This window comes from Ornithinimicrobium pekingense DSM 21552 (genome assembly GCF_000421185.1).
GTDB classification, from domain to species: domain Bacteria; phylum Actinomycetota; class Actinomycetes; order Actinomycetales; family Dermatophilaceae; genus Ornithinicoccus; species Ornithinicoccus pekingensis.
Window position 1 is genome coordinate 172,141 of sequence record NZ_ATWJ01000013.1, and the last position, 57,238, is coordinate 229,378.

The window sequence follows — 57,238 nt, forward strand, 5'->3', positions numbered from 1 at the left end:
AGAAGATGTGGGGGTTGGTCCTCAGTCCGAGCCGGCGGGCGAGTGCTTCCATGCCCTAGAGGTTTTCGCACTCACGGCGGGGTGTCCACCGGAGCGCCGCCCGGCGGCGTCCCCGCGCCGTCACCAGCCCCACCCTCAGCGCGGCACGGTGCCCCACCCCTCGGGCCCGCCGGTGCCGGCCTCGTACTCCTCCATCGGGACGCGGTCGGCCCGCCACGCCTCGAGCACGGGCTCCACGATCCGCCACATCTGCTCGGCCGTGTCGCCGCGGATCGACAGCATCGGGTTGCTGTCCAGGATGCCGGCCAGCACCTCCCCGTAGGGCCGCATCCGGGGCTGGCCGAGGGTGGTGTGCAGCCGCTTCTGCTCCAGGTCCAGCGGGTCGCCCTCGGCGTTGATCGAGATGTCGAGGCTGACCGCGCCGGGGCGCAGCTCCAGGACCAGCTGGTCGGGCGACCCGCTGTCGTGCAGGCCGTCGGGGATGTGGGAGGGCTCGCGGAAGGTGACGACGATCTCCTTGCGGTTGTCCCCCATCGCCTTGCCGCTGCGCAGCACGAACGGCACGCCGCTCCAGCGCTGGTTGCGGACCGCGACGGTGAGCTGGGCCAGCGTCTCGGTGCCGCGCGCGGGGTCGACGCCCTCCTCGGCGGCGTAGTCGGGCACCTGCCGGCCGTCGATGGTGCCGGCCGTGTAGCGGGCGCGACGGGAGGCCACGACCGGGTCGTCACCCCACAGGCTGGTCGCCCGCAGGACCTGGGCCTTGAGCGAGCGCAGCTCCTCGTGGTCCATGCTCGCCGGCGACTCCATCGCGAACATCGCCAGCACCTGGAGCAGGTGCGACTGCGTCATGTCGATGAGGGCACCGGCGTGGTCGTAGTAGCCGGCCCGCCCCTCCAGCGCCAGGGACTCGTCGTAGTAGATGTCGACGCGCTCGATGTGCTCGGCCGACCACAGCGGCTGGAAGATCCGGTTGGCGAAGCGCAGGCCCAGCAGGTTGAGCACCGTGTTGATGCCCAGGAAGTGGTCGATCCGGAAGATCCGGTCTTCGGGCACCACGCGGGTGGCCTGCCGGTTGAGCTCGACGGCGCTGGCCAGGTCGTGACCGAACGGCTTCTCCATGGCCAGGCGGGTGCCCTCCGGCAGGGAGATCTGCTCCAGCAGCCGGCACACCTGCACGGTGACCTGCGGCGGGAGGGCGAAGTAGATCACCAGACCGTCCTCGACCGACTCCACGAGGTCGCGCAGCTGGGACACCTCGAGCGCCTCGGTGACCTCGTAGCGGGCGTCGGCCACGACGCGGTCGACCGTCTCCTGCGGGGCCTCGGCCTCCTCGAAGGACTCCCGGACCCGCCGGTGCCACTCCTCCTGGGCCATCTCCTCCCGGTCGGCGCCGACGACCACCACGTGGCGGTCCGGCTCGACCCGCAGCAGCGAGCCCAGGCCGGGCAGCAGGAGGCGGCGGGTCAGGTCCCCGCCGGCGCCGATGATCAGGAGCGTGGTGGCTGCGTCAGGCATGCGGCCCATCCTTGCAGCCGACCGTCCGGACCGCCGGTCCGGCGCGTACGCTGGGCGCGCGATGCGGACGGTGGCGGCAGGTCAGACGGAGGGCACGAGCGGCTTCTTCTGGGAGAGCCAGGGCTTCGTCGTCGCCTTCCTCTTCCTCCTGGCCGTCGCCATGCTGCGGGGACAGGCCACCTACTGGCTCGCCCGGGTCGTCACCGAGCAGACGCTGGCCCGCACCGCCCCCACGAGCGGCTGGCGTGCCGGGGTCCACGCCTGGCTCCGGGGCGAGGGGGTCGCGCGCGGCCGCGCCTCGCTGCAGCGGTGGGGGCTGGTCATGGTTCCCCTGTGCTACCTCACCGTCGGCTTCCAGACGCTGGTGCTCGCGGCGGCCGGGATGATCCGCGTGCCGTGGGTGCCGTTCACCCTCGCCCAGCTGCCCGGGGCCGCGGCCTGGGGCCTGATCTACAGCACGATCGGCTTCGCGGTCTGGGGCGCGACGATCGCCGCGCTGGCGGGGCAGCCGCTGGCGGTCGCCGCGCTCGCGGCCGTGCTGGTCGTGGCCGGCGCGACGGTGGTGCTGCGCCGGCGGCGCCGGGAGATCGGCCGGGCCCGCAGCGGCGCCGCGACCTGAGCCACCCGCCGTCCTCCGGGGCCGCGTCTCAGCCGACCCAGGTGGGCGCCGACCACGCCAGGCTGTGGCCCGTCTCCTCCAGCAGCCCCTGGTCCACCGCCCACACGTCGACCGACCCCTCCTTCTCCGCCGCCACCAGCAGCCGGCGCCCCTCTTGACCGGGCAGCCAGCCGATGAACCGCGGCCAGTGCGCGACCACGACCTGCTGACGCAGCGTGAGGTGCCCGCGCTCGCCGACGGCGAACACCGACACGGTGTCGGTGCCGCGCGTGGAGACGTAGACGTGCGCACCGTCGGGGGAGACGACGATGCCGCCGGTCGTGGTCTCCCCGGGGCCGGGGCCCTCGGGAGCCGTGGTGACCGTCTGCGTCACCGACCAGCCCGACCCGTCGCGCCCGAGCGTGTGCACGGTCTGGTCCAGCTCGCCGACCACCCACACCAGGTCGTCGCGGCCCGGCGCCGGCGCCAGGTGGCGCGGCCCGCTGCCGGGCGGCAGCACGACGTCACCGGTATGCCGCAGCGCGCCACCCTCCTCCACGCTCACCTCGCGCACCCGGTCCGAGCCCAGGTCGCACACGAGCAGCCGCCGGTCGTCGAGGAACACCGCCTGGTGGGCGTGCGCGGAGTCCTGCCGCTCGTGCGGCCCGTCGCCCTCGAGCTGCAGCTCGTCGACCAGCTCCAGCGTGCCGCCGTCCCCGTCCCCGTCCCCGCCTGCCCCCGTCGAGACCAGCCCGACGCTGCCGCTGACGTAGTTGCTGGCGACCAGCCACCGGCCGTCCGGCGAGAGCGCGAGGTGCGCGGGCCCCATACCCCCGCTCGGCGCGGACGCGACCACCCCCTCGCCGTCACGCACCCGCACGACCTGCGAGCCCTCCCCCTCGGCGACGGCATACAGGTCCGGGCCGTCCCCGGGGCGCACGAGCCAGGACGGGTCCGCGGGGCCCGGGAGCGGCTCGACGTCCCCGAAGCCGCGGTCGGTGAGGGTCACCCGGGCCAGGCCGGAGCGGCCCTCGGGCTGGTCGGTCGTGTATCCGCCGAGGTAGAGGGTCGTCATGGCGTCATGGTGTCAGCGACCGGCCGGGCCCACCAGCCGACGGGCGACGGGAGCGGGCGGGCCTACAGTTGCCCCATGGGCCGCGAGTACGACCAGGACACGACCGTCGGCAACAGCACGCTGCGCATCCGCACCCGCGGACGCGCCGTGCTGTCCAACCCGATGACCAACCGCGGCACGGCGTTCACCGCCGCCGAGCGCGAGGACCTCGAGATCGACGGGCTGATGCCGACCGGCTTCACGACGCTGGAGAACCAGACCCGACGCGTCTACGAGCAGTTCCGCTCCAACAAGTCGATGCTCGGCAAGTTCCTGACGCTCAACGCGCTGCGCGACCGCAACGAGGTGCTCTTCTACCACCTGCTCTCCAGCCACCTGGAGGAGATGCTGCCGGTCATCTACACGCCCACGATCGGTGAGGCGATCGAGCGGTTCAGCTCGACCTACAACCGGCCGCGCGGGGTCTTCCTGTCCATCGACCACCCCGAGAAGATCGAGAAGAGCCTGCTCAACTACGGGCTGGGGGCCGAGGACGTCGACCTGATCTGCGTCACCGACTCCGAGGGCATCCTGGGCATCGGCGACCAGGGGATCGGCGGCATCCAGATCGCGATCGGCAAGCTGTCCGTCTACACCGCGGCGGCCGGGATCCACCCGCGCCGCAGCATCCCCGTCGTGCTGGACACCGGCACCGACAACCTCGGCCTGCTCTCCAACGACCTCTACCTCGGCGAGCGCCACAGCCGCGTGCGCGGCCAGCGCTACGACGACTTCATCGAGCAGTTCGTGCAGACCGTCACCCGGGTCTTCCCCAACGCGATGATCCACTGGGAGGACGTCGGCACCGCCAACGCCTACCGGATCCTGGACCGCTACAAGGACGAGGTCTGCACCTTCAACGACGACATCCAGGGCACCGCCGCCGTCGTGCTCGCGGCGCTGCTCGCGGCGGTCGAGGTGACCGGCGTCGACCTGGACGACCACCGGATCGTGGTCTTCGGCGCGGGCAGCGCGGGTATGGGGATCGCCGGCCTGGTGCGCGACGAGATGCTGCGGACCGGACGCTCGGAGACCGAGGAGGAGGCCTACTCCCGCTTCTGGCCGATCGGGATCCAGGGCCTCTACCTCGAGGGCGACCACCGGCTGCACGACTTCCAGAAGCCGTGGGCGCGCAAGCGGCTCGACATCGCCGGCTGGGACGTGCAGGACCCCGAGCGCATGACCCTGCTCGACGTGGTCCGCAACGTGCGCCCGACCATCCTCATCGGCACCTCGACCCGGGGCGGCGCCTTCACCCGTGAGGTCGTCGAGGAGATGGCCCGGCACTCGACGCGGCCGATCATCTTCCCGCTGTCCAACCCCACGAGCCGGGCCGAGGCGACGCCGGCCGACCTGCTGGAGTGGACCGAGGGCCGGGCCCTCGTCGCGACGGGCAGCCCGTTCGAGCCCGTCGACGTCGAGGGCGTGCGGCACACGATCGCCCAGTCCAACAACGCGCTGATCTTCCCCGGCCTCGGCCTCGGGGTCGCCGTGAGCCGGGCGTCGCGGGTGACCGAGGGCATGATCTCGGCCGCGGCCAAGGCGCTCGCCGGCATGGTCAACACCTGGCGGCCCGGCGCCCCGCTGCTGCCGAGCATGAGCGACCTGCGGCTGGTCTCGGCCACGGTGGCGATCGCCGTGGTCCGGCAGGCGAGCGAGGAGGGCGTGGCCCAGGTGGCCGTCGAGGACCCGATCCAGCAGGTCTACGAGCGCATGTGGCAGCCCCGCTACCCCGACATCGAGGCCATCTGAGCCGAGGACCGGCCCCGCGAACGCGCCGAGTGACCCACCTTCGCAGCGCCGGACCGCGGACCGAGCGACCGACGTGGGCCGCTCGGCACATCTCTCAGCGAGTGTCGCGGCGGTGGACCAGCAGCGAGAGCCCCAGCAGCACCAGGCCGCCCAGCGACAGCGCCGCGCCGACCAGGGAGGGCGCGCGGAAGCCGTGGCCCGCGGCGATGACCAGGCCGCCGACGTAGGCGCCGAGGGCGTTGGCGATGTTGAGCGAGGAGTGGTTCATCGCCGCGCCGAGGGTCTTGGCCGGTCCGGCGACCGCCATCAGCCGCAGCTGCAGGGCGATGACCCACGCCGAGCCGGAGACCGCGACGAGGGAGAGCGTGACCAGCGCCGGCACCAGCCAGCGCGAGGTCTGCCAGAAGGCCAGCAGCGAGACGGCCGAGGTCAGCCCCATGAGCAGCAGGGTGCGCAGCACCGACCAGTCGCCCAGCCGGCCGCCGAGCCAGGTGCCGACGACGGAGAACGCGCCGTGGACGAGCAGGAACACCGGCACCCACGACCGGTCCAGCCCGGTGACGACCTCGACGGTGGGGGCGATGTAGGAGTACATCGCGAACATCCCGCCGAAGCCGACCGCGCCGATGAGCATCGTCAGCCAGAACTGCAGGCTGCCGAAGGCGCCCAGCTCGGTGCGGAAGGAGGCGTGCCGCTCGGCCGCGAACGCCGGCACCCACGCGCGCACGAGCACCGCGGTGAGCACGCCGATGACGGCCACCGCCCAGTAGGCCACCTGCCAGCCGAGCTGCTGCCCGGCCCAGGTCCCCAGCGGCACGCCCGCGACCATCGCGACCGGCAGGCCGAGCATCACGGTGCCCACCGCGCGGCCGCCGCGCCCGGGCGGGGCCAGCGCCACCGCCACCAGGGCGGCGAGCCCGAAGTAGGCACCGTGCGGCAGGCCGGCCAGGACGCGGGCGGCCAGGAGGGTGCCGTAGCCCGGCGCCAGCGCGGTCAGCGCGTTGCCCAGGGCGAAGACGAGCATCAGCCCCACGAGCACGCCGCGCCGCGGGAGCCGGGCGGCGCCCAGGGCGATCAGCGGCGCACCGACGACCACGCCCACGGCATACGCGGAGATGACGTGCCCGGCCGTCGGGATGTCGACGCCCACGTCCTCGGCGATCTGCGGCAGCAGGCCCATCGTGACGAACTCGGTGACGCCGACGCCGAAGCCGCCCAGCACGAGCGCGAGGACGACCAGCGCCAGCGTGCGGGCGCGGGGGGTGTCCGGGGGCGCGACGGGGGGAGCTGCGGGCAGGGTCAACGAAGGAGCCCTCTCTGGGCGGCACGACGGTGGGGGGTCCATCAAGGGTAGGCCCACCGGCGTCTCGTCGACGCCACCGTGCTACGGCCGCCCGTTCCCTGCCACAGTGGTCCCATGCTCACGCGCGTGGCGACGTTCAACGTGGAGAACCTCTTCGACCGGGCCCGGATCCTCGCCGCCGACACCTGGGAGGAGCACCGCGAGGACCTCGAGGCGTATGCGGTGCTCACCCGGATCCTGCAGCAGGAGCGCTACTCCGCGCAGGACAAGGAGCGGATCGCCGAGCTGCTGGTCGAGCTGGGGCTGGGCCGCTCCGACGAGGGCGAGCTGCTGCGGCTGCGGCAGAACCGCGGGCGGCTGGTGCGCCGCCCCCGGGAGGGCGGGCTCGTCGTCGAGGCCGACGGCCGCGGCGACTGGATCGGCTGGCTGGAGCTGCGGCGCCAGTCCCCCACCGAGCTGGCGCTGCGGCACACCGCCCAGGTCGTCGCGGACCTGGCCCCCCACGTGCTGGGCGTGGTCGAGGCCGAGGACCGGGTCGCGCTGGGCCGCTTCAGCCGCGACCTGCTCGAGCCCGCCGCGGGGTGGGGGTTCGAGCACGTCATGCTCGTCGACGGCAACGACGACCGCGGCATCGACGTCGGGCTGATGTGCCGCGCCGGCTACCCGATCGGGCCGATCACCAGCCACGTCGACGACCGCACCCCCGAGGGGCTGCGGGTCTTCTCGCGCGACTGCCCGGAGTACGAGGTCGCCCTGCCCGGCGGCGGACGCCTCGTCGTCATGGTCAACCACCTCAAGTCCAAGGGGTATGGCGGCCAGGCCGTCTCCGCGCGCTCGCGGCGGCGTCAGGCCACCCGCGTCCGGGAGCTGTACGACGCGCGTCTGGCCGCGGGCGACGACCTGGTCGTCGTCCTCGGGGACCTCAACGACACCCCGGACTCCGACGCGCTGGCACCGCTGCTCGGGGACGGCGGCCCGCGTGACGTGAGCGCCCACGGGACGTTCGACGACGGTGGCTGGCCCGGGACCTACACCACCGGGAGGGCGGGCAACAAGATCGACTACATCCTGTGCTCCCCGGCGGTCTTCGACGCGATCCGCGCCGGCGGGATGCACCGCCGGGGTGTGTGGACGGCCTCGGGGCGGTGGCCGATGTACGACACGCTGACCCGGGAGGTCGACGCGGCCAGCGACCACCACGCGGTGTGGGTCGACCTGCAGCTGTGACCGCGCCGGTCAGCGTCCGCCGTTGGCCTCCGCGCGGGGCCGCACCAGGGCCACCAGGGTGACGCCCGACTGGGGCACCGTGGTGGTGCGGCCGACGACGGTCGCGTGGCCGTCCTCCACGGAGAACATCAGCACCGCGTCGGGCTGGCGCTCCAGGAAGTCGTCGAGCGTGTGCTGCTCGGTCAGCTTGGTCTGGCGCACCGCCATCCCCTCCCGGACGCGCTGCTCGAGCTCGGGCGCGGACAGCGCGGGGCGGAACGCCAGCCGCGCCGTCAGCTTGCGGGCCGTGCGCTGCTTGGCCTGGGTCGCGGTGGCCCCGCTCTCGGGGGAGCTGCGCCGGCGGCTGCCCGACCCCTGCTCCTCCGCCTCCTCGTCCCGACGCTCGTCCTGCCGGCGCAGCTGGAAGGTCTGGGAGCTGCCGAGGGTGTGGGCGAACTCGCGGGCCGCCGTGGAGTTGGTGGCGTCGTCGTAGGTGGCGGCGACGAAGGAGCCGATGCCCGCGAGCTCCATGTCCTCCACCGCATACTCCGAGAGGATGTGCGTGCGCTCGACCCGCAGCCCGGCCATCCGGGCCTGGCTGACCTCGGCGGGCGACAGCGACACCAGCAGGGTCGGCACGCCCAGCCCCTGCAGGATCCCCGCGGCCTGGCGCGCCCAGACCGGCGCGCCGGCGAAGAGGATGCCGTTGGGCGTGGTGGTCGCCAGCCCCAGACGCTCGGCGAGGCGCCCGACGCCGAGGCCGTAGACGGCCACGGTGACGACGATGGTGACGAAGACCAGCGGGACGAGGTCGGAGGCCTCGGCGACCAGGGCGGTGAGCCGCTCGGCGTTGGCCTCCAGCTCCAGGGCCTCCAGAGGAGGCAGGTCGATCTGACGGGACTCCAGCACCGCGTTCTCGGCGGCGTGCTCCAGCTCCAGGGCGAAGATGCTCGTCACGGCGGCGGCGACGATGCCGCGCGGCGCCATGAAGGACAGCAGCGTGCGCTCCTCGCGGGTGGCCGAGGTCCCCAGCAGCCCGAGCCAGACAGAGGCGGGTCGCACCACCAGGATCAGCAGCGTCACGAAGACGAGCGCGATCGGCGCGACGGCCACGACCTCGGCGGGGGAGATGCGGCCGGCGAGCATGACGAACAGCGCACCGACGATCAGCACCTGCAGGTGCTCCTTGAACTCCCGCACGTGGTCCAGCCGCAGGCCGGGGCGGTTGGCCAGGTAGATCCCGAGCATCGTCACGGTGAGCAGCCCGCTCTCGGCCTGCAGCTGGTTGGAGACCACGAGGGCACCCACCGCCACCGCCAGGAAGACGACGCCCTCGAGGAAGTCGGGGATCCAGTGGCGGCGCATCGCCACCTCCAGGCCGACCCCGAAGACCAGGGTCAGCGCGGTGCAGATGAGCAGCAGCCGCCCGAGCATGACCAGGGCGGGCCCGATCGAGACCTCGGGGCCGCTGATGATCACCGTCTGGAAGACGAGGACGGCGAGCACCGCCCCGATCGGGTCGACGACGATGCCCTCCCACCGCAGCATCGAGGACACCCGCCGCGTCGGGCGCAGCTGGCGGACGATCGGGGCGATGACCGTGGGGCCGGTGACGACCAGGAGGGCGCCGATGAGCAGGGAGAGCTGCCAGCCGATGCCGGCCACCATGCCCGAGGCGGTGATGAGCACCCAGGCCAGCGCCACGACGACCGTGCACAGCCGCACCACCGCCGTGCCCAGCCCGCGCAGGTCGCGGAACCGCAGGGACAGCGACCCCTCGAAGAGGATGATGCCCACCGACACGCTCACCCCGGCGAAGAGCACGTCGCGGCCGAGCACCTCCTCGGGCGTCACGACCTGCCCCAGGCCGAAGCCGACGACCAGCAGCAGCAGGATCGACGGCACCTTGGCCCGGTAGGCGAGGAGCTGGCACGCGGCGGCCAGCGCGAGCACCAGGGCGAGGTAGGGGGCGACTTGCACGCGTGCCAGTGTGCTGCATACCCGGCTCCCCGCGCAGGAGCGTGCCGCCGGGACGCCGTCAGCCGGCGACGGCCTCGAGGAGGCCGGCTGCGAGCAGCACCTCCACGGCCGCCCGCGTCTGCTCCAGCGCCGTGCCCTCCGGCGGCGGGCCGAAGGCTGTCTCGAGCACCTGCGCGAGCTCCTCGAGGGTCACCGGCCCGTCGGCCTGCTCGCGGATGAACGTGCCGAGCGCCGACACGCGGTGGACCTGCCCGTCGACCAGGACGAGGGACTCGCCGCCGCGGTGCAGCTCGTCGTGGGCGACCACGGCCCGCACGCTCACCACGGGTCGCCCCGCCCGAGGATCTCGGCCGCGACGGGCTCGAGGGAGGCGGCCTCGGCATACACGACGCGCTGCGCGCCGCCGGTGCGCTCGAGCACGTCGGCCAGCCACCGCAGGGGCCCCTCGGTGCGCATGAAGCCCGACGACTCGGGGGTGAGGGCGAGGACGGCGTCGAGCACGTCGAGCTGCTCCACGCGCGGCGGGCCGGGGTGGCCCACCTCGCGGCGGAGCACGACGACGCCGGCGAGCCACGGCGCGGCGACGGGGGCGGTGAGCCCCGCGGTGCCCGGTGGCTGCTCGTCCTTGGTGCCGGACCAGTCGGGGCGGCGGGTGGACAGCGGCTTGAGGTAGGGCACGACCGTCCCGTCCCGGCCGATCCCCACCGTCTCGTCGCTGACGTAGGCCCGGCCAGGTCCGAGCGCGCGGCACAGCGTCGTCTTGCCCGTGTTGCCCGGCGCCACGAACGCCGCCGTGGCCCCGGTGAGGGGGTCGGCCAGGCCGGCCGCGTGGAGCATGAGCAGCTCTCCGGCGCGCGCGGTGATCACGGCGTGGGTGATGCTCTGGGTGAGCCGCTGGAGCAGCCTGGGCAGGTCGCGGTCGTGGACCACGGTGTCCCGGCGCTCCCAGGGCTCCGGCCGGTCCTCGGGGACGACCCCGGCCTCGACGACCAGCGGCGGGGCCGTCGTGCCGGCGGCGGGCCCGGTCCCCTCGCGCAGGGCGAGGTGCCAGCGCTCGCGCAGCACCCGCGCGAGCTCCTCGGGCTCCTGCCCGGTGACCCGCACGTCGACGTCGGTGCCCAGCACGTGCAGCGGGACGATGTCGGCGGCGGAGGTCACGGCGTCACCCTACGTCTGCGCCCGTCGCCCGTCGCCGCGCCGCACTAGGGTCCAGGGTCATGGACGAGGTCACCGGCACGCCGGAGGAGGAGGCGCTGGCGCGGGCGGTGCACGCCGTGTATGCCGTCGAACCGGCGGAGTTCGTCGCGACCCGCAAGGAGTGGGTGACCCGTCTGCGCGCCGACAAGCTGCGCGAGGTGGCCCGGCAGGTGGCGGCGCTGCGCAAGCCGACCGTGTCCGCCGCCGCGGTCAACGCTCTGGTCCGCGCGGACGACCCGGTCGTCGCCCGGCTCGAGGACGTGGGCGCCAGGATGCGTCACGCCCAGTCCACGCTGGACGCCGCGGCGCTGTCGGCGCTGCGGGACGAGCGCGACGAGGTGCTGCGCGCCTGGGTGGCGGCGGCGCGCGAGCATGCCGGTGGCGCGCTCACCGCCGCGGTCGAGGCGGAGGTGCGCGACACCGCCGTGGCCGCCCTCGCCGACCCGGCCGCCACCGAGGTGGTGACCAGCGGGACGCTGACGCGGGCGCTGTCCTACAGCGGGTTCGGCGAGGTCGACGTCGCCGACGCCGTCGCACGGACCAGCACGGGGGTGATGCTCAGCCGCATCGAGGGTGGCCGGGGGGCGGACGAGGGCGAGGTCGCGGAGGACGAGGACGAGGAGGACCTCGCGGAGGGCGGCACCGAGGAGGTGGTCGCGGACGATGACGCCGAGCCAGACGAGGACGACGCGGAGGACGAGGACGCCGGCGCCGAGGACGAAAGCACCGAGGCTGCCGGCGAACCCGAGGCCGACCTCGCCACCCTCGAGATGGAGCTGGACGAGGCCGAGAAGGTCGTGGCGGCGGCCCGTGCCGCACGCCGCACGGCCGTCCGCGAGCACGAGGCGGCGCAGGAGCGGGCGACCTCGGCCGCCGAGCAGGTGGCACAGGCACAGCGGCTGCTGGAGCAGGCCCGGTCGGCGCTGGAGGAGGCCGAGGCCGAGCAGGGACGCACCACCGCGGCCCTGGAGGAGGCCGAGGAGGAGCTACGCCGCAGCCGTCAGCAGCGGGACACCGCCCGGGCGGCCCTGGAGGAGGCCGAGGACGGCTGAGCCGCCTGGCACAGGGCCCTCTCGCCGGTCACCACGCTCGTGCGCCACGCTCGTGCACCGCTGTCGTGACACGACGGTCGTCACCACGACGGGCGTGTCACGACAGGACGGCACGAGGGTCCGCCAGACGTCACCGCCCGGCGTCCCCCGCGGCAGTCGTCCCGTGGGGCAGGCGTCGTCAGCGGCGCGTGTCGACGGAGCGGATCAGGCGCCAGGCGAGCGGGAACGCCGCGGCGGCCAGGCCGGCCTTGACCAGGCCGGGGAGGATGAAGGGCGTGACGCCGTAGGCGGCGATCGTGGCCGGGTCGCTCAGGCCGAGCACGGCGGCCATCCACGGGACGCCGACGAGGAAGGGCGCGACGGTGGCCAGGCAGAAGCCGGCCATCGCCAGCAGCGGCCGGCGGTCCCACGCGCGCTCGGCGAACCACCCGGCGACCGCCGCGGCGGCGATGAAGCCGACGATGAAGCCGAAGGACGGGGCGAGCACGTAGGCCGGGCCGCCCGCGAAGCCGGCGAACCACGGGACACCGGCCAGGCCGGCCACCAGGTAGGTGGTCAGGGCGGCGGCACCGCGACGCATGCCCAGCGCACCGCCGACGAGGATGACCCCCAGCGTCTGCCCGGTGATCGGCACCGGCCACATCGGGATGGTCACCTGGGCGAGCAGCCCGACGACGACGGCTCCGGTGACGACGAGCGCGACGTCGGTCATCGTCGAGCTGCGGGCGACCAGACGGTCGGCGAGCACGCCCGGGCGGGCGGCGAGTGCGGCGGTCGACACGAGGTGTCCTCCTGGGCGGGGCGGGCGGGAGACGAGCGATCCACAGCCTGCCACAGCCGGGGGCGCGCACGCACCGGGCCCGGTCGTCCTGAGCTCGCCCCCGGCCCGCCCCGGTGAGGTTGGCGGACCGGCGAGCGCACGGCATACGCTGGGGCTGCATCGACGCCGGTCGGCCCGCTCCTCGGGTGGGGCACGACCGGCGTCCGCCCGTCCGGACCACGAGCCGTGGCCGACCCCCGACGCGCTAGGAAGAGCCCCATGAAGATCGCCGTGCTGACCGCCGGGGGCGACTGCCCCGGACTGAACGCCGTCATCCGCGGTGTGGTGCTCAAGGGCGACCGCATCTACGAGCACGAGTTCGTGGGCGTCCGTGACGGCTTCCGCGGCCTGGTCGACAACGACATCGTGCCGCTGCCCCGCCAGCGCGTGCGCGGCCTGTCCAAGGTCGGGGGCACGATCCTGGGCACCTCGCGCGTCAGCCCGATGACCAACGGCGGCACCGACCGCGTCAAGGAGGTCATGGACCAGCACCACATCGACGCGCTCATCGCCGTCGGCGGCGAAGGCACGCTGACGGTGGCCCGCATGTTCCACGACGCCGGCATCCACGTGGTCGGCGTGCCGAAGACCATCGACAACGACCTGTCGGCGACCGACCGCACGTTCGGCTTCGACACGGCGGTGTCGGTGGCGACGGAGTCGATCGACCGGCTGCGCACCACCGGCGAGGCGCACAGCCGGTGCATGGTCGTCGAGGTCATGGGCCGCAACGTCGGCTGGATCGCCCTGCACGCCGGCATCGCCTCGGGCGCCCACGCGATCCTCATCCCCGAGGTGCCCGTGACGCGCCAGCAGCTCTTCGACTGGGTCCGGCATGCCATGGACCGCGGCCGTGCGCCGGTCGTCGTGGTGGCCGAGGGCTTCACCTTCGCCGGCGAGGAGGAGAAGGTCGGCAGCGACCGCACCGACGGCTTCGGCCGCCAGCTGCTCGGGGGCATCGGCGACCAGGTCACGCGGATGATCGAGGAGGCCACCGGCATCGAGACCCGCAACACCACGCTGGGCCACCTGCAGCGCGGCGGCGTGCCCAGCTCCTACGACCGGGTGCTCGCCACGCGCTTCGGCACCGCGGCCGTCGACGCGGTGAGCAACCGGCTCTGGGGCACGATGGTGGCGCTGCACGGCATCAACATCGTCAACGTCAACCTGCGCGACGCCACCAGCGAGCTCAAGACGGTCCCCCGGGAGCAGTGGGACGAGGCGGCCATCCTCTTCGGCTGACCTGGCCGCCCTCCTGCGCGAAGGGGCGCCCGGACGGCGCGCCTAGGATCGGGGGATGACGCATCCCGGCCCCCCGCACGAGGCGACCGCACGCGACATACCCCTGCCCACCGCGGACGACGTCGACGCCGCCGCGGCGCGCATCGCCGGCAAGGTGGACCGCACCCCGCTGCAGCGCAGCGAGCGGTTGTCGGCGTCCACCGGGGCCGACGTGTGGCTCAAGCGCGAGGACCAGCAGCCGGTCCGCTCCTACAAGGGGCGCGGGGCCGCCAACCTCATCGCCCAGCTGGACGCCGAGCAGGTGTGGGCCGGGGTGGTGTGCGCGAGCGCGGGCAACCACGCCCAGGGGGTCGCCCACGCGTGCGCGTCGCTGGGCGTCAACGCGCGCATCTACCTGCCCGCGACCACGCCCCGGCAGAAGCGGGAGCGGGTGGCCGCGATCGGCGGGGACTGGGTGGAGACGGTGGTCGGCGGGGCGTCCTACGACGAGGCCGCGGCGGCCGCCCTGGACGATGCGCGGCGCACCGGCGCCACGCTGGTGCCGGCGTTCGACCACCCGCACACGATCGCCGGCCAGGGCACGATCGCCCTCGAGGTCGTCGAGGACCTGACGGCGGCCGGCCGACGGCTCGACGTGCTCGTCGTGCCGGTGGGCGGGGGCGGGCTGCTCGCCGGCTGCCTCACCTGGCTGCGGGAGCGCCACCCGCAGGTGCGCGTCGTCGGGGTCGAGCCCGCCGGCGCGGCGAGCATGATCGAGGCCACCTGGAAGGGCGGACCCACGACGCTGGCGACGATCGACTCCTTCGTCGACGGCGCCGCCGTGCGCCGCGCGGGCGACCGGACGTATGCCGTCGTCGCGCGCCACGCCCCCGAGCTGCTCGCCGTGCCCGAGGGCCGGATCTGCACCGAGATGATCGACCTCTACCAGACCGAGGGCGTCATCGCCGAGCCCGCCGGGGCGCTGGCCGCCTCCGCGCTGGACCGCGTCGGCGTCGAGCCGGGACAGACCGTGGTCGCCGTGGTCTCCGGCGGCAACAACGACCTGCTGCGCTACCCGGAGGTGATGGAGCGCTCGCTCATCGACCGCGGGCTCAAGCACTACTTCCTGGTCGACTTCCCCCAGGAGCCGGGGATGCTGCGCACCTTCCTCGACGAGGTGCTCGGCCCCGACGACGACATCTCGCTGTTCGAGTACGTCAAGCGCAACAACCGGGAGACCGGGCCGGCGCTGGTGGGGATCGAGCTGGGTCGCCGCCAGGACCTGCCCGGGCTGCTGGAGCGGATGGACGCCTCGTCGATGGACGTCGAGCCGATCCCCCACGACAGCCCGCTATTCCGCTTCATCCTGTAGCGCCCTGCGCCGGGACCCCGTCGCGGCGGGCACCTGTCCCGTGGTGCCCGCCGCGATCCCGCCACACCACCCTGTCCCGGGGTGCCCGCGTGGATGCCTGTGCGCTCAGCTCATCGCGTCGACATACTCCTCGCTGTGCCGCGGCGCCTGCGCCGCAGCGGCCGGACCGACGCGGCGCGGCCACCAGAAGCGCTCGCCGAGGACCCGCACGATCGCGGGCACGAGCACCGTCCGCACGACCAGGGTGTCGAGCAGCACGCCGATGCAGATCACCACACCGATCTGGGCCAGCACCACCAGCGGCAGGACGCCCAGGACCGCGAAGACCGCGGCCAGCAGGATGCCGGCGCTGGTGATGACGCCACCGGTGGCGCCGAGCGCGCGCAGCACCCCGTCGCGGGTGCCGTGCGCCCCGGCCTCCTCCAGCGTGCGGGTGATGAGGAAGATGTTGTAGTCCACGCCCAGGGCGACCAGGAAGACGAAGGCCAGCAGCGGCATGCTCGCGTCGATGGCCGCGAAGCCGAAGACCCCGGTGAAGAGCCACCACGAGACGCCGAGGGCGGCCGCGAAGGTGGCGACGACGCTGCTGACGAGGATGACCGGGGCCAGGACCGAGCGGAGCAGCCCCATGAGGGCGAGCAGGACGCCCGCCAGGATCAGCGGCATGACCTTCCACCGGTCCTGCAGGCTGCCGGCGTCGGCGTCGGCGCCCGAGGCGTCGCCACCGGTGACGTAGACCTCCGGGCCGTCGGTGCCGTCGGTGCCGTCGAGGGCGGAGCGGATGTCCTCGACCGTCGCGCGCGCCTCGTCGCTGCCGGGCTCGGCGTCGAGGACGACCTGGACCTGCCCGATGCCGGCCGCGGGGGCGACCGGGGTGGCCTGGTCGACGCCGTCCACCCCGGCGACCGTCGCGGCGAGGTCCTCCAGGACCGCGGCGTCGTCGGTGCGCGTCACCACGAGCACCGGGTCGGAGGCACCGGCCGGGAAGGACTCCCCCAGCCGCTGGGCGGCCGTGATCGCCTCGGGCGTCTCCAGGAACTGGTCCTCCTGGGCCAGGCCGCTCTGCAGCTGGGTCAGGCCGAACGCCATGGCGGCCAGGACGGCCAGCGTGCCGGCGATGTAGGCCACCGGGGCCTTGGCGACGGCGTCACCGACCCGGCGCCACAGCGACCGCGACTCGGCCAGCACCGACTGGCCCTCGCGGGGCACCTGGGGCCAGAAGATCCAGCGCCCGAAGATGACCAGGGCCGCGGGCAGGACCACCAGCACCGCCAGCATCGCCACGACGACGCCCACGGCGCTGGCCAGGCCGAGGCCGCGGGTGGACGGGAAGACCGACAGGAGCAGGCACAGCACGCCGATGACGACGGTGCTGGCGCTGAAGATGATGGGCTCGGCGGCCCGCCGCAGGGCCACCCGCATGGCCTCGTAGCGGGACTCGTGCAGCCGCAGCTCGTCCCGGTAGCGGCTGATGAGCAGCAGGGCGTAGTTGGTGCCCGCACCGAAGACCAGCACGGACAGGATGCCGATCGTCGACTCGTCCCACGGCACGCCGAAGGCCTTGAGCACGTAGGTCGCGGTGGAGGCGGCGGCCTGGTCGGCGGCACCGACGACGGTCAGCGGGACGATCCACAGCACCGGGCTGCGGTAGGTCACGATGAGCAGCAGCGCCACGACGCCCGCGGTGACGGCCAGCAGGGTGAAGTTGGCGCCGTCGAAGACGGAGGCGAGGTCGGCCTCGATGCCGGCCGGGCCGGTCACCCGGGCGGTGACACCCTCCGGCACGGTGTCGGCCAGGGCGGTGCGCAGCTCGGTCACCGCGTCCCGGGTGTCGGTGGACGTCGGCGCGTCGAGCGTGAGCACCCCGATGGCCGCCGTGCCGTCCTCGGCCGGGATGACGGGGAAGGCTCCCTCCGTCACGCCCGGCGGAGGACCACCGGCCTGGCCGCCCTCCCCCTCGGGAGCACCCTCAGGAGCACCCTCGGGAGCACCGCCCGACGGCGCCTGAGCGCCGCCCTCGGCGGCCTCGGCGACCTCGGCGGCCTCGGCGCCCTCCGGAGCCACGTCCTCGAGGACCTGCGCCAGCTCGGGCAGCTGCTCGGTGATGTCGCCGTCCTCGACGGTGAAGAGGACGATCGCGCTCTTGGCCCCCTCGTCGGGCAGCTCGTCGAGCAGGGCCTGGCCCTGCGTGCTCTCGAACCCCGCGGGCAGCTGGTCGAGGGAGGAGGCGTCGCGCTCGGCCTGGCCGACGCCCACGATCATGCCGACCGCCAGCGCCATGCCGAGCAGGGCGACCAGCCACGACGAGCGGCGGTTGACGATCAGATCGACGATGCGCGACATGGGTCCGGCCTTCGGGGTAGTCTGTGGCTGTCTCGGCAAGTATCTAAGTAAATGAGATACTTCGCGAAGGAGACGCTACCACCCCATCCCGATCGGTGCAAGGTTTGTCACAGGTTAGTCATATGTCGTCGGACGAGGGTCCGCAGACGCGCTGGGTGCAGGACTGGCAGCGCAGCGAGGTCCTCGACGCCCTGCGCCGGCTGCTGAGCACCAGCGGTCGGGTCGGGCCGGCGATGGCCCGTCGCGCGGAGCTGACCCACACCGAGCTGTCCGCGCTGGAGCACGTGATGGAGGAGCCGCTCGGGCCGACCGAGCTGGCGCAGCGCCTGGGCGTGACCTCGGCCGCCGCCAGCGGCATCGTCGACCGCCTGGTCGCCCGCGGCCACGTCGAGCGGCAGCCGCACCCGACCGACCGACGCCGCACCGCGGTGGTCTGCACGGCCGGCGGGCGCGAGGAGCTCATGGGCCACCTCATGCCGATGTTCGTCGGGCTCGCCGCGCTGGACGCCTCCCTCACCGAGGAGGAGCGCACGGTCGTGCTGCGCTTCCTCACCGAGGCCGACCGGGCCGTCGGTCGGCTCCTCTGAATGACGGCTATCCTGGGTCGGTGACTTCCCACGACGCCCCCGCGGGCGGTCGGACCGCCGCGGCCATCACGGTCTCCGACCGGAGCTCCGACGGGCGGCGGGAGGACACCTCCGGCCAGCTCCTCGTCGAGGCCCTCCGCTCCTACGGGTATGCCGTGGACGCCCCCGTGGTCGTGCCGGACGGCGTCGACACCGTCGCCGGCGCGCTGCGCGACGCGGTCGCCGCCCGGCACCGCCTGGTCGTCACGACCGGCGGCACCGGGATGGGGCCGCGCGACCTGACTCCGGAGGCCACCCGCACCGTGATCACCCGCGAGAACCCCGGGCTGGCCGAGCTGCTCCGGCACGAGGGTGCACGCCATACCCCCTATGCCGCCGCGTCGCGCGGCGTGGTCGGCGTCGTCGACTGGCCCGACGGGCAGGGCGTCGGCGGCACGCTCGTGGTCAACCTGCCCGGCCGCCCGTCCGCCGTCACCGAGGGGATGGACGTCATCGGCCCGCTGCTGGGCCACCTCGTCGACCAGGTCGCCGGAGGTGACCACTCGTGACGTCCGGCCCCCTGGTCGACCGCTTCGGCCGCGTCCACCGCGACCTGCGCATCTCGGTGACCGACCGCTGCTCGCTGCGCTGCACCTACTGCATGCCCGAGCAGGGCGTGCCGTGGCTGCCGCGGGACACGATGCTGACGACCGAGGAGGTCGTACGCCTGGCCGGCGTGGCGGTCTCCCTCGGCATCGAGGAGATCCGCCTCACCGGCGGCGAGCCCCTGCTGCGGCGCGACCTCGTCGACGTCGTGGCCGGGCTGGCCGCGCTCGAGCCCTCCCCCGAGATCTCGATGACCACCAACGGCGTCGGCCTGGCCAAGACCGCCCGGGCGCTCGCCGACGCCGGTCTCACCCGCGTCAACGTCAGCATCGACACGCTGCGCCGCGACATCTTCCTGGACCTGGCCAAGCGCGACCGGCTCAAGGACACCCTCGAGGGCATCCACGCCTCCGCCGAGGCCGGTCTGGTGCCGGTCAAGCTCAACACGGTGCTCATGCGGGGCGTCAACGACCACGAGGCCCCGGACCTGCTGGGCTTCGCGCTGGAGCACGGCTACCAGCTGCGCTTCATCGAGCAGATGCCGCTGGACGCCCAGCACCAGTGGGACCGCACCCAGATGATCACCGGCGAGGAGATCCTCGAGCGGCTGCGCGTCCGCTACGACCTGACCCCGCTGCCCGACGAGGCCCGAGGCAGCGCCCCGGCAGAGCTGTTCCTCGTCGACGGCGGGCCGGCCACGGTCGGCGTCATCGCCTCGGTGACGATGCCCTTCTGCGGCACCTGCGACCGGGTGCGGCTCACCGCCGACGGCATGGTCCGCAACTGCCTGTTCGCCACGGGCGAGACCGACCTGCGCACGTCGCTGCGGGCCGGCGCGTCGGACGAGGAGCTGGCCGACCTCTTCCGCGCCTCCATCGGCGCCAAGCTGCCCGGGCACGGCATCAACGAGCCCGACTTCCTCCAGCCACCGCGCCCGATGAGCCGTATCGGGGGCTGACGTGGCCCCGGGCGCGCCGTCCACGACCAGCAGCACCGGTGACGCGCGCCCGGCCCCGCTGAACCCCGCGGGCCTGACCCCCGGCTACTTCGCCGGCGTCATGGCCACCGGCATCGTCTCGATCGGTGCGCAGCTGCGCGGCTTCACGCTGCTCGCCACCGTGCTCTTCTGGCTGGCCGTGGGCTTCTACCTGGCCCTCGTCGCGCTCACCGCCTGGCGCTTCGTCGCGCACCGCGACCGCATGTCCGAGGACTTCCACGACCCCGCCCGGGCGTTCGGGTTCTTCACCTTCATCGCGGCCACCGACGTGCTGGCGGCAGCGCTGGTCGGCGTCGGCCGCAGCGGCGTCGCGGCCGTCCTGCTCGGCGTCGCGGTGCTGGTCTGGCTGGTCCTGGGCTACGTCATACCGTGGACGGCCGTGCTCGGCAGCGACCGGCGCCCGATGCTCGACACCGCCAACGGCACCTGGTTCATCTGGGTGGTCGCCAGCCAGTCGATCGCGGTCGTCGCCGCCAGCCTCGAGCCGGTCTACGACGGGCTGCGGCACGAGCTGGCGATCCTGGCGGTCTTCGCCTGGTCGGTCGGGGTCGTGCTGTATGCCGCGTGCGCGGTCTTCGTCGCCCTGCGGGTGATGCTCTACCCCCTGGAGCCGCGCCACCTGGACCCGCCCTACTGGGTCGCCATGGGAGCGGTGGCCATCACGATCGTGGCCGGCGCCCGGATCGTGGAGATGAAGGACGCCCCGATGATCGACGTCACCCGCGACCTGGTCGCCGGCCTGTCCGTGGTGTTCTGGGCGTTCGCGACGTGGCTGATCCCGGTGCTGGTCGCAGCCGGGTTCTGGCGGCACGTCCTGCACCGCGTCCCGCTGGTCTACCAGCCCACGCTGTGGAGCATGGTCTTCCCGCTCGGCATGTACTCCGTCGCCGGCATCTACCTGGGCCGCGCCGACCGGCTGCCGGTGGTGGAGGCTGTCGGCACGCACTGGTTCTGGGTGGCCCTGCTGGCCTGGGTCCTCGTGGCCGCCGGGATGGGTGCCGACGTCGCCCGCAAGGTCGTGGCCGCGCGTCCGCTCACGTGACGGCGCGGACCGCACCCACCAGGCCCCACAGCGCCCACAGTCCGAGGGCCACGAGGAGCACCCGTGCCGACCAGGCGACGGCGGCCCGGGCGCCGGTGGACAGCGTCGGCGCGAGGCGCTGGTGGACCAGCCCGACGACGACGGCCAGGCCCAGGAGCGGCAGCAGGAGGCCCGCCAGCACCCACACCAGCAGCAGGGGCGCGACATACCTCAGGCGCGCCGTGGCGAACCAGGACCCGGGCGCGAGCCAGCGTTCGGCGAGGAGGGCGAGGAGCGGGACGAAGACGGCCGGCAGGGCCACGAAGAGCAGCACCGGCAGCCAGTCCGGCCCGAGGATCCGGAAGTCGCGGCCCTGGGGGTGGACGAGGAAGGCGCCCACGACCACCGCGCCGCCCAGCGTGAGGGAGGCGACGCGCACCGCCGGCGCGCCGAGGGCGAGCCGGCGCAGCGCCAGGTAGAGGAGCGCACCCGTCAGGCCCGCCTGGACCGCCGCGCCGAGCAGGTTGAGGGTCCCGCTCGCCGTGAGCTGGCCGATGCGGAAGCCGTCGTCGGTGATCCGTCCGGCGTCCTCGGGGTTGAGCCGGGCCAGCAGCCCCATGGCGAGCCGTCCCCCGACGCCGCCGACGACCAGGCCGACGACCGCCCCGGCGAGCGATGCCGCGGCGAGGGCTCGCACGACCCTCTCGAGCGCGGGTCGCGGCGGAGGAGGCGCAGGGTCGAGGACCTGCTGGCTCTGGGCTGTCGGCACGGCGGCAGCCTAGGGCCGCCGAGGCCTCGGCCGGAAGGGCTTTTCGCCCGGCCGTCAGCCGCCGGCGAAGGGCGGGAGCACGTCCAGGACGGCGTCGTGGGCGATCGCCAGCCCGCGGTCGTTGACGTACTGCCCCTCGTGGAGCACCGAGCTGCGGCGCAGCACCCGCTCCAGCTCGGCCCCGTGCAGCTCGACCAGCCGGTCGAGCAGACCCCCCAGGTCGTCCGCGTGCACCTGCTCGGTCTCGGTGCCGGCCGCCTCCGCCGCAGCGGCGAAGAACCTCACGGTCGCCATCGTCATCCCTCCAGGTCGAGTCGGTCCGTGGCCATGGTCGCACGTCCCAGACGGCGTTCCCAGTCCTGCGCGTCCTCCCAGGTGTCGACGTCCCCCAGGTGCTCCGCGCCACGCTCCACGGTCTGCCAGGACAGCCCGGACACCAACCGGCGGACGGAGGTATGCCGTGCCTCGCCGAGGTCCCGGAGCGCCGCCTCGAGCGCGGGGCGGCGGTAGACGGCGAGCAGCCACTGACGGTGACCGCCGGCGTCCTCGTGACTCACCGCGTCCACGTCCTCGCCCAGTCCCGGCAGCGTGGCACAGAGGGCGGCGAGCGCACGGGCGGCGCCGGGCTGGTCCACCGCCACGACCGCGACCCAGGACGCGGCGGGCCGCAGCACCTCGAGGCCGGCGGCGATCCCCGCCACGGGCCCGCCGTCCGGCGGGTCCTCCAGCGTCCGCGGGACGTCGGCCGGCACGGGGGTGTCGCCGACCACGACCACCCGGCCGCCCAGGGCGGGGGCGGCGTCCAGAACCCGGTCCAGCAGCGGGCGCCCGCCGAGCGTCAGCGCCGCCTTGTCCTGGCCTCCGAGGCGCTCGCCGCGGCCGCCGGCCAGCACCAGCAGGTCGATGGCGTGCACACCACGTCCTCGGTCGCCGTCCGGGCGTGCACCCGGTGTCGTCGGTGGGGTCACGGGCGTGCACACGGTGTCGTCGGTGGGGCGGTGGGCGGGCGCACGGTGTCGTCGGTCGGGATGGGGAGTGGGGTCGGGTCGGGTGCGTCAGTAGGTCGGGAGGGTGGGGTCGACGCGCTCGATCCAGGCGAGGATGCCGCCGGTCATCACGCGGACGTCGGGGTGGCCCACCTTGACCAGGTGGGCTGCGGCGCGACGGGCGCGGGGGCCGGTCTTGCAGTAGACGACCACGGGCCCGTCGGGCAGCTGGCCGACGAGCTCCTCCCAGGTCAGCACCTCCCCGACCGGGACCGTCAGCGCGCCCGGGACCGTGCCGAGGGCGTGCTCGGCGGGCTCGCGCACGTCGAGCAGCACCGGGGCGGGACCGCCGGGACCGCCGGGACCGCCGGGACCGTCGGTGCCGGCCAGCTCGTCGCGGACCTCCTCGGCGGAGACCTCCACGAGCGGCACCAGCTCGCGCACCTGCTCGTGGGCGGGCGGCGCGACGACGGCACCGACGGGGCGCAGCGGGACCTCGCGGGTGCGCTGCGACAGGGCGTCGACGAGCAGGACCCGCCCCACCAGCGGCTCGCCGAAGCCGCAGATCAGCTTGACCGCCTCGCCGGCCATGATCGAGCCGACCTGTCCGACCAGGGCCCCGAGCACGCCGGCCTCGGAGCACGAGGGCACGTCCTCCGGACGCGGCGGCACCGGAAAGAGGTCGCGCAGGCTGACCGACCCCTCCAGCCCCGGCACGAACGCCGAGATCTGGGCGTCGAAGCGCAGCACCGCGGCCCACACCACCGGCAGCCCGAGCGCGGCGCAGGCGTCGGACACCGCATACCTCGTGGGGAAGTTGTCCGCGCCGTCCAGGACGAGGTCGTGCCCGGCGAGCAGCGCCTGGGCGTTCTCCGGCGTGATCCGGGTGTGGTGCACGGTCACCGACACGTCGGGGTTGAGGCCGCGGACGTAGCCGGCCGCCGAGTCGACCTTGCGCTGCCCCACCGCGTCGGTGCGGTGGACGACCTGGCGCTGCAGGTTGGTGGTGTCGATGACGTCGTCGTCGATGATCGTCAGGTGCCCGGTGCCGGCGGCGGCCAGGTAGGCCAGGATCGGGCTGCCCAGCCCGCCCGCGCCGACGACGGCGACGCGCGCGTTGAGCAGCCGCCGCTGCGCCTCGATGCCCATGCCGGGCACGAGCAGGTGGCGCGAGTAGCGCGAGACCTGCGCCGGGGTCAGCTCGGGGCCGGGCTCGACGAGCGGCAGGAGGCGGTCGGTCACGCCCGGCAGCGTACGCGTGGGCGTCATCGGTCCTGCACCGGGAGGGAGACGGTCAGGACGCACACGCTGTCGACGGCGGCGACGACGTCGTGGCGGGCGGGAGGTATGGCGTGCGCCGTGCCGGCGGGCAGGGTCCAGGACCCCTCGGCCGTGCTCAGCGTCACCTCGCCGGACAGGCACAGCAGCGAGGCCGGGCCCGGTGCGTCGTGCTCGGGCAGCCCGCCGCCGGCCGGCAGGCCGAGCAGGATCATGTTCTGCCCCGGCTGGCGGACCACGGCGCGCACGGCCCGGCCCCGGCCGGAGGACCGTGCCTTCTCCAGCAGCCGGCGGCCCTCGGCGGTCAGGTCGACCACCCGGGAGGGGTCGACCTCCTCGACCGGCTGCAGCGCCAGGTCGCCCAGCACAGGGTGGTCGGTCACTGCACGCGCTCCCAGCCGCGCTTCTGGGCCCGGGTGCCGGTCGCCGTGCCGGGTCGCTCGTCGCGGCTGCGGTAGACGATGTAGGGCCGGGTGAAGTAGCCGACCGGCGCGGAGAAGACGTGCACCAGGCGGGTGAACGGCCACATCGCGAAGAGCAGGAACGCCAGCAGCGCGTGCAGCTGGAAGCCCAGCGGTGCACCCTCCATCAGCGAGGCGTCGGGCTGGAACCAGAAGATCTGGCGGAACCACGGCGAGACGCCGTCGCGGTAGTTGTAGTGGTCGCCCGCGATGCCCAGGTTGAGCAGGGTGCCGGCGACGGTGTTCCACATGCCCAGCACGATGACCACGGCGAGCACGGCATACATGACCTTGTCGTTGACCGTCGTCGCGCGGAAGACCGGCCCGACCGTGCGCCGCCGGTAGACGAGGATGGCCAGCCCGACCAGGCAGGCGATCCCCGCCGGCAGGCCGCCGGCGAGCGCGACGATGTGGTAGAGCTCCTGGCTCATCCCGGCCTGCTCGGTCCAGCTCTGCGGCACGACCAGCCCCATGAAGTGCCCGACGGCCACGAAGAGGATGCCGAAGTGGAACAGCGGGCTGCCGATCCGCAGCAGCCTGTCCTCGTAGAGCTGGGAGCTGCGGGTGGTCCACCCGAACTTGTCGTAGCGGTAGCGCCAGAAGTGCCCCACGACGAAGATCGCCAGGCAGATGTAGGGGAAGATCACCCAGAGGAAGGTGCTCATCGAGGGGCTCCTACGGGGATGGTCGGGCCGAGGGACTGGGACGAGGAATGGGGTGCCCCTCCGCCGCAGGCGTTCGGGGGGTGCACGGGGGGCGGAGCCCCCCGGGTGTGGCCGTCGAGGGCCGGGTCCATGGCGTAAGGGGCGTCATCGATCCCCACGGTCTCCTGCGGGGGGCCCTGGGCGATGAGCGCGGCGAGCGCCTGCTCGTCGTCGCCGTCGAGCGCGGGCAGCGTGGCGCGGACGGCGGCGACCACGTCCAGCCAGGGCGAGCCGCGGCGGTCCAGGGCCCGGCGCAGCAGCTCGATGCCCACCCGGTGGTCGTTGAGCACCTTCCAGGCGGTGTCCGGGGCGACGGTCGCGCCGAACTCCAGCACCACCGGGAGGAAGTCAGGAAGCTCACTGTCCGCGTCGTCGAGCTCGACCCCGTGCTGGCGGTAGAGCTGCTTGAACTGCACCAGCGCCACCCCGCGGTTGCGGGTGTCCCCGTGCAGGAAGTAGGTCAGGTGCAGCGCGCACTTGCGGGTGACGTCGAAGGTGTCGACGTAGTCGCGCTGCAGCTCCGGCAACCCGACGGCCTGCACGTGGTCGAGGAACCGGCCCAGGGGCTCGCCCGCCGCCCGCGGCAGGCCGGCGACGACCTCCCGCAGGACCGGCAGGCGCCCAGGCAGGTCCTCCCCGGGATAGTCCAGCAGCAGCGAGCACAGCTGCCAGGTGTCGGCCTGGGCGCGCGCGTCGAACCGGGGGCTGGTGCGCCGGTGGCGCCGCCAGGGCATCATCGCTGCGGCCCTCCGTCGGCGCCGGCCACGTTGTCCGGCCGGGCCTCGCCACCCTCGAGGAGCGACCGGTCGTCGGTGGGCTGCTGCGGGGTGCCACCGCCCGCCGAGACCTCCACGCCCTCCTCGCGCCGGGGGAAGAGGCCCTCGGGCATACCGCGGCCGTCCCAGTTCAGCAGGTTGACGCGGCCGCGCTTGGCGCCGCCGGAGACGAGGGTGTCCGCGCCGGCCCGCTCCTGCAGCATCATCAGGTTCTCCACCGCGACCGGGGTGACGGCACCACGGCCCGAGCCCTCGCCGAACGGGCCGGAGGAGTCGAGCAGCTCGTCGTCGAAGGAGCTCACGGGGCAGTCGGTCGCCAGCTCCTCCAACGCGTGGGCCTGCTCGCCGTGCGCCGTCGGGATGACGTAGCGGTCGCCGTACTTGGCGATCGCCAGGAGGCGGAACATCTCATACATCTCCTCCTCCTCCATGCCGACCGCCTCGGCGATGTGCGCCTGGGGGTCGCGGCCGAGGTTGATGTCGCGCATGTAGGACCGCATCGCGGCCAGGCGGCGCAGCACCGCCTCGACCGGCCGGGTGTCGCCGGCGGTGAAGAGGTTGGCGAGGTACTCCACCGGGATGCGCAGCGCGTCGATCGCCGCGAAGAGGTTGTCCTTGTCCTCGGCGTCGTAGCCGGTGTCCTTGATGACGTCGACGACCGGGGACAGCGGCGGGATGTACCAGACCATCGGCATGGTGCGGTACTCCGGGTGCAGCGGCAGCGCCACCTTGTAGTCGTTGATCAGCTTGAGCACGGGGCTCTTCTTGGCCGCCTCGATCCAGTCGCCGGGGATGCCCGCGCGCTCGGCCTCGCGCTCGACCGCCGGGTCGCGGGGGTCGAGGAAGACGCTGCGCTGCGCCTCGTAGAGGTCGTGCTCGTCCTCGACCGCGGCCGCCTCGAGGACCTTGTCCGCGTCGTAGAGCATCAGGCCGATGTAGCGCAGCCGGCCCACGCAGGTCTCGGCGCACACGGTGGGGATGCCGACCTCGACGCGCGGGTAGCAGAAGGTGCACTTCTCGGCCTTGCCGGTCTTGTGGTTGAAGTAGACCTTCTTGTAGGGGCACCCGGTGACGCACATGCGCCAGCCGCGGCACTTGTCCTGGTCGACCAGCACGATGCCGTCCTCCTCGCGCTTGTAGATCGCGCCGGAGGGGCAGGAGGCCGCGCAGCTGGGGTTGAGGCAGTGCTCGCAGATCCGCGGCAGGTAGAACATGAAGGTCTGCTCGAACTCGAACTTCACCTTGTCCTCGATGCCCTTGAGCATCGGGTCCTTGGCCGCGTGCTCGGTGGAGCCGCCGAGGTCGTCGTCCCAGTTGGCCGACCACTCGATGTTGATGTGCTTGCCCGAGATCAGCGACTTCGGGCGGGCGACGGGGAAGGTGTCCTGCGCCGGGGCGTTGAGCAGCGTCTCGTAGTCGTAGGTCCAGGGCTCGTAGTAGTCCTGGATCGAGGGCATCTTGGGGTTGGAGAAGATGTTGAGCAGCTTGTTGAGGCGCCCGCCGGCGCGCAGCTTGAGCCGGCCGTTGTCGGCGCGGACCCAGCCGCCCTTCCACTCCTCCTGGTCCTCGTAGCCGCGGGGGTAGCCCAGCCCCGGCCGGGTCTCGACGTTGTTGAACCAGACGTACTCCATACCCTGGCGGTTGGTCCACGCCTGCTTGCAGGTGACCGAGCAGGTGTGGCACCCGATGCACTTGTCCAGGTTCATGACCATGGCCATCTGTGCCATGACGCGCATGTTGTCTCTCTCCCTCAGGTCGGTAGGTCGTGCGTCGGGTGGATCAGTAGGTGACCGGGGCGGTGCGCCGGCGGATGACCGTGACCTCGTCACGGTTGCTGCCGATCGGCCCGATGTAGTTGAAGAAGTAGGAGAACTGGGCGTAGCCGCCGACCATGTGGCTGGGCTTGAGCAGGATCCGCGTGAGGCTGTTGTGGATGCCGCCGCGCTTGCCGTCGGTCTCGGTCAGCGGCACGTCGATGAGCCGGTCCTGGGCGTGGTGCATGAAGACCGTGCCCTCGGGCATCCGGTGGCTGACGATCGCCCGGCAGGCGACGACGCCGTTGCGGTTGACCGCCTCGATCCAGTCGTTGTCACGCACGCCGATCTTGGCGGCGTCCACGTCGGACATCCAGATCGTCTGCCCGCCGCGCGAGAGCGAGAGCATGAACAGGTTGTCCTGGTACTCGCTGTGGATCGACCACTTGCTGTGCGGGGTCAGGTAGCGGACCGCGACGGCGACCGCGCCGTCGTGCTCGCTCTGCCGACCGACCGGGTCCTCGCCGAAGAGCGTGGTCATGTTCAGCGGCGGACGGTAGGTCGGCAGCGACTCACCCATCCCCTGCACCCAGTCGTGGTCGAGGTAGAAGTGCTGGCGGCCGGTCAGGGTGTGGAACGGCTTGGAGCGCTCGATGTTGATCGTGAACGGCGCGTAGCGCCGGCCGCCGCTCTCCGAGCCCGACCACTCCGGGGAGGTGATGACCGGCACGGGCGCCGCCTGGGTGTCGGCGAAGGTGATCTGCTTGCCCTCGTGCTCGGCCGACAGGTCGTGCAGCTGGGTGCCGGTCCGCTTCTCCAGGAACCTGAACCCCTGGGTGGCGAGGTGGCCGTTGCTGACCCCGGACAGGTGCATGATCGCGTCCGCGACCTGGATGTCGGTCTCGACCCTCGGCTGCCCGTCGGCGACGCCCCCGTGGACGGTGCCGTTGCGCCGGCGCAGGATGTCGACCTCGCGACCGACCTCGTACTTCACGCCCTTGGTCAGCATGCCGACCTTCTCCAGCAGCGGGCCGATGGCCGTCATCTTGTCGTAGACGGCGGTGTAGTCGCGCTCGACCTCGGCGACGACCGGCATCGTCCGTCCGGGCACCGGCTCGACCTCGCCGGTGCGCCAGTCCTGGACCCGGCCGTGCACGGTGGCCATCGCCTCGGGGGTGTCGTGCCACAGCGGCTTGGTGACGACGTCCTTGCGGGTGCCCAGGTGGTCGACCGCCAGCTCGGAGAACCGCCTGGCGATCACCTTCCACGCCTCCCAGTCGCTCTTGGCCTGCCACGGCGGGGCGATGGCGGGGTTGAAGGAGTGGATGAACGGGTGCATGTCCGTGGTGTTGATGTCGTGCTTCTCGTACCACGTCGCGGCCGGGAGCACGACGTCGGAGAACAGCGTGGAGCTGGTCATCCGGAAGTCGAGCGTGAGCAGCAGGTCGAGCTTGCCCTCGCCGGCCCGCTCGGGCCAGGCCACGTCCTGGGGCCGGTGCTCCGGCGAGGCCTCCACCGCCTTCACCGCGTTGTCGGTGCCGAGCAGGTGCTTGAGGAAGTACTCGTTGCCCTTGGCCGAGGAGCCGAGGAGGTTGGAGCGCCACAGCGACAGGACCCGGGGGTAGTTGTCCGGGTGCTCGGGGTCCTCGACCGCGAACCGCAGCGTGCCGTCCTTGAGCCGGCTGGCAACGTAGTCCCCGGCGGCCATGCCGGCCTCGGCGGCCTCGTCGGCGACCTGCAGGGAGCTGCGGTCGAACTGGGGGTAGGACGGGACCCACCCCAGCCGGACGGCCTGGGCGAGCAGGTCCATCGTGGAGCGCCCGGTGAAGGCGCCGGTCGCGCCGTTGACCGCGTCGGCGTCGAAGGTGTCGTAGCGGTACTGGCTGGTGTGGACGTACCAGTAGGACGTCTGGTTCATGTGGCGCGGCGGCCGCACCCAGTCGAGGGCGAAGGCGAGGTGCTGGAAGCCCATGAGCGGGCGCACCTTCTCCTGGCCGACGTAGTGCGCCCAGCCGCCGCCGTTGCGGCCCTGGCAGCCGGTGATCGAGGTCAGCACCAGCAGGGCGCGGTAGATCTGGTCGGAGTGGTACCAGTGGTTGATGCCGGCGCCCATGAGGATCATGCCGCGGCCCTGGGTGTCGATCGCGTTCTGCGCCCACTCGCGGCCGATCCGGATGATCTGCTCGACCGGGACGCCGGTGATCTCGGCCGCCCAGGCGGGGGTGGCGGGGGCCGAGGGGTCGTCGTAGCCGGACGGCCAGGCCCCGGGCAGCCCGTCGCGGCCCACGCCGTACTGGGCGAGCATGAGGTCCAGGACCGTGGTGACCAGCCGGTCGCCGACGCGGCGGACCGGCACGCCGCGACGCTCCAGCACCTGCTGGCCCTCGAGGTTGTCGAAGCGCGGCAGCGCCACCTCGACCGCCTCACCGGTGTCGCCGTAGAGCGAGAGCACCGGGCGGATGTCGCCCAGCTCGAGGTTCCACCGGCCCTCGCCCTCCTCGCCGAAGCGGTGGCCGATCGAGCCGTTCGGGATCGCGACCTCACCGGTGGCCCCGTCGAGGACCGCCGGCTTCCACATGGCGTTCTCGCTGCCCGCCTCGGGGTGGCCCTCCAGGTCGCCGGCGACCAGGAACTTTCCGGGCCTGTAGGAACCGTCTCCGGCGTCATCGAGCGTCACCAGGTAGGGCAGGTCGGTGAAGCGCTGGTTGTAGTCGGTGAAGAAGTCGACCTGGCGGTCCACGAAGAACTCGCGGAGGACGACGTGCCCCATACCCATCGCGAGCGCGCCGTCGGTGCCGGGGGCGGAGGCGACCCACTCGTCGGCGAACTTGACGTTGTCGGCGTAGTCCGGCGCGACCGCGATGACCTTCTGGCCGCGGTAGCGCGCCTCGACCATCCAGTGGGCGTCGGGGGTGCGGGTCAGCGGGACGTTGGAGCCCCACATGATCAGGTAGCCGGCGTCCCACCAGTCGCCGGACTCGGGGACGTCGGTCTGGTCGCCGAACATCTGCGGCGAGGCGTTGGGCAGGTCGGCGTACCAGTCGTAGAAGGAGAGCATCGGCGCGCCGATGAGCTCGTGGAAGCGGGCTCCGGAGGCGTAGGACACCGGCGACATCGCCGGGATCGGGGAGAAGCCGGCGATCCGGTCGGGGCCGAAGCGCTTGATCGTGTAGACGTGGGCGGCCGCGACGAGGTCGACGACCTCCTCCCAGCTGGCCCGCACCAGGCCGCCCTTGCCGCGCGCGGACTTGTACGACCTCGCGCGCTCCTCGTCCTGGACGATCGAGGCCCAGGCCAGCACGGGGTCGCCGTACTGCTGGCGGGCGGCGCGGAACATCTCCAGCAGCGTGCCGCGCACGTAGGGGTAGCGCACGCGGGTGGGACTGTAGGTGTACCAGGAGAAGGCGGCACCGCGGGGGCAGCCGCGCGGCTCGTACTCCGGGCGGTCCGCGCCGGCCGAGGGGTAGTCGGTCTGCTGGGCCTCCCAGGTGATGATCCCGTCCTTGACGTAGACCTTCCAGGAGCAGGACCCGGTGCAGTTGACGCCGTGCGTGGAGCGGACGACCTTGTCGTGGCTCCAGCGGTCGCGGTAGAAGGAGTCGCCGCTGCGGCCGCCTTGCAGGCTCAGGGTCCGCCGGTCCTGCGAGACCTGGCCCCGCGTGAAGAACCGCCTGGTCCCGACCAGCGCCTCGCTCAGGGGGCCGTCAAGACCGGCGGCGGGACGCTCGTGGATGTCCGTCATGAAGGAAGCACTCCTTGAGTGGTGGGCGGGTCGGGATCGGTGATGGTACCCAGGTCAGGGGCCTGGACGGGGGAGGCCTCGCCCGGCACGTACAGACGCGCGCGACAGGTGGTCGGCCCGACGAACGGCTGCAGGCTGACCCGGGCGTCGGGCTCGCCGACGGCGTCGAGCGCGCCGCGCAGCAGGCCGCGGTGCACGCCGCAGACGACGTCGGGGTGGGTGTGCGCCAGGTCGAGGAAGGGGCAGTCGCGCAGGGTGATGTCGACGGCCCTCCCGTCCTCGGCGGGCTCGGTCTCGGGGGTGTAGCCCCACTCGGCCAGCAGCTCGATGACCCCCTCCACCGCAGACCGGGAAGCCGTCGCCGGGGCGGGCGCCCCGGGCTCGGGGGCGTGCGCCGCCTCGGCCTCCTCGGCCCGGTGGCGGGCCCAGCGCACCCCCGCCTCCTCGGGCGTCATCTGCTCGGCCTCCCCGGCCGACATCGCGGAGGCCAGCAACCCGGCCAGCACCTGGTAGGGCCCGGCACCGTGCTGGGCGGTGTCGGTCTCGCCGAGCACCTGCTCGCGCAGCACGTACTTCTTGCTCGGCCGGCCCACGCCGCCGCTGCGCACGAAGTGGGACTCCAGCACACCGCCGACCACCAGCTGGTCGACGTGGAAGCGGATCGTGGTGGTGTGCAGCCCGAGGCGCGAGCCCAGCTCGGCGGCCGTCAGCCCGACCGGACGCGTGGCCTCGTCGAGGGCGGCGAGCTCGTCCACGACGGCCCTGCGCACCGGCGAGACGAGCAGGGCCGCCCCGGCGGGCGGCTCCGGCCGCGTGGGCTGGATGGCTGGAACTGGCACCTTCACCTCCTCACAAGGGCCGTCCGGCTCGTCGCATCGATGAGCCGGTCACGTTACTGGGTGGTGGCGGCGAGCTCCTTGCGGAAGCCCACCAGGGTGAACAGGCCACCCCCCACGGCCACGACGGCCAGGAGCAGCAGACCGAGGGTGTAGCTGCCGAAGGCGCCGTAGATCGCGCCCATCAGCAGCGGGGGGACGAACCCGCCCAGACCGCCGGCCGCGCCGACGACACCGGTCACGGCGCCCACCCGGGCCGGCTCGACGAGCGCGGCCACCAGCGCGAAGACGGCACCGGCACCGGCACCGAGCCCGGCCGCCATGCCGAGGAAGGCGACGGTCCCGACCGGCTCCAGGGCCACGGGGTAGGTGTTGTCCCCGACGATGACGGTGGTGCCCGCCCCCACGAGGGCGGCGAGCAGCGCGAACAACCCGGTTCCGATGAGCAGGGAGGCCAGGACGAGGGTCTTGGAGAAGCGGTCGCACAGCCAGCCGCCGATGGGCCGGGCGACGACGGAGACGACGACGAAGCCGGCCATCCGCAGGGCGCCGTCACCCTTGTCCATGCCGAAGTTGTTGACCAGGTAGGTGGGCAGGTAGACGCTGAAGGCCACGAAGCCGCCGAAGGCGATGGCGTAGAGCATCGCCAGCTTCAGGGCCACCGGCTGGGCCAGCGTGTGCAGGGCGGCGGAGAGCCAGTTGCCGCCCCGGGCACCCCCGGCGCGGCCCGGGGGCACGCGCAGGACGAACCAGGCCAGCACGGCATACCCGGCGAGGAGCACCGCGACCAGCACGAAGGGGGCGGGGCGGCCGAAGGCGTTGGCCAGCTGCAGGGTGGTGAACGCGGCGACCGCGGTGCCGCCGGTGCCCATGCCGAAGATGCCGAGGGCCGCGCCGCGCCGGGCCGGGGGGTGCCAGGCGTTGACGAACGGCACGCCGACCGCGAACGAGGTGCCCCCGATGCCCAGGAAGAAGCCGCCGATGAGCAGGGCGGCGAGGTTGTCGCCGAAGAAGCCGAGGAAGAGCACCGGCAGGATGGTCAGGACCGCGACGGCCGGGAACATCACCTTGGCGCCGAGGCGGTCGGTGAGCGCGCCGGCCGGGATCCGGCCCAGGGAGCCGACGATCACCGGCGTGGCGACGACCAGCGACTGCTGCAGGGAGGTCAGGCCCAGCTCCTCGCGCAGGGTGACCGCCAGCGGCGAGAGCAGGGCCCAGGCCCAGAAGCAGATGGCGAAGCCGAGCGTCGCCATCACGAGCATCGTCCGGGCGGTGCGGGGGTCGGGCTCGCCCGTCGCGGCGGCCGTGCCGGCCCCGGCTGGGGCGGCAGCAGGTGCGCCGGGGTCGGGGGCGGGCGTGCCGACGTCGCGGCTCGGGGAGTCAGTCATCAACGGTTCACTTTCGGCGTCGAGCTGTGCGGGCAGGGGGCGTGCGTGGTGCCGGTCCGTCGGGGTCGGACACTACGGAGCATAGTGGACGACGGACTCCGTTGTTTAGTTTATATTGGATCTGTCCGTCAAACTCCCCCACGACCCGCGAAGGACTCCTCATGAGCGACACCACCGCCCCCGCCGGCACCACCGCGCTGCCCCTCACCGACCGCAGCGGCTGCGCCTGCGGCTGCACCGACGAGGGCGTGCCCGCGCTCGACGCCCGCGAGATCCCCCACGCGATCCGTCACGCGACGATCTTCGGGGCGCTCTCCGGCCTGCGCCCGGGCCAGCAGATGGACCTGGTCGCCCCGCACGACCCGCTGCCGCTGCTCGCCCAGATCACCGACCGCGAGGGCGAGGCCATCACCTGGGACTACCGGGTCCGCGGCCCGGAGGCCTGGACCCTGCGCTTCACCCGCTCCGCCTGACGATGTGCACCTACTGCGGCTGCGAGTCGATCCAGGTGATCGGCCGGTTCATGGCCGAGCACACCGAGATCATCAACGCCGCCGGCGAGCTGCGCCGGGCCTGCGAGGGCGGCCGCGCCCCGCAGGTCGCGGCGGCCGTCGACCGGGTCGAGGCGCTCCTGCACCCGCACACCCGCGACGAGGAGACCGGCCTGTTCGCCGTGATGCGCCGCCAGGAGGAGTTCACCGACCACATCGACAGCCTGTGCTCGGAGCACACCACGCTCGACGCGCAGCTCGAGGCGATCCGCAGGGCCGGCGCCGGTGTCGACCCGGCGCTCGTCGACACCTTCCTGCACGACCTGCGTCACCACATCGACCGGGAGGACAACGGCCTGTTCCCCGCGGCGGCGATCGCGCTGGACGGCCCCGACTGGGCCGAGGTCGACGAGGCGACGCCGGCTCCGGCCCCGCGTGCCCCGGCCCCGCCGGCCGGGGCACGGGGACAGGCACCGGACCGGGGATGAGCCGGAGCACGGGCCTCGCCGGCCGGAGCCCACGCTGGGCCCCGCTGCTCATCGTCGGGGGCGGGCTGGCCCTGCTGGCCGGCCTGGACGCCGCGCTCACCCTGGCCGGTCTGCCCGCCCCCGTCGGCAGCGCGCGGCTCGCGGTCCTGCACGGGCCGCTCATGGTGCTGGGCTTCCTCGGCACCGTCATCGCCCTCGAGCGTGCCGTCGCGCTGCGCACGACGTGGTCCCTGCTCGCCCCCGCCCTGCTCGGCGCCGGCGCCCTCGCCCTGGTCCTGCTGCCCCGGCCGCTGCTCGGACGGCTGCTGCTCGTGCAGGGCATGCTGCTGCTCGTCGTGGTCTACCTCGCGCTCTGGCGCCGCAACGGGGACCTGCTCGTGGCCGTCCAGGCCCTCGGCGCGGTGCTCGCAGCCGCGGCCGCGCTCTTGCTCACCCGCCTCGAGGTGGCCACCGTGGTGCCGCTGCTCGTCGGCTTCGTCGTGCTGACCATCGGCGCGGAGCGCGTCGAGCTGGCCAGGCTGGCGATGCCTGACGGTGCCCGGCGCACCCTCACCGCCCACGCCACCGGCCTCACCGGCGCCGCCCTGACGGCCGTGCTGTGGCCGGTGACGGGCGGGCGCCTGCTGGGCCTGTCGCTGCTGCTCCTGACGGCCTGGCTCGTCCGGCACGACGTGGCCCGCCGGCTGGTCCGCACGAGCGGGCTGCCGCGCTTCGCCGCCGCCGCGCTGCTCACGGGCTACTCCTGGCTGGGGGTCGCCGGGCTGGGCCTGGTGCTGCTGGGGTCCCCGGCCGTCTCCCCCGCCGGTTACGACATCGTGGTCCACGCCACCTTCCTCGGCTTCGCGATGTCGATGATCCTGGCCCACGCCCCGGTGATCCTGCCGGCCGTGCTGCGGGTCCGCCTGCCCTACACCGCCGTGATGTGGGGCCCGTTGGTCCTGCTGCACGTCACGCTGCTGGGCCGGGTCCTCACGGTGGCCGCCGGCACGACGGCCGGCTGGCACGCCGCGCTCGTGGGCAACGTCGCCGCCGTCCTCCTCTTCGTCGCCGTCGCGGTCCTCACCGCGGTCGGCGCCCGGCGCCGCCCGAGCGGGCGCGCACGCCATACCCCTCGCCCCTCCCCCGCCCCGACGACCGAGGACCACGCGCCCGCATGCCTGCCCTGACCAGCCCTGCCGCTCCCCCCACCGCACGACCGACCGGTCCCGCCCGCCCCGGCGGCGCCCGGGGCCGGTGGCCGATGCGCGACTACCCCGGCGTGCTGTGGATGGTGCTCGCCGTGGTCATGACGTTCGTGCACCCCTTCGTGCCGGGCTCCCGCTGGCTCATGGTGCACCTGGTCCTGCTGGGCGCCCTGACGCACTCGATCATGGTGTGGAGCACCCACTTCACCCAGGCGCTGCTCAAGACCGCGCCTGGGCTGGACGAGCGGCGCCAGCAGAACCGCCGCCTCGTCCTGCTCCTCGTCGGCACCTCGACCACCCTGGTCGGCGTGCCCACCGCGCAGTGGTGGGTCACCGCGACCGGGGCGGCCCTGGTCACCGCCGCCGTCGTCTGGCACGGCGTCCAGCTCTTCCGCCGGCTGCGCTCGGCGCTCCCGGGCCGGTTCCGGGTGACGGTGCGCTACTACCTGGCCGCCGCGGTCTGCCTGCCGGTCGGCGTCGCCCTGGGCGCCACCCTCGCGCTCGGCCTCGACGACGCGGCGCACGGGCGCATCCTGCTGGCGCACATCACCGTCAACGTCCTGGGCTGGGTCGGCCTGACCGTCACCGGCACCCTGCTGACCCTGTGGCCGACGATGTTGCGCACCCCGATCGGGGCCGACGCGGAGCGGCGTGCACGCCAGGCCCTGCCCGGGCTCGCCGGTGCCGTCGCGCTGCTGGTCGCCGGTGCCCTCGCCGACCTGCGCTGGGTCACGGTCGCCGCGCTGGGCCTGTATGCCGTGGCGCTGCTGTGGTGGGCCTCCGCCGTCCTCGCGCCGGTCCGGACCGCCCGCCCCCGCGAGTTCGCCCCCGCCTCGGTCGGCCTGTCGCTCCTGTGGTGGCTGGTCGCCATCGTGGTCATCCTCGTGCGGCTGTCGACCACGCGGACCTGGGCCGAGTTCACCGACGGCTTCGGCACCACGAGCGCCATCCTCGTCGTGGGGTTCGCAGCCCAGCTGCTGCCCGGCGCGCTGTCCTACCTGGTCCCGTCGGTGCTCGGCGGCGGCAAGACGGTCGTGCGCGCCGGTCAGGCGTGGTTCGACCGGTGGGGCACCGCGCGGCTGGTCGTCGTCAACGGCGGCCTGCTCCTGTGCCTGCTGCCCGTCCCGAGCATCGTCCGGGTGATCCTGTCGGTGCTCGTCGTCCTCGCCCTCGCCGCCTTCGTCCCGCTGATGCTCGGGGGGATCCACGCCGCGGTGCGTGCCAGGAAGGAGGTGGAGGCGGCCCGGGCGCGGGGCGAGCGTCCGGCCGGGTCGAGTCCGACGCCCGGCACCCCCGCCGGCGAGCCGGACCGGATGCCCTCGGTCTGGTCCGGCGGGCAGCTGGTGGCCGCGGTGTCCGCGCTGGTGCTGGCCGTGTCGGTCGGCGTCGCGCTGGACCCCGCCGCTGCCGGGCTGCCGGGGGGCACGACCGGCGGGGCCGCCGCGGTCGTGGCGACCGGCAGCACCACCACGGTGCAGGTGTCCGCGGTCGACATGCGCTTCGAGCCGGCGCGCATCGAGGTCCCCCGCGGGGACCGCCTCGTCGTCGAGCTGACCAACACCGACCCCACCAACGTGCACGACCTGCAGGTGCTTGGCGAGCGCACGCCCCGCCTCGCGCCCGGCGAGTCGGCCACGCTCGACCTCGGCGTCGTCGGGGAGACGGCGCAGGGGTGGTGCACCATCGTCGGCCACCGGCAGATGGGCATGGTCCTGGACGTCGTGGTGACCGGGGACGGCGGGGCGCCGGTCGCCGCGACCGACCACACCGGGCACGGCGACGCTGCCGTCGGCGTCGGCGGCCCCGCCGCGGTGCGCCTGGACCCTGCCGCCACCGTGACCGACCCGGTCGACCCCGTCCTGCCCCCGCTCACCACCCCGGCCGGCACCACGCACCGGCTCACGCTGACCGCGACCGAGGAGGAGCTCGAGGTCGCGCCCGGCGTGACGCAGGTCCGCTGGACCTTCGACGGGCAGGTGCCCGGCCCCACGCTGCGCGGCAGGGTCGGTGACACCTTCGAGGTCACGCTCGTCAACGACGGGACGATGGGCCATTCCATCGACTTCCACGCGGGGGCGCTCGCGCCGGACAGGCCGATGCGCACCATCCCGCCCGGTGAGTCGCTGGTCTACACCTTCACCGCCGAGCGGGCCGGCATCTGGATGTACCACTGCTCGACCATGCCGATGAGCAGCCACATCGCCGCCGGCATGCACGGTGCGGTCATCATCGAGCCCGAGGAGGGACTGCCCGCGGTCGACCGCGAGTACCTGCTCGTCCAGTCCGAGGTCCACCTCTCACCGGGCACCGGGCAGGGCGAGGCGCCCGCCGCCGAGGTGGACGCCGCCTCGATCGCGGCCGAGCAGCCCACCTTCGTCACCTTCAACGGCATCGCCGACCAGTACGACGAGCACATGCTCGCGGCGCGGGTCGGCGAGCGGGTGCGGCTGTGGGTGCTGGACGCCGGGCCGAGCCGGCCGACCTCCTTCCACGTCGTGGGCGGCCAGTTCGACACCGTCTACGCCGAGGGCGCCTACTCCCTCGGCCCCGAGGCCGGCGGGGCAGGCGCCCAGGCCCTGGGGCTGCAGGCAGCCCAGGGCGGCTTCGTGGAGCTGACTTTCCCGCAGGAGGGCCACTACCCCCTGGTGTCGCACATCATGGTCGACGCCGAGCGCGGCGCCCACGGGTTCGTGCGCGTGACCGGCTGAGCTCAGACCGCGACGTAGCCGCCGGTCTCCGCCCGCTGCAGCACGCCGGCGCCGAGCAGCCGGTCGATCATCGGGTGGTCGGGGTCGGTCCCCCAGCGCGCGCGCCAGGTCGCGGCGTGCCGCAGGGCGATGCGCAGCTCGTCGGCCGTGTCCGGCGCGGGCACGGGCTGCAGGTATGAGGCCGCGCCCCCCACCCACACCAGGGAGCCGCCGGCGTCACCCACCTTGCGCGCGAAGTCGGCGTCCTCCAGGCCGTGACCGGTGTAGTCGGGGCAGAAGCCGCCGACGTCGGCGAAGTCCCGCGCGGTCATCGCGAAGGCGCACCCGCGGAAGTGGCCCCAGTCCGGCTCGTGCAGCAGCTGGCCCGGCTCCAGCACCGGGTCGCTACCGGTGGGCGTGGCGATCTCGGCCAGGTGACCGAAGGGGTAGCCCAGCGCCTCGTTCTCCAGCGGAGGCAGGTGCAGCAGCGGGCCCTGCCAGACCACCGGCCCGCTCACCCCGTCCGGGGCGCCGGTGGTGACGGCGTCGGCATACCGCTCGAGCGCGCGCTTGCCGGGGATGACGTCGCCACCCATGAAGACCAGCAGGTCAGCGCCCTCCTCGACCGCGGCCTCGGCAGCGGCGTTGCGGGCCTGCGCCAGCGGGAGCGCACGGCGGTCGGACTGCACCGGTCGGACCACCGTGCGCCACCGGTCGGTGCCCAGGGGCAGGCGGCCCCTCGTCAGGTCACGGTCGCCCATCGACACGACGCTGTGCACGACGGGAGGGACGGAACCGACGGACAACCCGTCCACCTGGCCGAGGAGGTGCTCATGGCGTCCCTTGGCCATGGTCAGAACTGCGATCGTCGAAGACACGCTCCAGACACTAGTCCTGGTGCCGCGAGGTCCAGTACCCCCTTGAGGGTGGGACCTGCACCGGCTCTGACGAGGGAATAGACTGCTTCGATGACTACGCCAGGCCCGGTGCGCGTCGCCATCGTCAACGACTACGAGGTGGTCGTCCACGGTCTGGCGGCCATGCTGGCGCCCTACCGCGACCGGGTCAGGGTCGTGGAGGTCGACGTCGACGGCCACGTCGCCTCCGAGGTCGACGTCACGCTCATGGACACCTTCGCCCAGCAGCCGATCACCGACTCCCACCTCGAGCAGGTCCTGTCCAGCCCCCGGGCGGGCAAGGTGGTCGTCTTCACCTGGAACATGCAGCCCGAGCTGGTCGACCTCGCCCTGGCCAAGGGCGCCCGCGGCTACCTGGACAAGAGCACCCACGCCGAGCAGCTGGTCGAGGCGTTGGAGAAGGTGGCCGGGGGCGACGTCGTCGTCTCCCCCTCCTTCGGCCCGGGGACCGACACCGACCTCGAGCCCGCCGACACCCAGGGCGACTGGCCAGGGCGTGCCCACGGCCTGTCGCCCCGGGAGGCGGAGGTGCTGGCCCTGATCACCCAGGGGCTGACCAACACCGACATCGCCCGGCGCACCTACCTGTCCATCAACTCGGTCAAGACCTACATCCGCAACGCCTACCGCAAGATCGGCGTGACCCGCAGGTCCCAGGCGGTCCGCTGGGGTCTGGAGAACTCGATGACGCCCGGCTCCGAGCGCACCAGGACCCCGCGCGGTCAGGCCGGCACGTAGACGACGGCCGAGTAGGGCCCCAGGTCGAGCACGGCGCTGCCGTCGCTGACGTCGAGGTCGGGGGTGGGGTGGTCGCCGAAGAGCTGGCTGTAGCGGCGGGCGTCGCTGTTGAAGACCAGCTGCCAGTGCTCCCCGGGGACCTTCACCTCGCGCCGGACCGCCTCCGCGGTGAGGTTGAGGGCGACGAGCACGTGCTGGTCGTCGTCGGTGGAGCGCACGAAGGCGATGACGTTGGCGTCGTCGTCGAGGGTGACCAGCGTGGTGCTGGGACCGGAGAGCCCGGGGGTGGCGCCGTCGAGGTTGCGGCGCATCCGGATCAGGTCGCGGAACATCTGGGTGATGTCGCGGAAGGCCCAGGCCCGCTCCCAGTCCAGCGGCACCGTGTCGCGGAACCACTCGTCCTCGAGGAACTCCTGGCCCTGGAAGAGCATCGGCATACCCGGCGCCGTGAGGACGAGCGCGGCTCCCAGCGTCGCGCGCTTCTGCGCGTGCCAGCCGTCGGCGTTGTCCCCCTGCACCTCGGTGGTCATCCGCGCCTTGCCGTTGGCCACCTCGTCGTGGGACTCGACGTAGACGACCCGGTCGAAGGCGTGGTGGTAGGAGTGCATGACCGCCCGGGCCACCTCGGGGATGGAGCGGTGCTCGTCGGAGGGGGTGATGAGCGCCTGGCGCACCGGGTGGACGAACTGGTTGTCCCACTGGGCGTGCATCGCCGCGCCGCCGTCCTCGGTGGAGGTGACGGCCGGGTCGTTGTGCAGGTCCTCGGCGATGACCAGCCGGCCCGGGAAGTCGGTGCGCACGAGCTCGCCGACCGCCCGCATCATGGCCCAGCCCTCGGGGATGTCGCCGCTGAAGCCGTCGATGTGCCGCATGTAGGGCGTCATGTCGAGCCGCAACCCGTCGACGTGGTAGTCGCGCAACCACATCCGGGCGTTGTCGAGGATGAAGTCACGGACCTCGGAGCGGCCGTAGTCCGGGCGGGTGTCGCCCCACGGCGTGTGCGACCGCTCGTCCTGGTAATAGTAGATGCCGCCCTTGCCGTTCTCGCTCCAGCCGTCGAACTGCCAGGTCGGCAGGTCGCTGGGGCCGAAGTGGTTGTAGACGACGTCGACGAGCACCGCGATGCCGTGCCGGTGCGCCTCCCGCACGAAGGTCTTCAGGGCGTCGGGGCCGCCGTAGGTGTGCTCGACGGCGAAGATGTGCGCCGGGTTGTAGCCCCAGGAGTAGTCGCCGGCGAACTCCATCAGCGGCATGAGCTCGATGGCGTTGACGCCCAGGCCGACGAGGTAGTCGAGCCGCCCGGTCAGGTCGTGCAGGTCGGCCGGCCCACCCTCGGGCGTCTCCATGAACGAGCCGATGTGCGTCTCGTAGATGACCAGCTGGTGCTGGCCGGGGGTCTCGAAGCGCTCGTCGCCGTCCCAGTCGAAGCGGCCCTGGTCGTAGAGGATGCCGTTGCCGACCGAGTTGGTCACCGCCAGCGCGCGGGGGTCGATGCGGAAGAAGGTGCCCTCGCCGTTGGTCAGCAGCAGCTTGTACTCCTGCCCGTGCTCGGCGCCGGGGGCCTCGCCGTACCAGTGTCCGTTGCCCTCGGGGGCGAGCTCGGTCGCGCCCTCGTCCCAGTCGTTGAAGTCGCCGACCACCCGGACGGCGTCTGCGTTCGGGGCCCAGACCCGGAAGGCGAAACCGCCCTCGATGGGGAAGGCGCCCATGCCGGGGTGGTGCTCGCTCACGGATGAGCCTCCTGCTCGTCGTCGGTGCTGGTGGCACGCCCTGCTGGGCGGTGCGGGGTTCACTCTAGGGCTGCCGGGCGACCGGTGCCGACCGTCGGGCACACTGGCCGTTGTGACCGACACCCCCACCGCGAGGCGCCAGCTGGCCGACCTCGGGCCGATCGAGCAGCTGCGCGCGGGTCGGCTCGCGCCCCGGCTGGCGCTGCTGCTGGTCGGGCTGTTCCTCTACGGCGCGTCGATGGCGATGGTGGTGCGCAGCGTCCTGGGGCTCATCCCGTGGGACGTGCTGCACGTGGGGCTGCAGCAGCACCTGCCGCTGACCTTCGGCACGGTCGTCGTCGGCGTCTCGGTGCTGGTGCTGCTGCTGTGGATCCCGCTGCGCCAGCGGCCCGGCCTGGGCACGCTGTGCAACGCCTTCCTCATCGGGCCCGCGGCCGACCTCACCCTGGCGGTGCTCCCGCAGACCGACGAGCTCGGCTGGCGGGTGGTGCTCCTGCTCGGCGGCATCCTGCTCAACGGGGTGGCCACGGGGATGTACATCGGCTCGCAGTTCGGCCCCGGCCCGCGGGACGGCCTGATGACGGGGCTGGCGCGGGTCTCCGGCCGCTCGTTCCGCCTGGTGCGCACCGCGATCGAGGTCAGCGTCGTCGCGGTCGGCTGGCTGCTGGGCGGCGTCGTCGGCGTCGGCACCGTGCTCTACGCCGTGGCCATCGGTCCGCTGGCCCAGCTGTTCCTGCCGGTCTTCACCGTGGACCTGTCCCGACCGCACCCGCGCCGGTGACCCGCCCCTCGGCGCCCCCGGCCTGGACCGTCACCGCGGTCGTCGCCGCGCTGGCGATGGTGGGGCCGTTCACCATCGACACGATCTTCCCCGGGTTCGTCTCGCTGGGCCGGCAGTTCGAGGCCGACGCCACGGCGCTGCAGCAGGTGACGAGCGTCTACCTGCTCACCTTCGCGGCGATGAGCGTGCTGCACGGGCCGCTGTCGGACGCGCTGGGCCGCAAGCCGGTCATGCTCGCGGGGCTCCTCGGGTATGTCGTGGCCTCCGTGGTCTGCGCCCTCGCCCCCAGCCTCGGCTGGCTGCTGGTCGGCCGGGGCCTGCAGGGCGTCTTCGCCGGGGCGGCCACCGTCGTGAGCCGGGCCGTGATCCGCGACCTCTACTCCGGGGCCACGGCCCAGCGGCTGATGAGCCAGGTGATGATGATCTTCGCGATCGCCCCGGCCCTGGCGCCGATCATCGGCGGCTGGCTCCTGCGGCTCGGCCCGTGGCCGGTGATCTTCTGGTTCGTGGCGGCCTACGCCCTCGTCGTGGCGGTCGTCATGGTCCTCGTGCTCCCCGAGACCCTCGACCCGGCCGACCGGGTGCCGCTGCGCCTGCGCCCCGTCCTGTCCGGCCTGTGGGACGTGGCGCGGTCGCTGACGTTCGTGCGGCTCACGGTCGCGATGGTGGCCACCTTCGGGGCCTACATCTTCTACGTGCTGGCGGCACCCATCATCGTCGTCGACCTGCTCGGGCTGGGTGAGCAGGACTTCTGGGTGCTCTTCGTGCCGCTGGTCGGCGGCATGGTCGTCGGGTCCTGGGTGAGCGGGCGGGTGGCCGGGCGCGTGGCCGGCCCCGTCCTCGTCGACCGGACCATGCTGCTCGTCCTCGCGGCCGCGACCACCAACCTCCTGGTCGCCCTGCTGGCGCCCCGGCTCCCCTGGGTGCTCGTCGGCCCGACCCTGCTCGGCACGGCGATCGGCATGGCCTTCCCCGTGCTGCAGCTGGCGCTGCTCGACCTCTTCCCGCACCGCCTGGGGTCGGCGGCCTCGATGTCGGCCTTCGCCGTGCTCATCTCCAACGCCGTCCTCGCCGGTCTCCTGGCACCGCTGGTGACCGGCTCCCTGCTCACCGCCGCGCTGGCCAGCGCCGCCCTGTCGGTGACCGGTGGGCTGCTGTGGGGCTGGCACCGCGCGGCGACGGGCGGGGCGACCCGCGTCGCCGAGCTGCACTGACGGTATGACGCATCAGGTGGACTGTGCAGCTGGGCGTCGTGAGTGCGACGGCGGACGTCAGCTCCCGGCCGGAGCGACCCCGACCGCAGCCACCGACTCGCGCCAGATGCCCAGGGCCTCGGCCACGAGCGCCTCGTCGACGACGAGCGCCGGGATGAAGCGGACCACCTGGCCCCACGCCCCGCAGGTGAGCAGCAGCAGCCCGCGCCGGGCGGCCTCCTGCTGCGCCGCTGCGGCCGTGGCGGCGTCGGGCTCGCCGTCGACGTCGCGGAACTCCGCGCCGAGCATCAACCCCAGCCCGCGCACGTCGGTGATCCGGGGGTCGTCGGCCGCGACCTTCTCCAGCCCGGCGCGCAGCTGCTCGCCCCGCACCGCTGCGTTGTCGACCAGGCCCTCCCCCTGGATCACCTCGAGCGTGGCCACGGCCGCGGCGCAGGCGACGGCGTTGGCGCCGTAGGTCCCGCCCTGCGAGCCCGGCCAGGCGCGGCTCATCAGCTCCTCGGAGGCGGCGATGCCCGACAGCGGGAAGCCGGAGGCCAGGCCCTTGGCCGTGACGAGCACGTCCGGCCGGCCGTCGAAGTGGTCGTGACCCCAGAACCGGCCCGTGCGGCCCCACCCGGTCTGCACCTCGTCCACCACCAGCAGGATGCCGTGCCGGTCGGCCCGCTCGCGCAGGCCGGCGAGGAACTCGGTGGACGCCGGGACGTAGCCGCCCTCACCCAGGACCGGCTCGACGACGAAGGCCGCCGTGTCTGCGGGGGCGCTGACGGTCTGCAGCAGGTGGTCGAGCTCGCGCAGCGCGAACCGGGTGGCCTCCTCCTGGGTCCACCCGTAGTGGGTGGGGTTGGGGAAGGGCGCCAGGTGCACGCCCGCCATGAGGGGGGCGAACCCGGCGCGGAACCGCGTGCCCGAGCTGGTCATCGACGCGGCCGCGACCGTGCGGCCGTGGAAGCCGCCGTGGAAGGCGACGACGTTGGGCCGCCCGGTCGCCTGCCGCACGAGCCGCAGCGCCGCCTCGACCGCCTCGGAGCCGGAGTTGGCGAAGAACATGCGGTCGAGCCCCGCCGGGAGCACCTCGCCCATCCGCTCCACCAGCGTCAGCAGCGGCCGGTGCATCACGGTGGTGTACTGCGCGTGGATAATCCGCCCCACCTGCTCCTGGGCGGCCGCGACCACCCGCGGATGGCAGTGGCCCGTGCTGGTGACGCCGATCCCCGCGGTGAAGTCGAGGTAGCGCCGGTCCTCCTCGTCGAAGATCAGCGCACCCTCGCCGCGCGCCGCCACGACCCCTGTGGCCTGCCTGAGCACCGGGGACAACGTCGTCGCCATGCCACACACCTCCAGCGTTGGTAGATTGTCGACAATCACCGTATCCCATCTGACGTCCCTGCCCGGCCCTCGAGAAGGAGCGGTTTCCGCCATGACCCCCACCGTCGTCAGCACCGTCCCCTCCCAGCTCTTCGTCGCGGGGAGGTGGGTCGACGCCACGGGAGGGGCGACGTTCGAGGTCGTCAACCCGGCCACCGGCGAGGTGGTCCGCGAGGTCGCCGACGCCACGCCCCAGGACGGGCGCGCCGCCCTGGAGGCCGCCGTCGCGGCCCAGCCCGGGTTCGCCCGGACCACGCCCCTGGAGCGTCACGAGATCCTCATGACCGCCTTCGGTCTGCTGCACGAGCGGGCCGACGACCTGGCCCTGCTGATGACCACCGAGATGGGCAAGCCGCTGGCCGAGGCGCGCGGCGAGATCAGCTACGCCGCGGAGTTCCTGCGGCATTTCGCCGGGGAGGCGCTGCGCATCGACGGGGGCTACCAGGTGGCGCCGCAGGGCGGGGCCCGGATGCTGGTCACCCGTCAGCCGGTCGGCCCCTGCCTGCTCATCACCCCGTGGAACTTCCCGATGGCGATGGGCACCCGCAAGATCGCCCCGGCGATCGCGGCCGGCTGCACCAGCGTGATCAAGCCCGCCCACCAGACCCCGCTGTCGATGCTCGCCTTCGTCGACATCCTGCGCGAGGCCGGGCTGCCCGACGGTGTCGTCAACTGCGTGACCGCCACCGACTCCGGCGGGGTCATGGAGCCGCTCATCCGCTCCGGTCTGGCCCGCAAGCTGTCCTTCACCGGGTCGACGCGGGTGGGCAAGATCCTGCTCGAGCAGTGCGCCGGGACGGTCCTGCGCACCTCGATGGAGCTCGGGGGCAACGCCCCCTTCGTGGTCTTCGAGGACGCCGACCTCGACGAGGCGGTGACCGGGGCGATGGCGGCCAAGATGCGCAACATGGGCGAGGCGTGCACCGCGGCCAACCGGATCTACGTCCAGGAGTCGGTGATCGAGGAGTTCGGCGCGCGGCTGGCCCGCCGGATGGGGGCGCTCACCGTGGGCGACGGCACCCACGAGGGCGTCGACGTCGGCCCGCTCATCGACGAGGCGGCCCTGGAGAAGGTGACGACGCTGACGGCCGACGCCGTGGAACGCGGCGCCACGGTCCTGTGCGGGGGCGAGCCGGGCGAGGGGCCCGGCTTCTTCTACCCGCCGACCGTGCTCACCGGGGTGCCGACCGACGCCCGGATGTCAGCGGAGGAGATCTTCGGCCCGGTGGCCCCGCTCACCCCGTTCAGCACCGAGGAGGAGGCGGTGCGGCTGGCCAACGACACCCCCTACGGCCTGGTCGCCTACGTCTACACCCAGGACCTGCGTCGGGCGCTGCGCACGGCCGAGGCGATCGAGAGCGGCATGGTCGGGCTCAACCAGGGGGTGGTCTCCAACCCCTACGCCCCCTTCGGCGGCGTGAAGGAGTCCGGCCTGGGCCGCGAGGGCGGGCCGACGGGCATCGACGAGTACCTGGAGACCAAGTACGTCAGCATCTCGATGCCCGACTGAGGAGCCACGGCTCTCTCAGCCGGCCCCCTCCCGGTCGAGCGCCCGCTCGCTGAGCTCGACGAGCTCGGTGACGGCGTCCTCCATGTGCGCCACCAGGAGCCGGTCGAGCAGCTCGCCGTCGCCGTCCCGCAGCGCCTGGACGATGGCGCGGTGCTCCTCCACCCGCAGCACGTCGTGGGCGTAGGTGCTGCCGAGCGCATGGATGCAGATCCGGGCCTCGGCCGCCTGGGTCTCGTGCACGCGGCGCAGGCGCTGGCTGCCGGTGAGCCCCACGAGGGTCTCGTGGAAGCGGATGTCGGCCTCGGCGACGCCGCGGGAGTCCCCGGCCTCGGCGGCCCGGGCCATCTCCTCCAGCGCCGTGCCGAGCGCGTCGGCCGCGGCGACGTGGTCCCCCCGGACCAGGACGTCGGCGGCGCAGCGCTCGATCGCCGCGCGCGCGAGGTACATGTCGCGCACGTGCTCGGGGGTCAGCTCGACGACGAAGAGGCCGCGGTTGCGGACCGAGACGAGCAACCCCTCCTGGGCGAGCCGCTGCAGCCCCTCGCGCAGGGGCCCGCGGCTGACACCCAGCTGGCGTGCCAGGTCGGCCTCGAAGAGCTGGGCGCCCGGCGGGAAGTCCCCGCTGGCGATGGCCGCACGCACCAGCGCGGCGATCCGTGAGGGCGTCGACTCCTGGACCAGCGGCTCGAGCACGGCGGCCGACGGGGTCGCGGCGCGCGGGCTCACCGGCCCTCCGACCCTGCCCGCACCCGGTCGACGGCGACCCGCAGCCGCCGCACCCCCTCGTGGATGCGCTCCGGCGCCGTGGACGCGAAGCACAGCCGCAGCGCGTGGGGGAAGCGGCCCTCGGGGGAGAAGGCGTTGCCCGGGATGAAGGCCACCCCCTCGTCGAGCGCGACCTCGAAGAGCGCCTGGGTGTCGACGGGCTCCTCGAGGGTGACCCACAGGAAGAACCCGCCCTCGGGGTCGGTCCACCGGGCGAGGTCGGCGAAGTGCTCCCCGAGCGCCTCCTGCATCGCCTCCTTGCGCAGCCGGTAGCGCTCCCGCTGCGTGGCCAGGTGCTCGGCGAGGTGCCCTCCCCGCAGAAAGCCGGCGACGAGCCGCTGCATCGGCAGGTTGGTGCAGGTGTCCATCGCCTGCTTGGCGCTGATCAGCACCGGCTGCAGCGAGGGGTCGGCGTCGACCCACCCCACCCGCAGCCCCGGCGCGATGATCTTGGAGAAGGTCCGCACGGAGAAGACCAGCGGGTCACCGTCGGCCAGCTGGTGCAGCGTCAGCACGTCCTCGCCGGCGAAGCGCAGCAGGCCGTAGGGGTCGTCGTCGACGACCACGCTGCCCCACTCGCGCGCCAGCTCCAGCAGCTGCCCGCGCCGCTGCTCCGACATGGTGGCGCCCGAGGGGTTCTGGAAGGTCGGGACGGTGTAGATCGCCTTGGGACGGCCGTGCCGCTCACCCAGCGACCGCAGCTCCTCGACGACCATCCCCTCGCCGTCGACGGGCACCTCCAGCAGCCGGGCCTGGTAGGACAGCGCCGTCCCGCTGCCGTTGGTGTAGGTCGGCGACTCCACGGCGACGAGGTCACCGGGGTCGACGAAGAGCTTGCAGGCCAGGTCCAGGCCCTGCATCCCGCCGCTGGTGATGGTCAGCCGCTCGGCGGTGGTCGCGTCGCCCGTGCCCGCGAGCGCGCCGAGCAGCGCCTCGCGCAGTGCGGGGTCACCCTCGGTCGCGGCGTAGTCGAAGGCGTCCGCGGCGCCGGCACCGATCGTCTCCCGCCCGACCTCGGCCAGGGTCTGCGTCGGGATGGCCTCGGGCGCCGGGCTGCCCATGGCGAAGCGCACGATGTCGTGGGTGCGCGTGGCCAGCAGCGAGGTGCTGGAGTCGATCACCGAGCCCACCAGCCCTGCGGCGCGGGCCGCCAGGGGCAGCGTGGAGGTCGTGCTGGGTGGTGCGCTCACGTTCGTGGCCTCTCGTCGGGTGCGTGCGTGCGGGTACGGGGTCTGCGCCGGGTCAGTCCTTGACCACGAGGTCCTGGGGCAGGGGGGCCAGCCGCTCGACGGCACCGTCCGGGCCGGTGCCGACGAGGACCGGCTCGGACAGCTCGTAGCCCCAGCCCTCCATCCACATGCCGAGGATGACGTGGAACGCCATACCCCGCTGGAGCCGGGTGAGGTCGCCCGAGCGCAGGCTGATCGTGCGCTCGCCCCAGTCGGGCGGGTAGCCGACCCCGATCGAGTAGCCCACCCGGGAGCCCTTGACGTAGCCGTGCCGGCCGACCGCGTCGGCGAAGGCGGCCTGCACGCGGTGGCCGGTCGACCCGGGCCGCAGCTCCTCCAGGGCGGCGCGCAGCCCCTCGGTCACCGCGTCGGCGCACCGGCGCAGCTCGGCCGGGGGCGGGCCCAGGCTGACCGTGCGGGCGAGCGGCACGTGGTAGCGGTGGTAGACCCCGGCGAGCTCGACGGTGGTCGCCTCCCCGGGGCGCAGGGGCAGGTCGCTCCAGGTCAGGTGCGGCGTGCCGGCGGTCTCCCCCGTCGGCAGCATCGGCACGATGGCCGGGTAGTCGCCGCCGAGCTTGCGCGCGCCGAGGGCCTGGGCGTACTGGATCTGCGCGACGACGTCGCACTGGCGCCGGCCCGGCTCGACGTGCTCGAGGGCGATCCGCATGACGTTCTGGGCGATCTCCCCGGCGACGCGCAGCTTGTCCTGCTCCAGCGGCGACTTCACGACCCGCACCCAGTTGACCAGCTCGTGGCTGTCGACGAGCTCGGCGCTGGCCAGCTGGGCCCGCAGCGCCAGGTGGCTGCGCACGGAGAAGTACGGAGCATCGGTCTCGACGCCGACCCGGGCGGACGGGGTGTCCTCGAGCACCCCCAGCTCGACCGCCTGCCGGCCGATCCAGTCGAAGGGGTGCCGGTCGGGGCGGTGCACCAGGTCCTCGGGATAGCCGTGGATCTGCTCCACGGGCAGGTATGCGGTGTAGTGGGCACCCTGCGCGTCCATCTCCCGCATGAACAGGTGCGGCTCGCCGCGCACCGGCACGACGAGGCACTGCGGCATGTAGAACGACCAGGCGTTGTAGCCGGTGAGGTAGTACAGGTTGGCCGGGTCGGCCACGACGAGGGCCGACAGGTCGCTGCGCGCCATCGCCTCCTGCACCCGCGCCAGCCGCTCGAGGTACTCGGGCACCGGGAACGGCCGGGAGCGGATGCTCTCCCGCTCCATCAGCTCCCCGCCGGAGGTGGTCATGCTGCATCGTGCCTCACGGGGAGGATTGTTGACAATAAGACACCCCCTTCCTACGTTGACCGGGTGAGCACCAGCCGCCCCGTCATCGCCGTGCTGTGCGCCACCGTGGACGACGTGCCGCCGCACCTGGAGCAGCTGGCCGGGCGGGCCGAGCTGCGCCCGACGGACGAGGAGGGGCTGGCGGAGGCGATCGCCGGTGCCGACGCGCTGCTGCTGTGGGACTTCTTCTCCCGCGCGGTGCAGGACGTCTGGCCGCGGGCCGACCGCCTGCGGTGGGTCCACGTCGCGGCCGCCGGCGTGGACACCCTGCTCTTCGAGGAGCTGCGCGCCTCCGACGTCGTCGTGACCAACGCCCGCGGGATCTTTGACCGCCCGATCGCCGAGTTCGTCCTCGGGGCCGTGCTGGCGCACGCCAAGCGCGTCCACGAGAGCCACGACCTGCAGCGCGAGCGGCGATGGCGGCACCGCGAGACCCGGCGGGTGCAGGGCGCACGGGTGATGGTCGTGGGGACCGGCGCCATCGGGCGGGAGACCGCCCGGCTGCTGCGTGCCGTGGGGATGGAGGTGGTCGCCGCCGGCAGCCGGGCCCGTCCCGAGCCGGACCCCGACCTCGGCCCGGTCGTGGCCAGCGCCGACCTGGCCGATCACGTGGTCGACGTCGACTACCTGGTCAACGCCGCCCCGCTGACCCCGGCCACGCACGGCCTCCTGGACGCGAGGGTGCTGGCGGCCCTGCCCGCCCACGCCCACCTGGTCAACGTCGGGCGTGGGGCGACGGTGGTCGAGGAGGACCTGCTGGCCGCGCTGCGTGCCGGCGCGCTGGACGGCGCCACCCTCGACGTGTTCGCGACCGAGCCGCTGCCTCCGGGCTCACCCCTGTGGGACACCCCCGGGGTGGTCGTGTCGGCGCACATGTCCGGCGACGTCGTCGGCTGGCGTGACGCGCTGGCACGGCAGTTCGTCGACAACGCCGCCCGCTGGCTCGACGGCAGCCCGCTGCTCAACGTCGTGGACAAGCAGCTCGGCTACGTGTCGACGGCTGGTGCCTGAGCCCACCTCCGCGCTGCACCGCCGCGGACGTTCGGGTAGACCGGACGCATGAGAGTCCTGGACCGGCCGGCGGAGCAGCGCGAGCACCTCGCCCAGGAGCTCCTCGACCGGTTGACCCCGCTGATGAGCGCCCTGGGCATCATCTTCGTGCTGCTCATCCTCGGTGAGCAGCTCAGCCTGCCGGGCTCGCGTCTCTCCGCGGCGCTCAGCGTGCTGGGGTGGGTGCTGTGGGCGGTGTTCGCCGCCGAGTTCGTGGCCCGGGCCGTCGTGGCCCCGCACACCGGCCGGTTCCTGCGGCGCAACTGGTGGCAGATCGCCTTCATCCTGCTGCCGTTCCTGCGCGTCTTCCGGCTGGTCCGGGCCGCGCGCTTCCTGCGCACGGGCCGGGTCCTGTCGGGCGCCGTCCGGGGCACCCGCTCGGCCGCCTCCGTGCTGCGCGGACGGCTCGGCTGGCTGCTCTCGCTGTGGTCGATCACCGTGCTGTCGGTCAGCCAGCTGCTCTACGCCTTCAGCGACTTCGCGACCTTCGCCGAGGCGCTGCACGCCACCGCGCTGGGCGCGGTCACCGGCGAGCCGCTGGCCCCGGACGACCTGGTCGCCCGCCTGACCGAGCTGTTCCTGGGCGTCGTGTCGGTCGTGGTCTTCGGCACCCTCGCCGGGACCGTGGGCGCCTACTTCCTGCGCTCGGACGAGCAGGCCGCCGTCGAGGCGTCCTGACGGTCGTGCGGCCCACGAAGGTGCGCTGCGCTCCGACGCCTGCGCAGCAGCCGGCCCGTGCGCGCCGTCAGCCAGCCCCCGAGCAGGGCCGGAACGAGCGCCAGCGCACCGGCGGCCGCCCCCTGCGCGCGCACGCCGCCAGGCCCCGGGTCCACGACGTCGCGCGCCAGCTGCCACCCGACGACCAGGGCCACGCCCAGCGCGGCGGTGAGGGTCGCGACCGCCCACGACGACCACCAGGCAACGCGGTCGCTGCGCAGCCGCGGCTGCAGCACCGCGTTGACCAGGCCGCCGGGAGTGCCCACCACCCCGCCGAGCGTCGCGCCGAGGAGCAGGCCGAGCACCGGTGCTCCGAGGAGCAGGCTGGCCCGCTCGACCACCCGACCGCCGTCGACCCCTCCACCCGCCAGCGCCACCGCGGCCCAGCCCAGCCCGCAGAGCAGCCCGGTGGCCGCGCCGACGGCCACGCCCCACCCGAGCCCGGCCGCGGCATACCGCCACTCCACGGCGTGCGGGGCGCTCACCGCACCACCTGACGCAGGCGGCCGTCCAGACGTCGCGTCCAGCCGCGCTGGTCCAGGTGCTCCAGCAGGGGGACCGCGACCCGGCGGGTCGTCCCGAGGGCCTGCCGTGCGGCGCTCAGCGTGAACGGCTGGTCGAGCGCCGCCAGCTCGCGCATGGCACGCGCGGGGGCGTCGGGCAGGAGCACGACGTCGTCGGGCAGGCGGACCAGCCTCCCGAGCCGGGCCGCTGCCGCCAGCTCGACCGGGCCCAGGCCCAGCCGCGCCAGGTCGTCACGCTCCGGCGCGGCGAAGGGGGTGGCGCGCAGCCGAGCCTCGAGCTCGGCGACCCCCGCCTCCGCGGGGCCGAGGCCGCCCGCCTCGGGGACGCAGACCCGTCCGCCCGCCACCGTCAGGCCGGCGTGCGCGGCGACGTGGCGCACCAGGTCGGCCTCCGGGGGCGCCAGGTCGTCCGGTAGGGACCCGCCGGCCGAGACGGGTCGCAGGTGCCCCGGCAGGTCCAGGGCGTGCGCCACCCCGGCGAGCGGCATCCCCGCGCTCAACGGCTGCTCCTCGTGGTGCGCCCGCACCGCGCGCCCCGCCCGGTCCGACCAGACCTCCACTGCCCCGGGGTCGACCCACCAGCCCTCCACCCGCTGGCCGGTGGAGGGGTCGCCCAGCCCGAGACGCCGCAGGACCGTCGGGTGCTCGGCCGAGCGGGACCGCAGCCGCAGGTCGGCGAGGGCCGTCGTGGCCGCATCCCCTGCCCTCCCTGCGTCGGCGGCCGCGAGTGACTCGGCGCGGGTGCGGGCCGCGCCGCGGCGGCGCAGCGGGAGCGGGTCCACGTCGAGAACGCGCGCCGACCACAGCCGGCGGGTGCCCGGGTCGCGCAGGACGGCGCGGTCGCCGACGTGCCACGGCAGGGCGAGGGGGAGCGACAGCCGGGCGTACCCCGGCCCGAGGGGGCGCAGCCGCACGGGGTGGTCGGCCGTTCCCACGTGCAGCACGAGATGCTCCGGAGGACCGCCGTCCGTCCCGGGCCGAGCACCCGGCTCCCCGGCGCTGACCGGGGTGAGGCCGACATCGACGGCACGCGCCGACGCGAAGGCCCCGGGGGTCGTGAGCACGGACTCGCGGCCGACCTCCTCGGTGTCGGTGCGGCGCAGGTTGACCGCCACCCGGGACACCGGCCCCACGGCCTCGCGTCCGACGTCACCGCTGTGCAGCCCACGGACGACCACCTCGCGCACGCGGTCGCCGGACACCAGGGTGAGGGTGTCGCCGACGGACAGGGTCCCTGCCCCCAGGGTGCCGGTGACGACGGTCCCGGCCCCCTGGACCGTGAAGGACCGGTCGCACCACAGCCGCACCGGGGCGTGCGGGTCCGGCGCCGGCAGGCGGGCCACCAGCGCGTCGAGGGCCGCCCGCAGCTGCTCCATACCCGCTCCCGTGCGCGCCGACACCAGCTCGCCGGGAACGTCGAGCCCCGCCGCTGCCAGGCGGCGGGTCGCCTCGGCCCGGACCTCCTCGGCCCGCCGCGCCTCGGCGAGGTCGGCCCGGGTGAGGACGAGCAGGCCGTCGGTGATGCCGAGCGCGCGGACCGCCGCGAGGTGCTCCTCGCTCTGCGCCTGCCAGCCCTGGTCGGCCGCGACGACGAACACGACCGCCGGCGCCGGTCCCAGGCCGGCCAGGGTGTTGCCGACGAACCGCTGGTGCCCCGGCACGTCGACGAACGCCACGTCGGCACCGCCGGGCAGCCGCGTCCAGGCGAAGCCGAGCTCGATCGTCAGGCCCCGCTCCTTCTCGGCCGCGAGCCGGTCGGGGTCGCGCCCGGTCAGCGCCTGCACGAGCGTCGATTTGCCGTGGTCGACGTGCCCGGCGGTGGCGAGCACCCGCCTCATACCCCGGTCGTCCCCAGCGCCTCGCGCAGCGCGCGCAGCAGGTCGTCGTCCCGGTCCGGAGGTATGCAGCGCACGTCGACCAGGCCGCGCCCGTCCTCGACCCGCGCCAGGACGACCGGCACGTCCGGGCTCGCGGGCCGGCGCAGCCGCTCGACCGTCTCCACCGGCAGCTCCACGGCCCAGCCGGGCAGCGGGACACCCGGCGCGCCCCCTCCTCCGACCCGCCCCTCGACGGGGACGACGTCGCGTCCGAGCGCGCGGGCGAGGCGTTCGGCCCGGGGCCGCAGCTCCTCGGCCGTGGCGTGCAGCGCCTCGCGGACGGGGCTCGCGGCCGTGCGCACGGTGGCCTCGAGCGCGGCCAGCGTGAGCTTGTCGACGCGCAGCGCCCGCGCCAGCGGGTGCCGGCGCAGCTGCTGCACGGTCGCCTGCTCGCCCAGGACCAGCCCCGCCTGGGGGCCGCCGAGCAGCTTGTCACCGCTGGCGGTGACGATCGTGGCGCCGTCGCGCAGGGCGGTGGCCGCGTCCGGCTCCTGCGGCAGCACCGGGTCGGGCGCGAGCAGGCCGGAGCCGATGTCGGCGACGACGGGCACCCGGGTGCCGTCGGGGCGCCGCAGGTCGCGCAGCTCGGCCAGCCCGGCGGCGGAGACGAAGCCCTCGACGCGGAAGTTGCTGGGATGCACCTTGAGCACGCACCCGGTGTCCGCTCCCACCGCGTCGGCGTAGTCCTGGCGGTGGGTGCGGTTGGTGGTGCCGACCTCGCGCAGCCGCGCCCCGGTGGAGGCGATGAGGTCGGGCAGCCGGAACCCGTCGCCGATCTCGACCATCTCGCCCCGGGACACGACGACCTCGCGACCGGCGGCGAGCGCGGTGGTGGCCAGGACCAGGGCGGCGGCGCCGTTGTTGACCACGAGGGCGTCCTGCGCCGCGGGCACCGCCTCGCGCAGCGCCGCGAGCGCTCCCGTGCCGCGTCGGCCACGCGCCCCCGTGGACAGGTCCAGCTCGACGTCGACGTAGCCGGTGGCGTCGAGCACCGCCTCGACCGCCGCACGCGACAGCGGCGCGCGGCCGATGTTGGTGTGGACGACCACGCCGGTGGCGTTGAGCACCGGCGTGAGGGAGGACGCGCGGGCGGGGAGGGCGGCGAGCGCGGCGGCCGCGACCTCCTCGGGGTCGATCTCTCCACGGCGGGCCCGGTCCTGGGCACCGGCCACCGCGGCCCGGACCGACGACCGCCCCAGCCGGGCGGCCGCCGCGGCCAGGGGCGGGCTCGCGAGGAGCACGTCGGTGCGGGCGATCGCCCGGCGCGGGTCGCTCTGGCTCACCGTGCGCTCCCTTTCCGTCCCGGGGCGTCCTCGCCCCGCAGCTGGCGGAGGCGGACGGGAATCGAACCCGCCAGACCGAGATGCTCGGCCTCACCGGTGTTGAAGACCGGGGGGCCCACCAGGAACCCTGACGCCTCCAGGGGCCAGCCTAGACACCCGAGCCTAAGGTGGGCGCATGCCACCCACCCGTCTGACCCAGCTGGCCCGCGGCGGCGGGTGCGCCTGCAAGATCCCCGCCGGTGAGCTGGAGGACCTGGTGGCCGGTCTGCGGGGCGCTCGCCCGGGAGGGGCCGACGTCCTCGTCGGCCTGGACGACGGCGACGACGCGGCAGCCGTCCGCATCGAGGGCGGCGTGGCGGTGCTGTCCACCGCCGACTTCTTCACGCCGGTCGTGGACGACCCCTACGACTGGGGCCGGATCGCGGCCGCCAACGCCCTGTCGGACATCTACGCCATGGGCGGCACCCCGGTGATGGCGATCAACCTCGTCGGCTGGCCGCGCGAGAGCCTGGGTCCCGACCTGCTGCGCGCGGTGCTGCAGGGCGGTCTGGACGTCGCGAGCTCGGCCGGCTGCCCGGTGATCGGCGGCCACAGCATCGACGCCCCCGAGCCGCTCTACGGGATGGCGGTCACCGGCACCGCCGACCCCGACCGTCTCATGCGCAACGACGCCGCCCGGGCCGGGCTGCCGATCAGCCTGACCAAGCCCCTCGGCGTGGGCGTGCTCAACAACCGCGCCAAGGCCACCGGCGAGGTCAGCCCCGAGGCGGTGGAGAGCATGGCGTCGCTCAACCGGGAGGCCGCGCTCGCCGCGCTGGCGGCGGGGGTGCGGGCGGCCACCGACGTCACCGGCTTCGGGCTGCTGGGCCACCTGTTCAAGATGTGCCGCGCCTCCGGGGTGAGCGCACGGGTCGACGCCGCGGCCGTGCCCTACCTGGACGGTGCCCGGCAGGCGCTCGCGGCCGGGCACGTCCCGGGCGGCTCCCGGCGCAACCTGGACTGGGTGCGGCCCCACCTGGCCACGGCGCCCGGTGTCGACGAGGACGAGCTCGTCCTCCTCGCCGACGCCCAGACCTCCGGCGGCCTGCTCGTCGTGGGCGAGGTGCCCGGGGCGCCGGTCGTCGGCGAGACGCTGCCCGCCGGAGCGCTAGGGCAGGGGGTCCTCCTCCAGGTCGCGTGAGCGCCCGGTCGCGGACGTGGTCCGTGCGGGCGTGCTCTCCTCGGGCGTGCTCTCCTCGGGCGCGGTGTCCCGCCGGGGCGGACGCGTGACCAGGGGCAGGGCGACGCCGACCAGGGCGAGGATGCCGACGACGGTGAAGCCCAGCGTGTAGGCCTGGTCGTCGCCGACGAGCCAGGAGATGAGCAGCGGACCGGCGACCCCGCCGATCGACCAGCCGATGAGCATGAGCCCGTAGATGGCCCCCGAGTACCGGACCCCGAAGAAGTCGCTGGCGGTGGAGGGCAGGGTGCCGAAGGCGCCGCCGTAGCAGAGGTAGATCACGGCCGCGAGAACGCAGAAAAGCACCACGTCGGAGGTGTGCGGGATGGCCAGCAGCGCCAGGCCCTGCAGCCCCAGGATCCCCAGGAACGCCGGTCGCCGCCCGATCCGGTCGGAGATCGCGGCCCACAGGATGCGCCCTGCTCCGTTGAACAACCCCATCACCCCGACCAGCGTCGCGGCCCCGGCGGCGCTGAACCCGGCGACGTCGGTAGCCGTGCCGGCGGCGATCGAGACGAAGGAGATGCCGGCGGTGACCGACACGGTGAGGATGAGCGTGAGCAGGTACCACTGCGGCGTGCGCATCGCCTCCTGCTGCGTGTAGTCGTGCCCGGCACCCACCGGCTCGGCCTCCGTCTCGGTCTCCTCCTCGGCACCGGACGACTCGTCCGCAGACTCGTCCGCGGGCTCGGCACCCACGCGGTAGCCCTGCGGCGGGTCGCGAAACACCGACGCACCCAGCAGCCCGGCCACGAGGTAGGCCAGCCCCAGCCACAGGAACACCTTGGTGGGATAGCGCTGGTAGTCCTCGCTGGCCCCGA

At 73.8% G+C, this 57,238-nt stretch carries 51 protein-coding genes and 1 tRNA gene (2 of these 52 running past the window's edge); 21 read left to right on the top strand and 31 right to left on the bottom strand.

The features are described 5' to 3' along the window. Both K330_RS21670 and K330_RS0115145 read right to left on the bottom strand, forming a co-directional pair. Positions 1-52: the beginning of a BCCT family transporter gene (locus tag K330_RS21670; protein WP_022922661.1), read on the bottom strand. The gene continues 1,640 nt to the left of window position 1, outside the view; the window shows 52 of its 1,692 coding nt (coding positions 1-52); the start codon lies at positions 50-52; its stop codon lies off the left edge, out of view. Positions 53-135: 83 nt separating this feature from the next. Then, positions 136-1,515 (bottom strand): glucose-6-phosphate dehydrogenase, encoded by a 1,380-nt coding sequence (locus K330_RS0115145; RefSeq protein WP_022922662.1) that lies wholly within the window; start codon positions 1,513-1,515, stop codon positions 136-138. Between the two features lie 70 nt (positions 1,516-1,585). Here K330_RS0115145 and K330_RS21675 point away from each other — a divergent pair, with 70 nt between their 5' ends. Next, positions 1,586-2,134 carry an SNARE-associated domain-containing protein gene (locus K330_RS21675; protein WP_169448593.1) on the top strand — a complete coding sequence of 183 codons (549 nt, stop codon included), beginning with the start codon at positions 1,586-1,588 and terminating at the stop codon, positions 2,132-2,134. 28 nt (positions 2,135-2,162) lie between these two features. Here K330_RS21675 and K330_RS21680 read toward each other — a convergent pair whose 3' ends face one another. Continuing rightward, positions 2,163-3,188 carry a lactonase family protein gene (locus K330_RS21680; RefSeq protein WP_022922664.1) on the bottom strand — a complete coding sequence of 342 codons (1,026 nt, stop codon included), beginning with the start codon at positions 3,186-3,188 and terminating at the stop codon, positions 2,163-2,165. A gap of 75 nt (positions 3,189-3,263) precedes the next feature. On the opposite strand from K330_RS21680, the gene K330_RS0115160 reads away from it, so the two are divergent. Then, positions 3,264-4,979: an NAD-dependent malic enzyme gene (locus K330_RS0115160; RefSeq protein ID WP_022922665.1), complete on the top strand. Its 1,716-nt coding sequence runs from the start codon at positions 3,264-3,266 to the stop codon at positions 4,977-4,979. A 94-nt stretch (positions 4,980-5,073) separates the two neighbouring features. Here K330_RS0115160 and K330_RS0115165 read toward each other — a convergent pair whose 3' ends face one another. Then, complete coding sequence (locus K330_RS0115165; RefSeq protein ID WP_022922666.1) at positions 5,074-6,282, bottom strand: MFS transporter; 1,209 nt, start codon at positions 6,280-6,282, stop codon at positions 5,074-5,076. 114 nt (positions 6,283-6,396) lie between these two features. Between K330_RS0115165 and K330_RS0115170 the strand changes: the two genes are divergently transcribed. Next, positions 6,397-7,509, top strand: coding sequence for an endonuclease/exonuclease/phosphatase family protein (locus K330_RS0115170; protein WP_022922667.1), 1,113 nt, complete (start codon positions 6,397-6,399; stop codon positions 7,507-7,509). A 9-nt stretch (positions 7,510-7,518) separates the two neighbouring features. On the opposite strand, the gene K330_RS0115175 is transcribed toward K330_RS0115170, so the two are convergent. Genes K330_RS0115175 through K330_RS21685 form a run of 3 tightly spaced genes read right to left on the bottom strand, consistent with a single transcriptional unit; the run spans position 7,519 to position 10,626 of the window. After that, a complete protein-coding gene (locus K330_RS0115175; RefSeq protein WP_022922668.1) occupies positions 7,519-9,468 on the bottom strand; it encodes a cation:proton antiporter in 1,950 nt (649 codons plus the stop codon). A gap of 58 nt (positions 9,469-9,526) precedes the next feature. After that, entirely contained in the window at positions 9,527-9,775 is a 249-nt protein-coding gene (locus K330_RS0115180) for a PqqD family protein (protein ID WP_156875838.1), read from the bottom strand. Between the two features lie 11 nt (positions 9,776-9,786). After that, positions 9,787-10,626 carry a hypothetical protein gene (locus K330_RS21685; RefSeq protein ID WP_022922670.1) on the bottom strand — a complete coding sequence of 280 codons (840 nt, stop codon included), beginning with the start codon at positions 10,624-10,626 and terminating at the stop codon, positions 9,787-9,789. A gap of 59 nt (positions 10,627-10,685) precedes the next feature. Between K330_RS21685 and K330_RS22920 the strand changes: the two genes are divergently transcribed. Then, positions 10,686-11,717, top strand: a complete 1,032-nt coding sequence (locus K330_RS22920) for a hypothetical protein (RefSeq protein WP_022922671.1) — start codon at positions 10,686-10,688, stop codon at positions 11,715-11,717. 178 nt (positions 11,718-11,895) lie between these two features. On the opposite strand, the gene K330_RS0115195 is transcribed toward K330_RS22920, so the two are convergent. Beyond that, entirely contained in the window at positions 11,896-12,498 is a 603-nt protein-coding gene (locus K330_RS0115195) for a biotin transporter BioY (RefSeq protein ID WP_022922672.1), read from the bottom strand. Between the two features lie 258 nt (positions 12,499-12,756). On the opposite strand from K330_RS0115195, the gene K330_RS0115200 reads away from it, so the two are divergent. Together K330_RS0115200 and ilvA are read left to right on the top strand one after the other, a co-directional pair. Continuing rightward, the gene (locus tag K330_RS0115200; RefSeq protein WP_022922673.1) at positions 12,757-13,779 is read left to right on the top strand and encodes a 6-phosphofructokinase; all 1,023 of its coding nucleotides are present in this window, start codon (positions 12,757-12,759) and stop codon (positions 13,777-13,779) included. Between the two features lie 55 nt (positions 13,780-13,834). Then, positions 13,835-15,130, top strand: a complete 1,296-nt coding sequence (gene ilvA, locus K330_RS0115205; protein ID WP_022922674.1) for a threonine ammonia-lyase IlvA — start codon at positions 13,835-13,837, stop codon at positions 15,128-15,130. Positions 15,131-15,235: 105 nt separating this feature from the next. Here the strand turns inward: ilvA and K330_RS0115210 are convergent, their stop codons facing one another. Next, a complete protein-coding gene (locus K330_RS0115210; protein ID WP_022922675.1) occupies positions 15,236-17,473 on the bottom strand; it encodes an MMPL family transporter in 2,238 nt (745 codons plus the stop codon). Between the two features lie 122 nt (positions 17,474-17,595). On the opposite strand from K330_RS0115210, the gene K330_RS0115215 reads away from it, so the two are divergent. From K330_RS0115215 to K330_RS0115230, 4 genes are read left to right on the top strand one after another with little or no spacing between them, the layout of a single operon-like run. After that, a complete protein-coding gene (locus tag K330_RS0115215; RefSeq protein WP_022922676.1) occupies positions 17,596-18,060 on the top strand; it encodes a MarR family winged helix-turn-helix transcriptional regulator in 465 nt (154 codons plus the stop codon). A 20-nt stretch (positions 18,061-18,080) separates the two neighbouring features. Further along, positions 18,081-18,608, top strand: coding sequence for a MogA/MoaB family molybdenum cofactor biosynthesis protein (locus K330_RS0115220; protein WP_022922677.1), 528 nt, complete (start codon positions 18,081-18,083; stop codon positions 18,606-18,608). After that, a complete protein-coding gene (gene moaA, locus K330_RS0115225) occupies positions 18,605-19,603 on the top strand; it encodes a GTP 3',8-cyclase MoaA (protein WP_022922678.1) in 999 nt (332 codons plus the stop codon). Before K330_RS0115220 ends, moaA begins: the two co-directional genes overlap by 4 nt. A gap of 1 nt (position 19,604) precedes the next feature. Beyond that, a complete protein-coding gene (locus K330_RS0115230) occupies positions 19,605-20,684 on the top strand; it encodes a tellurite resistance/C4-dicarboxylate transporter family protein (RefSeq protein ID WP_022922679.1) in 1,080 nt (359 codons plus the stop codon). Here the strand turns inward: K330_RS0115230 and K330_RS0115235 are convergent. From K330_RS0115235 to K330_RS0115285, 11 genes are all read right to left on the bottom strand, one after another. Continuing rightward, positions 20,677-21,432: a hypothetical protein gene (locus K330_RS0115235; RefSeq protein ID WP_156875839.1), complete on the bottom strand. Its 756-nt coding sequence runs from the start codon at positions 21,430-21,432 to the stop codon at positions 20,677-20,679. The two genes, K330_RS0115230 and K330_RS0115235, sit on opposite strands and share 8 nt — an antisense overlap. Positions 21,433-21,486: 54 nt before the next feature. Further along, a complete protein-coding gene (locus K330_RS0115240) occupies positions 21,487-21,726 on the bottom strand; it encodes a MoaD/ThiS family protein (RefSeq protein ID WP_051145634.1) in 240 nt (79 codons plus the stop codon). Between the two features lie 2 nt (positions 21,727-21,728). Continuing rightward, entirely contained in the window at positions 21,729-22,346 is a 618-nt protein-coding gene (gene mobA / locus K330_RS0115245) for a molybdenum cofactor guanylyltransferase (protein WP_022922682.1), read from the bottom strand. 141 nt (positions 22,347-22,487) lie between these two features. Beyond that, the gene (locus K330_RS0115250; protein WP_022922683.1) at positions 22,488-23,660 is read right to left on the bottom strand and encodes a ThiF family adenylyltransferase; all 1,173 of its coding nucleotides are present in this window, start codon (positions 23,658-23,660) and stop codon (positions 22,488-22,490) included. Positions 23,661-23,683: 23 nt separating this feature from the next. Next, positions 23,684-24,079 carry a cupin domain-containing protein gene (locus tag K330_RS0115255; protein ID WP_022922684.1) on the bottom strand — a complete coding sequence of 132 codons (396 nt, stop codon included), beginning with the start codon at positions 24,077-24,079 and terminating at the stop codon, positions 23,684-23,686. Further along, complete coding sequence (narI, locus tag K330_RS0115260; RefSeq protein WP_022922685.1) at positions 24,076-24,822, bottom strand: respiratory nitrate reductase subunit gamma; 747 nt, start codon at positions 24,820-24,822, stop codon at positions 24,076-24,078. The genes K330_RS0115255 and narI overlap by 4 nt, the downstream gene beginning before the upstream one ends. Next, positions 24,819-25,598, bottom strand: coding sequence for a nitrate reductase molybdenum cofactor assembly chaperone (narJ, locus tag K330_RS0115265; protein ID WP_022922686.1), 780 nt, complete (start codon positions 25,596-25,598; stop codon positions 24,819-24,821). The genes narI and narJ overlap by 4 nt, the downstream gene beginning before the upstream one ends. Further along, positions 25,595-27,373, bottom strand: coding sequence for a nitrate reductase subunit beta (gene narH, locus K330_RS0115270; protein WP_022922687.1), 1,779 nt, complete (start codon positions 27,371-27,373; stop codon positions 25,595-25,597). The genes narJ and narH overlap by 4 nt, the downstream gene beginning before the upstream one ends. 43 nt (positions 27,374-27,416) lie before the next feature. Beyond that, entirely contained in the window at positions 27,417-31,133 is a 3,717-nt protein-coding gene (locus K330_RS0115275; protein WP_022922688.1) for a nitrate reductase subunit alpha, read from the bottom strand. Further along, entirely contained in the window at positions 31,130-31,972 is an 843-nt protein-coding gene (locus K330_RS21695; RefSeq protein WP_022922689.1) for a helix-turn-helix transcriptional regulator, read from the bottom strand. The genes K330_RS0115275 and K330_RS21695 overlap by 4 nt, the downstream gene beginning before the upstream one ends. A gap of 53 nt (positions 31,973-32,025) precedes the next feature. Continuing rightward, complete coding sequence (locus K330_RS0115285; RefSeq protein WP_022922690.1) at positions 32,026-33,357, bottom strand: MFS transporter; 1,332 nt, start codon at positions 33,355-33,357, stop codon at positions 32,026-32,028. Positions 33,358-33,518: 161 nt separating this feature from the next. On the opposite strand from K330_RS0115285, the gene K330_RS0115290 reads away from it, so the two are divergent. Genes K330_RS0115290 through K330_RS0115305 form a run of 4 tightly spaced genes read left to right on the top strand, consistent with a single transcriptional unit; the run spans position 33,519 to position 38,228 of the window. Next, positions 33,519-33,830 (top strand): DUF2249 domain-containing protein, encoded by a 312-nt coding sequence (locus K330_RS0115290; protein ID WP_022922691.1) that lies wholly within the window; start codon positions 33,519-33,521, stop codon positions 33,828-33,830. A 2-nt stretch (positions 33,831-33,832) separates the two neighbouring features. After that, entirely contained in the window at positions 33,833-34,336 is a 504-nt protein-coding gene (locus K330_RS21700; RefSeq protein WP_022922692.1) for a hemerythrin domain-containing protein, read from the top strand. Next, positions 34,333-35,502: a hypothetical protein gene (locus K330_RS21705; RefSeq protein ID WP_022922693.1), complete on the top strand. Its 1,170-nt coding sequence runs from the start codon at positions 34,333-34,335 to the stop codon at positions 35,500-35,502. Before K330_RS21700 ends, K330_RS21705 begins: the two co-directional genes overlap by 4 nt. Then, positions 35,490-38,228, top strand: coding sequence for a multicopper oxidase domain-containing protein (locus K330_RS0115305; RefSeq protein ID WP_022922694.1), 2,739 nt, complete (start codon positions 35,490-35,492; stop codon positions 38,226-38,228). Before K330_RS21705 ends, K330_RS0115305 begins: the two co-directional genes overlap by 13 nt. A 2-nt stretch (positions 38,229-38,230) precedes the next feature. Here the strand turns inward: K330_RS0115305 and K330_RS0115310 are convergent, their stop codons facing one another. Beyond that, positions 38,231-39,085, bottom strand: coding sequence for a glycosyltransferase family 2 protein (locus tag K330_RS0115310; RefSeq protein ID WP_156875840.1), 855 nt, complete (start codon positions 39,083-39,085; stop codon positions 38,231-38,233). 90 nt (positions 39,086-39,175) lie between these two features. Between K330_RS0115310 and K330_RS0115315 the strand changes: the two genes are divergently transcribed. Then, on the top strand, positions 39,176-39,862 hold the full coding sequence (locus K330_RS0115315) for a response regulator transcription factor (RefSeq protein ID WP_029202740.1): 687 nt from the start codon (positions 39,176-39,178) through the stop codon (positions 39,860-39,862). On the opposite strand, the gene K330_RS0115320 is transcribed toward K330_RS0115315, so the two are convergent. Then, positions 39,847-41,592, bottom strand: coding sequence for an alpha-amylase family glycosyl hydrolase (locus tag K330_RS0115320; protein WP_022922697.1), 1,746 nt, complete (start codon positions 41,590-41,592; stop codon positions 39,847-39,849). The two genes, K330_RS0115315 and K330_RS0115320, sit on opposite strands and share 16 nt — an antisense overlap. 112 nt (positions 41,593-41,704) lie before the next feature. On the opposite strand from K330_RS0115320, the gene yczE reads away from it, so the two are divergent. Then, positions 41,705-42,373: a membrane protein YczE gene (yczE, locus tag K330_RS0115325; RefSeq protein ID WP_022922698.1), complete on the top strand. Its 669-nt coding sequence runs from the start codon at positions 41,705-41,707 to the stop codon at positions 42,371-42,373. Continuing rightward, positions 42,370-43,587 carry a multidrug effflux MFS transporter gene (locus K330_RS21710; RefSeq protein ID WP_022922699.1) on the top strand — a complete coding sequence of 406 codons (1,218 nt, stop codon included), beginning with the start codon at positions 42,370-42,372 and terminating at the stop codon, positions 43,585-43,587. Before yczE ends, K330_RS21710 begins: the two co-directional genes overlap by 4 nt. A gap of 57 nt (positions 43,588-43,644) precedes the next feature. Here K330_RS21710 and K330_RS0115335 read toward each other — a convergent pair whose 3' ends face one another. Further along, on the bottom strand, positions 43,645-44,916 hold the full coding sequence (locus tag K330_RS0115335; RefSeq protein ID WP_022922700.1) for an aspartate aminotransferase family protein: 1,272 nt from the start codon (positions 44,914-44,916) through the stop codon (positions 43,645-43,647). 91 nt (positions 44,917-45,007) lie between these two features. Between K330_RS0115335 and K330_RS0115340 the strand changes: the two genes are divergently transcribed. Continuing rightward, on the top strand, positions 45,008-46,465 hold the full coding sequence (locus K330_RS0115340) for an NAD-dependent succinate-semialdehyde dehydrogenase (protein WP_022922701.1): 1,458 nt from the start codon (positions 45,008-45,010) through the stop codon (positions 46,463-46,465). 15 nt (positions 46,466-46,480) lie between these two features. Here K330_RS0115340 and K330_RS0115345 read toward each other — a convergent pair whose 3' ends face one another. From K330_RS0115345 to K330_RS0115355, 3 genes are read right to left on the bottom strand one after another with little or no spacing between them, the layout of a single operon-like run. After that, positions 46,481-47,191, bottom strand: coding sequence for a GntR family transcriptional regulator (locus tag K330_RS0115345; RefSeq protein ID WP_022922702.1), 711 nt, complete (start codon positions 47,189-47,191; stop codon positions 46,481-46,483). Continuing rightward, entirely contained in the window at positions 47,188-48,420 is a 1,233-nt protein-coding gene (locus K330_RS0115350; RefSeq protein ID WP_022922703.1) for an aminotransferase-like domain-containing protein, read from the bottom strand. Before K330_RS0115350 ends, K330_RS0115345 begins: the two co-directional genes overlap by 4 nt. 52 nt (positions 48,421-48,472) lie before the next feature. Then, complete coding sequence (locus K330_RS0115355; protein ID WP_022922704.1) at positions 48,473-49,708, bottom strand: M24 family metallopeptidase; 1,236 nt, start codon at positions 49,706-49,708, stop codon at positions 48,473-48,475. A gap of 63 nt (positions 49,709-49,771) precedes the next feature. Here K330_RS0115355 and K330_RS0115360 point away from each other — a divergent pair, with 63 nt between their 5' ends. Continuing rightward, entirely contained in the window at positions 49,772-50,758 is a 987-nt protein-coding gene (locus tag K330_RS0115360; RefSeq protein ID WP_022922705.1) for a D-2-hydroxyacid dehydrogenase, read from the top strand. A gap of 48 nt (positions 50,759-50,806) precedes the next feature. Then, the gene (locus K330_RS21715; protein WP_022922706.1) at positions 50,807-51,475 is read left to right on the top strand and encodes a hypothetical protein; all 669 of its coding nucleotides are present in this window, start codon (positions 50,807-50,809) and stop codon (positions 51,473-51,475) included. Here the strand turns inward: K330_RS21715 and K330_RS0115370 are convergent. From K330_RS0115370 to K330_RS0115385, 4 genes are all read right to left on the bottom strand, one after another. Next, a complete protein-coding gene (locus K330_RS0115370) occupies positions 51,430-51,999 on the bottom strand; it encodes a hypothetical protein (protein ID WP_022922707.1) in 570 nt (189 codons plus the stop codon). The two genes, K330_RS21715 and K330_RS0115370, sit on opposite strands and share 46 nt — an antisense overlap. Then, entirely contained in the window at positions 51,996-53,876 is a 1,881-nt protein-coding gene (locus tag K330_RS0115375; RefSeq protein WP_029202743.1) for a SelB domain-containing protein, read from the bottom strand. Before K330_RS0115375 ends, K330_RS0115370 begins: the two co-directional genes overlap by 4 nt. Then, positions 53,873-55,198 carry an L-seryl-tRNA(Sec) selenium transferase gene (selA, locus tag K330_RS0115380; protein ID WP_022922709.1) on the bottom strand — a complete coding sequence of 442 codons (1,326 nt, stop codon included), beginning with the start codon at positions 55,196-55,198 and terminating at the stop codon, positions 53,873-53,875. The genes K330_RS0115375 and selA overlap by 4 nt, the downstream gene beginning before the upstream one ends. A 42-nt stretch (positions 55,199-55,240) precedes the next feature. After that, positions 55,241-55,336, bottom strand: a tRNA-Sec gene (locus tag K330_RS0115385). A 37-nt stretch (positions 55,337-55,373) separates the two neighbouring features. Here K330_RS0115385 and selD point away from each other — a divergent pair. Continuing rightward, positions 55,374-56,378, top strand: coding sequence for a selenide, water dikinase SelD (gene selD, locus K330_RS0115390; RefSeq protein WP_022922710.1), 1,005 nt, complete (start codon positions 55,374-55,376; stop codon positions 56,376-56,378). Here the strand turns inward: selD and K330_RS21720 are convergent. After that, positions 56,346-57,238: the 3' portion of an L-lactate MFS transporter gene (locus K330_RS21720; RefSeq protein WP_022922711.1), read on the bottom strand. Its footprint extends 499 nt past the window's final position; 893 of the gene's 1,392 nt are visible here — the last part of the coding sequence; its start codon lies beyond the right edge, outside the window — the gene reads right to left on this strand; it ends in the stop codon at positions 56,346-56,348. The two genes, selD and K330_RS21720, sit on opposite strands and share 33 nt — an antisense overlap.

Bases quoted from the DNA above. Each gene is read 5' to 3' on its own strand.
- K330_RS0115145 (WP_022922662.1), bottom strand. From the start codon at position 1,515: ATGCCTGACGCAGCCACCACGCTCCTGATCATCGGCGCCGGCGGGGAC.
- K330_RS21680 (WP_022922664.1), bottom strand. From the start codon at position 3,188: ATGACGACCCTCTACCTCGGCGGATACACGACCGACCAGCCCGAGGGC.
- K330_RS0115160 (WP_022922665.1), top strand. From the start codon at position 3,264: ATGGGCCGCGAGTACGACCAGGACACGACCGTCGGCAACAGCACGCTG.
- K330_RS0115170 (WP_022922667.1), top strand. From the start codon at position 6,397: ATGCTCACGCGCGTGGCGACGTTCAACGTGGAGAACCTCTTCGACCGG.
- K330_RS22920 (WP_022922671.1), top strand. From the start codon at position 10,686: ATGGACGAGGTCACCGGCACGCCGGAGGAGGAGGCGCTGGCGCGGGCG.
- K330_RS0115200 (WP_022922673.1), top strand. From the start codon at position 12,757: ATGAAGATCGCCGTGCTGACCGCCGGGGGCGACTGCCCCGGACTGAAC.
- ilvA (WP_022922674.1), top strand. From the start codon at position 13,835: ATGACGCATCCCGGCCCCCCGCACGAGGCGACCGCACGCGACATACCC.
- K330_RS0115210 (WP_022922675.1), bottom strand. From the start codon at position 17,473: ATGTCGCGCATCGTCGATCTGATCGTCAACCGCCGCTCGTCGTGGCTG.
- K330_RS0115215 (WP_022922676.1), top strand. From the start codon at position 17,596: ATGTCGTCGGACGAGGGTCCGCAGACGCGCTGGGTGCAGGACTGGCAG.
- K330_RS0115240 (WP_051145634.1), bottom strand. From the start codon at position 21,726: ATGGCGACCGTGAGGTTCTTCGCCGCTGCGGCGGAGGCGGCCGGCACC.
- narI (WP_022922685.1), bottom strand. From the start codon at position 24,822: ATGAGCACCTTCCTCTGGGTGATCTTCCCCTACATCTGCCTGGCGATC.
- narJ (WP_022922686.1), bottom strand. From the start codon at position 25,598: ATGATGCCCTGGCGGCGCCACCGGCGCACCAGCCCCCGGTTCGACGCG.
- narH (WP_022922687.1), bottom strand. From the start codon at position 27,373: ATGCGCGTCATGGCACAGATGGCCATGGTCATGAACCTGGACAAGTGC.
- K330_RS0115275 (WP_022922688.1), bottom strand. From the start codon at position 31,133: ATGACGGACATCCACGAGCGTCCCGCCGCCGGTCTTGACGGCCCCCTG.
- K330_RS0115285 (WP_022922690.1), bottom strand. From the start codon at position 33,357: ATGACTGACTCCCCGAGCCGCGACGTCGGCACGCCCGCCCCCGACCCC.
- K330_RS0115290 (WP_022922691.1), top strand. From the start codon at position 33,519: ATGAGCGACACCACCGCCCCCGCCGGCACCACCGCGCTGCCCCTCACC.
- K330_RS21700 (WP_022922692.1), top strand. From the start codon at position 33,833: ATGTGCACCTACTGCGGCTGCGAGTCGATCCAGGTGATCGGCCGGTTC.
- K330_RS21705 (WP_022922693.1), top strand. From the start codon at position 34,333: ATGAGCCGGAGCACGGGCCTCGCCGGCCGGAGCCCACGCTGGGCCCCG.
- K330_RS0115305 (WP_022922694.1), top strand. From the start codon at position 35,490: ATGCCTGCCCTGACCAGCCCTGCCGCTCCCCCCACCGCACGACCGACC.
- K330_RS0115315 (WP_029202740.1), top strand. From the start codon at position 39,176: ATGACTACGCCAGGCCCGGTGCGCGTCGCCATCGTCAACGACTACGAG.
- K330_RS0115335 (WP_022922700.1), bottom strand. From the start codon at position 44,916: ATGGCGACGACGTTGTCCCCGGTGCTCAGGCAGGCCACAGGGGTCGTG.
- K330_RS0115340 (WP_022922701.1), top strand. From the start codon at position 45,008: ATGACCCCCACCGTCGTCAGCACCGTCCCCTCCCAGCTCTTCGTCGCG.
- K330_RS0115355 (WP_022922704.1), bottom strand. From the start codon at position 49,708: ATGACCACCTCCGGCGGGGAGCTGATGGAGCGGGAGAGCATCCGCTCC.
- K330_RS21715 (WP_022922706.1), top strand. From the start codon at position 50,807: ATGAGAGTCCTGGACCGGCCGGCGGAGCAGCGCGAGCACCTCGCCCAG.
- K330_RS0115375 (WP_029202743.1), bottom strand. From the start codon at position 53,876: ATGAGGCGGGTGCTCGCCACCGCCGGGCACGTCGACCACGGCAAATCG.
- selD (WP_022922710.1), top strand. From the start codon at position 55,374: ATGCCACCCACCCGTCTGACCCAGCTGGCCCGCGGCGGCGGGTGCGCC.